This is a genomic window from Actinoallomurus sp. NPDC052308 (assembly GCF_040679195.1).
GTDB lineage: Bacteria > Actinomycetota > Actinomycetes > Streptosporangiales > Streptosporangiaceae > Actinoallomurus > Actinoallomurus liliacearum.
Window position 1 is genome coordinate 31790 of sequence record NZ_JBFAUM010000028.1, and the last position, 57671, is coordinate 89460.

A 57671-nucleotide genomic window follows, 5' to 3' on the forward strand; every position below is an offset into this window, starting at 1 on the left:
TGCTGCTCCTCGACGACGACGTGACCGTCGAGCCGGAGGGCATCCTGCGCGCGGTGACCTTCGCCGACCTGGCCCGGACCCCGACGATCCCCCCGATCCCCGGCCGCGCGGCCCTCAACCTGGTCAAACCATATCACTGCTGGTCAGAACCCTCGTGTGGGTAAGGGTAGTTCGGGATCAGTGGGGTTTGTTCGGTCTCGTTCGGGGTCTAACGCGTACGCGTACATCATCGGCCGGTGACCTGGCAGGTGCCGATACGGTCGGCTACAGGGCCAACCGGCGATCAGGGAGGGAAGATGCCGCCAACGCTCGCGGGGAAGCATAGGGCGGGGACGAACGCTGGGGTGCCTGCGCTCCGTGTTCTGGGCCCACCTGTATTCAGCCTTGCTGTTTACGGCCGGCAGTTCGGCATCCCGCGCGCCTGCAAGCAGTGCGCCGAACGGGATTGGAGGTAGGGCCCGTTCGACGTTGCTCGCTGTCCGGCGGTTGGGACCAACGCTTGGTTACCTGTTCGGTTCTCACCGAGCCCGCTCTGTAACTAGAGGGCACATCATGCGCATCAAGGTGGCGGCTGACAGCCGGATCGGACGGCTGATCGTGACCACCTGCCCGCGGCAATGGCTGCGCCTGACGGTCTCCCCGTGGTGGGCGCGTGTTCTGGGCGCTGCTGGAAAACGCACTGCACTCGTCTTGGAGGCGGAGAAAGGACCGGGTATTTACGGCGGGGGCTGACTGCAGGCGCATCTGGCCCACATGTCTTCGGTGTTCCTGTCGACGACACGTGAAACTGACCCCAAGCGGACGGGCGGGTTCCAGTATTCGTCGCAACACTCCTGGTATGTGAAGGGTCGTGGAGTTAGAGCGGCGGGGACGCAAGCGGCAGCTTGAGGATGAGTACTGGAGACTGATCCTTGCCGGCGTCGGGACGGCCGAGGCATGCTGGTCGACCTCACCAGCCGCCTCGTGCGCCTGGTCCACCTGCCGACCGGCCATTCCGCCGAGGCCTTCGTCGACGCCGTCGTCCCGGTGCTGGCTACCTTGCCCGAGTCGGCCGACTGAGCCTGACCTGGGACCAGGGCTCGGAGATGGCACAGTACGGCCTGCTGGCCCGGCACCGACGAGAACACCACCGGGCTGCTGCGCCAGTACTTCCCCAAGGGCACCGACCTGCGCGGCTTGTCGCCCGTTGCGTATCCGGCGTCCAATTGGTTATCTCCGATGCCCACGGCAGGAAGGCCTACGGCTCGACACTGCCCGGGAGGCTGGCAACGCTGCCGAACCCCCTGCCTGCGCGATCAGGTACCTCGACGCCTCTATCCGCAGACTCAAAGTTGATTGCGGTCAGTTGTAGTTGCGGCGATTCTGGGTTCAGCTGACGGGAACATGGAGAAGGGCGACGCGGCGCGAATGCACGTTTGAGGGGACTTGCATCGTCCTATGTGATGTGCCACTGGCGCGGCCCTTAGCGTTTGCTGATCTTTTCTTACTAAGATAATTATGTGGTGGCCTCATGGTCGACGAATTGGGCGTCGAATAAGTGTACCGAAGAGGTGCGTGTCATGGTGTCAAAGTATCCACGGCGACCTTCTGAGCCAGATCCGGAAGTCTATATTACTGAAAGTCGACTCGCTCGGCGACTTGGATGCAATCGTGACCTATTGTACGAACTTCGCCGTCAGAGGCGAATCCCATTCATGCGGATCTCTAATCGCATCGTATATCGAATCAAGGATCTGGATCGTATCGAAGCAGTCTTTCTCAATAATGCGGCTGAATGATCCTCGCGGGGAACGTAAATACTAGGAGGATATGCGTGAGAGTCTGGCATGGCTGAGAGTTCGTCGAGGATGGCCGCAGTATTCGCTCGATCGGCGTTGGTTTGGTTGCGGCTGATGATCGTGAGTATTATTCGATTTTCGACAACGGTGGGATTGACGCGGCTGCAGCGCATCCGTGGCTGCGTGCGAATGTCTTGCCGCACCGGCCGGGGCTGGTACGTCGGTGTGAAATGAGGACGACCGCGTAACTGCAGATCGTCGATCCGGTCGTCATTGAGCGTCTCTGTCTGTATTGATATCTAGGTTGGTTTCCATCTCAGGGGCCCTACGTTGCAGTACTCGTATCTTCGGCGCGTGTGGTGGATTAGGTTCCAGCTATAAGCGTTGCTCTGACGTGGGACTGTCTCAAGACCGGGCGGCAGATCATTGATTCGGCGTCGAGATGTCGAGCGACGTGCCAAGAAGCTCAAAGTTGAGTTCCAGGCCGGTGTCCAGGATCGTTGAGACGTCCGCGTGGTCGGCCGAGCGAACCGTGCCGATGAGTCGTTCTCCAGAGAAAACACCGATGGGCGCGGGTTTGGGGGAGTCGGGGACGGGTGCAAGGAAAAGTTGATCGGCGTTAGTGTCTGGGACGCTGTTCTCAAGGTTGATGTCGATGCGGGCGGTGGCGTTCTCGAGGAGAGTGCGTAGGAGGCTGCGGTGGCGTGTACGGGTGAGGTCGAGCAGATCGAGTATTTCTGAGGTTGAGGCGGTGAAGCGCTGTCGCCATTCGGAGATGGTCATCGTCGTCAGCCACTCACGGGGGTCGGTGCCGCCTGGCTGACCGTCTTCGGGGATCTGCTGGGCGATCTCGTGGGCGAGGCGCCGGGATCGCAGGCCCTGCATCATCAGTGACAGGGCGCGGGGGGCACTGACGCCGTAGCGGATGTAGGGGCCCAGCTCGGGGCAGAGCCGGCGGTCGCTTTCGGCGTCGGCGAGGTAGAGGTTCACGAGTTCGACCAGTGCGCCTACGGTCCAGGCCAGGAAGTGCTCGAAGCGGCGGGTGACAGCGTCCACCATTGCCTCGATGCGTCGGGCGGCGTCGGTCATCTGGGCGAGGTGGGTCTGGGCGAGCTGTGCGTAGGAGCGGCCGTTTAGCCAGTCGGCGAGGACGGCGGATACGGAGACGTCGAAGCTTGCTCCCCTGGGCGTCGTCCGGAAGTCCCATGCGGCAGTGTTTTCGGGCAGCGCGAGCAGGGCACTGATCGTGCCGGTCCTGGCGAGGAGCTCGAGCGCGGGGCCGGCTCGGTTGAGGGTGTCGACTTCTGGGGTGTCTTGTTGACTGATCAGCTTGGCGAGCTGCCGGGCGCGGGCGTCGATGACCTGTGCTGACCCGATGCTGGTGCCGGTGCGAGGCCAGCGGCGCCGGGCGGTCGATTCGGTACGCATGTACTGGCGTTGCACGGTGTGGGCGACCGCCGAGAACGTTGGCACGTGCTCAGGTATCTGCGCCGCGGCGAGCAGTTCATCGATGAATGCGTCGAGGTCCACCTGATCAGGATCGATACCGCGGGCTTCCTCGTCGGCGAGGTAGAACCATAGGAATGCGACGAAGTCGGCGGCCGCACCGCCGGCTCGGCGTAGGACAGCGTCATCGGCTTCCCTGGCGATGTGCTCCAGGTCAGCGATGGCCTGCAGGGCACTGGTGGCGGCGATGGAGGAGGAAATAGTGAGTTCCTCGGCCGTTGGGGCCAGATCAGCGAAGTCGGCGTCGGAAGGGTCGGCTGCCCGGACGAGCACGATCCATCCTTCAGTCTCTTTGCCGGCCCGGCCGGCGCGGCCGACGGCGTTGACCATGCGCGGGCCTTGCAGCCGGGCGTCCTCAGGCATGCCGTCGTAGGTCTCGTCGTAGATGACGACGGTGTGGACGGGCAGGTTGACGCCGTCGGTGAGGGTGGAGGTGCAGGTCAGGTGCGGCAGTGCTTCGGCGCGCAGTGCATCTTCGAGTGCTTCGAGGACTTCGATCGGGAGTCCGGCGTGGTGGAATCCGACGCCGTGGGCGAGGGTGCGGGTGAGGGGGTGTTCGTCTCCGAGTTGGGTGCGGACGAAGTCGGCGAGGCTGTGCGCGGGAGGGTGGTCGGGGAGCGTGTCGGCCAAGCTGAGGGCGATGCGTTGTGCCGTGGCTCGGGTCGGGCAGACCGTCAGGGCGGTGCCCGCGTGTCCGATGAGGGCGATCATCTTCGCCGCGATGAGGTAGTTACGGTCGGACTTGTTGGTATCTCTTGGGCCTCCCCGCTGATCGGGATCGTAGGCCTTTAGCACGAGAGTGCCGACGGGTTCCCTGGTGATAAGTGTGACTTCCCGCCCGTCGGACGGGCGCAGGCGGATGAGTCCGGCTAGCGGGTAGTGCTGCCGGTAGGGATAGGAGCCTCTGCTGGCTGTGATCGTCTTGCCGTTCCAGTTGACCTGGGTGGAGATCGCGGCGTGGAGGCGGCGAGGGCCGCGCCATTGAGATTCGAACGGTTCGGCGGTTCCGTCGGGATCGATCCACCGCAGGATCTGGGTGGCGTTCCCGAGGGCTGCTGACAGCAGAATGATCCGGTGGCGGCTCTGCCGGGTGCGATGGTGCAGGAACGTGATCAGCGCTTCGAGCGTGAAGCCTCGGGAGTTCTCCTTGATCAGCTGCGCCTCGTCGAAGATGAACATCCCGAAGCGATCCAGCACCGCCTTGGCGTCGTGTCGCAGCAGGTGCATGAGTCGTTCGGGTGTGAAGACCTCCACATCGGGGGGGTCCTGCGGGGCGGTCAGTTCGGCGAGCAGAACGTTCCACAGGTGCTCGCCCTCGGGGAGTTGGCCGGATGAGGGGAAGTCCGGTTGGTCGGGTCCGGTCTCTTTAGCGAGCACGTGGAGCCGGGCGGCGAAGGCACGCCGTACCTCGCGGCACAGGCTTCGGGTGGGCGCGACGTAGCAGACGCTGGTGGAGTTACGTGCCAAGTGGGATAGGGCGAGGAGTTGTGCGATGAGGGTCTTGCCTCCGCTGGTCGGTACCGAGTGGACCATCCGGCGCACGTCGGGATCGAACGGGGAGGGGCTGCTGGTCAGCAGTTCACGCTGGGGATTCCAAAGGGTCAGCACCGGCGGGTTGGCGAGGGTGAAAGCGTGCCGGACCGCGTCGGGCAGGTCGGGGGGAAGCAGGTCGGGGCTCCACACGGAGCCGGTGGAGGCTTCCCCGGCAAGGGACAGAAGGTGGGCGGCCACCCATCGGGCGAGCGGTTCGGCGGGCCCGACGCGGCCGAGTGCGGCGGATATCAGGGTCTCATTCGCGCGGGTGAGTCGTCGCTGGTCGCCGCGAGCGAGGTAGTACAGCAGGTCGGCGGCGCCGCGGACGACAGCGTCGGTGGTGCCGTAGGCGGTAGTGGACAAGTCACTCAGCTCAGCGAGTGCGGCCAGGTCACGCAGTTGCCGTTGCCAGGCGCGGAACCAGGCGAACAAGGTCCTGGTCTCGAACCCGAGCAGGGCGAGGCCGGCCTCAAGGGCCAGCGTGCCGATGTGGTCCAAGAGCGGTTCACCGGCGGTGATGTCGGCGCGGAAGCGGCGAAGAATCGCGGTGGCGTTCGGGTCGCGGTCTCCGCGGCGGTATCCGATCGCGGCGGCGAAGGCGAGTTGCAGGCGGTCGGCTCGCTGCCATCGTGACTCGGCCAAGGCGAGGTCGAACACGTGCGCGCTGACGGCGAAGGCCTGGCGTTGGCGGGCTGGGGTATAGCGTCGCTGGGCGGCGTCGACGGATGCGATGGCGTGCAGGTACCAGGCGGTGTTCAGCAGCTTCTCGGTTATCTCGCCGCCTTCACCGCGGCTGCGGAACAGGTGGACCTCGGCGTCGGCCAGCATCTCCTGGAGCTCTTGGGGGGTGGGGAGTCCTTCCTGGTCGCCGAGCGCGGTGGCCAGGGCGTCGAGATTCAAAGCCCGGTCCACACGATCTCCTTGACCCGGTCGGCGAAGACGGGGAAGTCGGTGACGGCCACCAGAAGACCTTCACGTTGCCCAGGGGCGTCCAAGTTGGGAAAGACTGGAGCGACGTTGGTGAACACGGTGGACCGCGGAGGTAGGTGCGTCGTGGAGGTGGCGACCGATATGCCGATGCCGGCGCGTGGGGAGTTCTCGAGCCACAAGGGGACCAGGTCGGCGTAGAGCCGTCCGAGAGGGCCGGGGTGCTTGGTGCCCGGGGCGGTCAGCATCGCCAGGTAACGCGGTCCGTGCTCGGCGAGTTGATCGGCGGCGCGTTTGATAGTGGCCGAGATGTGGGTCGTGGCAGCGTGTTTCTTGATCTCCCATAGCTGGAAGACCAATGTGCCGTCGGTGACCTCATAGACCACCAGGCCGTCGGCGCCGGTCCCGGTCGGATCGGCCTTGACCTCCTCGGCGTGGACCAAGGTCCGGCCATCGGCGGTCACGGTGCGATCGCGGATGAGGCGGTTCCACAACAGTTCTGCGACGAATCCCTCCAGGTGGTTCCGGATCTTTTCCATCGCCGTCGTGTCGTAGGTAGGCAGCCCGAAGACCGGCTGTACGAAGACCTCTACCGCGCGCTTGTCCGACTCGCTGTAGTCTTGTCCGCCGTCGCGTCTGGCGCACCACTTGTCCATCACCGGGGATTCGCCGCAGCGGATTCGCATGGCGTCCTCGGCGATCATCTGAGCGGCGGCCTCAAGCTCTGCGGCGCCGGCGGTGAGTCCGCCGATCATGTAGGCACAACCGGCGTCGCCTGGCCATGCGGTCAAGCTCAGTAGGGACGCCAATCCATCTGCGGGAGGAGTGACGGTCACCTCGGAGCCATGCGCGGCGGTACGTTCGCTCGTCACGCTCGCTCAGTTTCGCCGGCGGGGGATGGCAGGCCTGATTTGCTGCGAATCGTCATGTTTGTTCCGTGACCCCCGAAGTTCGGAATGCGGCGCGCTCGGCCTGACTTGTTGGCGGAATCCTCTGATACGTCTCAACAATCGGCAAGCGGGCGGACCGGCTCCGTAACCGGATGTTGATCGTAGGTAAGAGCCGTAGAGCCGTGCCCACGCCAGCGAGCAGGGGCAGCTACGAGCCTGTCTCGCGGTCCCGGGGAGGGAATTGTCCGTAGGAGGTTCCGGCCCTTGAGGGCGAACCGAACGGCCAGTGGAGGGGGCCGCGACTGGCCGTTTCCCGCAGCGGGAGGGCGATCTGGAGCAGGTCGGGACGGCTGACCGCTTCTCGGTTCCGGTCTGCTCCAGACGAGGCCCGCGCGGACTACGGGGCCTTCACCGACGCCGCCCGTGGCCGCATGGCGGAAACCGGTGAGTCCTACACCGAGGCGCTGCGCGCCATCGAGAGCGGGCCGGCCCGGACCGCGCCACCGCCGTTCGGTGGGGCGACTCCGCCGGCGGACTGGAGCGAGTTCGCGCTGCGCTGCCCGGCGATCGCCGCGGTACGGCGGGACCGGGACGGTGACGGCCTGGTGGAGGAGATCGCGGTGTATGACCGCGGCTCCGGTGCCCTGCTGGACTCGCTCGTCGTGCCGCACGTGCCCGAGCAGGCGCACGCCGCCTACGTCGAGCACTACGTGGCCACCCGGTGCGGCGCCTGCTGGTTGTTCGTGCTTCGCCGCCTGCCGCAGACCCGCGGCCGCTCACTCGAGCACATCGAGCAGGAGCTGCGCCGCTCCCACGCGCGATGACGTCCTCCCGCCCGTACGCCCGGATCCGCGGGCGGCGTGCGGTACACGAGCGGCCGGCGGCGGCCGATACTGGGAGGCGGCCGGCCGGCCGGTCGGCCCTGACGGCCGGATGGCCTGACGGCGGGAGTGCTCGTGGTGCGTTGGGGGCAGGACGTCGTCGTCGTGGGCCGGCGAGCCGAGCTGGCCGTGGTCGCCGAGTTGTTCCGCGCGGAGCCCGCGGGAGCCGCAGGCCTGCTGATCGAGGGCGCCGCGGGCATTGGCAAGAGCACACTCTGGCAGGCCGGAGTCGCGGCCGCCCGGGAGCGGGGCCACCGGGTCCTGGGGTGCCGGCCCGCGGAGGCGGAGGCACAGCTGTCCTTCACCGCGATCGCCGACCTGGTCGATCCCGTGCTGGGCGACGCCCTTCCTGGGCTACCCGGCCCTCAGCGCCGGGCGCTGGAGCTCGCGCTGCTGCGGGCCGAGTCCGAAGAGCCGGCCGACGAGCGGGCCGTCGCGTTCGGACTGTTGTCGGTGATGCGGGCCGTGGCGCGCTCCGGTCCCGTTCTGATCGCGGTCGATGACTGGCAGTGGCTCGACACCCCGTCGGCGCGCATGCTCGGGTTCGTGCTGCGGAGGCTGGACGAGGAGCCGGTGAGGCTCCTCGCCACGATCCGGGCCGGGGCCGGAGCGGGCGTGGCGGCCGGTCTGGAGCGCGATCTCGGTGAGGGACGGCTCACGCGGCTCGAACTCCGGCCTCTCGGCCTGGCCGCGCTGCACCGGCTCGCGTTGACCCGGGCGGGGCTGGCACTGCCGAGGCGCACGCTGATGAAGATCCAGTCCGCGGCGGCCGGGAACATGGTGTTCGCCCTGGAGATCGTGCGGGCGCTCGCCTCGCGCGCTGGGTCGTTGCCGCCCGGAGAGGCGCTGCCGGTCCCCGCGACGCTCAACGAGCTGGTCGTACGGCGCGTGGCACGGCTTCCGGCGGCCACCCGCGACGCGTTGCTCGCCGCCGCGGCGCTGACGCGGCCCACCACACGCCTGCTGCGGGCGGTGGACCGCCGCCGGTTCCCCGCCGAGGTGCTCGGCGCGGCGGAGAACGCGGAGCTCGTCGTACTCGAGGGTGACAGGGTGCGCTTCTCTCATCCGCTGATCGCCGCGGCCGTGTACGCCGAGGCCGGGCCGGAGGAGCGCCGCCGATTACACCGGCGGCTGGCGCGGGTGGTGCCCGAACCCGAGGAACGCGCACGGCATCTCGCCCTCGCCGCGGAGGGACCGAGCCGCGAGGTGGCGGACGCGCTCGACGCCGCCGCGCGCACCGCCCGTACCCGCGGAGCCCCCGACGCCGCGGCCGAGCTGTACGAGCTGGCCGCCGAGGCGACTCCGCCGGACCAACGCGCGGCGTGGCGGCGCCGGCAGGCCGACGCCGCGGAGCAGCACTTCGTGGGCGGAGACCGGCGCCGGGCCGGGGAACTGCTGGAACGGGTGCTGTCCGGCTGTCCGCCCGGCCGGGAGCGCGCCCGCGTCCTGCGGCTCTTGGGCGAGGTGCGGTACCACGACGACAGCTTCCCCGAGGCGGGACGCCTTCTCCGCCTGGCGCTGGCCGAGGCCGGCGCGGACGCCGCGGAGCGCGCCGCGGTCAACACGGGCCTGGCCTACGTGGCGCACGCGGTCGAGCGGATGCCGATGGCGGCCGAGTACGTGCGGGCGGCGGTCGCCGCCGCCGAGGAGTACGGCCGTCCAGGGCTGCTGGCCGAGGTGCTGGCGTCCGCGACGATGGTGGAGTTCCTGCTCGGGCACGGGCTGGACGAGCGGCGCCTCGACCGTGCGCTCGCGATCGAGGACATCACGCGCCGGACGCCGGCCCCCATGCGGCCCAGCGCGATCCACGGCGCGCTGATGAGCTGGATCGGCCGGCCGGAGGCGGCGCGGGAGTCGCTGGAAGGCGTCCGATCCCGGCTGCTGGAGCTCGGCGACGAGGCCGCGCTGCCGTTCCTCGCGTTCCTCCTGGCCCCCGCGGCCTGCAGCCGCGGCGACCTCGCGGCGGCCGTACGCCACGGCGAGGAGGGCCTGGAGGCCGCGGCGCGAGTCGGCACCGACGTCCTCATGGCGCACGCGCTCACGGCCATGGCGTTCGCGGATGCCTACACCGGGCGTACCCGGTCCGCGCTCGACCGGGCCGGGCGGGCGGCCTCGCTGTTCACCCAGGCCGGCTGCCGCGGCTGGGTGTCGTGGCCGCTGGCCGTCCTCGGCTTCGCGTACCTGTCACTGGACGACGCGCCCGCCGCGGTGGAGGCGCTCCGGCCGGTGCTCGAGCTTCTGCCGCTGGCCGGAGTGCAGGAGCCCGCCGCGATCCCGTTCGTGCCCGAGGCCGTCCAGGCGCTGATCGCGATCGGTGAGCCCGACACCGCGGAGCCGGTACTCGCCTGGTTCGAGAAGCGCGGTAGGGATCTCGACCGGCCCTGGGCCCTGGCGACCGGGCTCCGCTGCCGGGCGCTGTTACGCGCCGCGCGGGGTGACCCTCGCGGTGCCCTGGAGTCGCTGACCGAGGCGCTGAAGCACCACGAGCGCCTGGAGCATCCGGTCGAACGGGCTCGTACCCTGTTCGTGCTCGGTCAGCTCCAGCGCCGCACCAACCAGCGGCGCCGCGCGAAGGAGACCCTGGAGCGGGCCCGCGCCGTCTTCGACGAGGTGGGCGCGGCGCAGTGGTCCCGGCGCGCGGCCGCGGAGCTGGCGCGTCTCGGACTGCGCCGCTCGGGCGGACCGGAACTCACCCCGCGTGAGCGGCAGGTGGCCGAGAACGCCGCCGCGGGCGCGACCAACAACCAGATCGCCTCCGCGCTGTACATCAGCCCGAAGACGGTGGAGGCCAACCTGGCGCGCGTCTACCGGAAGCTCGGCATCGCCTCCCGCGCCGAGCTCGGCGCCTGGATGGTGGCCGAGCGCCGAGCGGAAGAGCCCGGAACGTAGGGAAACACCCGACGTAGAGCACGGTGCCCACGATTTACGTTTCCCCTGGTCTTCACCCAGCCCCGCCGGGAGGGAACATCATGCGGAAGTGGAAGTGCGCCGTGCTCGCACTGCTGAGTGCCGGCGTCATGCTGACCGGTACCGCCGCGGCGAGCGCGGACCCGCCGAAGCCGAGTGGCACCGCGGGCGACCCCCTCGCACGCGTACCGGCCGCGCAGCGCGCCCGTATCCAGGCCCAGGCCAAGGCACGGTCCGCCGCCGAGCGGATCCGCCGGGCCGCGGCACGCGACGCGGGCGGGTTCTCCGGTATCGAGCTGCACGGCGGCTCCGTACGGCTCTGGTACAAGGGCACGCCACCGGCCGCGGTGAACGCGGCCGTCACCGAGGCCCGCGGTACCGCTCCGGTCGAGGTGATGCGCGCCGGGCACTCACTGGCCGAGCTGGGGACGGCGTCCGCGCGGATGACGGCGTACCTGCGCGCGCACCCGGGCGGTCCGGCGCACCGGGTCTCGGCGCCCGTGAACGGCAGCGGCCTGGTGGTCGGCGTGGACGTCGACACGACCGCCAGAGTCACGGCCGCCCTGCCCAACGTGGGCGTTCCGGTGCGGGTCGAGGTGCAGCCCCGGCTGCACGCGGCCGGGCGGTGGGACGACGTCTCCCCCTACTACGGGGGCGGTGAGATCATCAGCGACGAGGGGGTCCGGTGTACCGCCGGGTTCGGCGTCTGGGTGGACGGGCAGCGGTATCTCCTCACCGCCGGCCACTGCGGGTATCCCAATCAGCACTGGAACACCGGCGACAACCTGCCGATCGGCAACGCGACGCGGGAGGACATGTCCAACGACCTGCTGCTGATCTCGGCGGCCGCCGGCAAGTACGTCTTCACCGGCTTCGGCTCGTCGACGAGCACGGGTCATGTGATCGATTGGGCCCCGGTCTACACCGGCGAGGAGCTCTGTTCGTCGGGCGAGGCCACGACCTGGCTGTGCGGGCACGTCGTGATCGACGCCGGTAACACGTCGTACTGCGACTACGACCCGTGGGGTGACTGGGAGTGCTACAGCGGCCTGGTCCTGTCCCAGAACGAGGACACAGGGGTTGCCGCCTGGTCCGGTGACAGCGGCGGACCGGTCATGCTCCCCACGACGAACGGAATCATCGCGAAGGGCACCATCTCCGGTTACAGCAACAGCGGTGGATATCTGGCCTGGCAGGACTTCGCCACCGCGCACGCCATCTGGGGCGCCGTTCCCAACGTCTGACATCCTCTCCGGCCTGACCCGACGGCCGGGCGGAGGCGAGGGAATGGCGCTGGCGGGGTTACGGCTCGGTGTGCTCGGTAAGCCGATCGATGGTGCGTCGCCGTGCAACGCTGTCGGCCGGTAATTGATGCCTTCTCTGCGCACGTCGTCCACCTGGGCGGGAGCGGAAGCGGGCGGGCGGCACCCCTTGCAGTCACCGTCCTTTGAACCGAGCCGCACCCTTCGGGGCCCGATCCGCCGGGTGGTCGCTCGTCGTTCGCCCCTGTGAGTGCTCGATGCGGGCGAGCACCTTGTCGGAGATCCGTTGCAGCGTCCGCAGGTCGTCCGGGGTCAGGACGTCGACGAACAGGTCCAGCACCCGGGCCACGTGTCCGGGTGCCGCGTCCGCCAGGTGGGCGTAGCCGGCTTCGGTCAGGATCGCTTGCGTGTACCGCCCGTTGCGCGGGTCGGGCTCGCGGCGCACGAACCCGCGTTTCTCCAGCCGGCCCATCATGTGGGACAGGCGGGACAGCTCCGTGTTGGCCAGGAGCGCGAGCTCGCTCATTCTCATGCGGAGCTCGGGCTGATCGGACAGGTGTGCCAGCGCGTAGTACTCGAAGAAGCTGAGCTTCGAGTCCTGCTGGAGCTGCGACTCCAGCGCCGCCGGCAGTCGCTGGAGGAGCCTCATGAACCCGCGCCACGCCGCCAGCTGGTCGGTGGTGAGCCAGCGTGGCTCGGAGACCTCGGACTCCTCTTGGACAGACACGTGCGCAGTCTACCGCGCAACCGAGGTCTCACTTGACGATTCAAGTGAGGGTGCTCTACGTTGTCACTTGAACATTCAAGTGAAGTTGCCGCTCGGATCGGAAGGACCGTCCATGAGCAACCTGAAGATAGCCATCATCCTCGGCAGCACCCGCCCCGGCCGTAACGGCGAAGCGGTGGCGAACTGGGTGCTGACCAAGGCCAAGGAGCGTGCCAACGCCGACTACGAGCTGATCGACCTGCTCGACTACCCGCTGCCGCATCTGGACGAGGCCGTGCCTGCGAGCCGGGGCGTGTACGCCGGCGAGCACACGAAGGCCTGGTCCGCCAAGATCAACGAGTTCGACGGGTACGTCTTCGTCACCCCGGAGTACAACCACTCGACCTCGGGGGTGCTGAAGAACGCCATCGACTACCTCTACACGGAGTGGAACAACAAGGCCGCCGCCTTCGTGTCGTACGGCTCGCTCGGCGGTACGCGGGCGATCGAGCACCTGCGGGCGATCTCGAGCGAGCTGCAACTGGCCCACGTGCGCCAGCAACTCTCCTTCTCGTTGCTCACCGACTTCGAGAACTTTTCGGTGTTCGAGCCTTCCCCGATGCACGACCACGCTGCTTCCGTCCTGTTCGACCAGCTCGAGTCCTGGGCCGGCGCGCTCAAGACCGTTCGCAGCTGAGATGAAGCTCTACGGGCTCGAAGAGCACTTCGTCACCGCCGATGTGGTCGAGGCGTGGAAGCGGCGCGACCCCCAGCTCGCTGAACCGATGATGAAGTGGGCCGTCGCCAGTGACATCACGCCGGCGCTGCTGGATCTCGACGGCGGACGCATCGCCGCGATGGACGACGCCGGGATCGACGTGTCGGTGCTGTCCCTGACGACGCCGGGGCTGCAGAACCTCGACACGGCGGAGGCGGTCGCCCTGCAAGGACCCACGAACGACGCGATCGCCGCCGCCGTGCGCCGCCACCCCGGGCGCTTCCAGGGGTTCGCGGCGCTCGCTACCTCCGCTCCATCGGCCGCAGCCGCCGAACTGCGGCGCGCGGTCACCGAGCTGGGGCTCAACGGCACGCTCGTCAACGCCAACTCCGGTGGCCGGGCCCTGGACGCTCCTGAATTCTGGGACGTCTACGAGGCTGCCGAGGACCTGCGCGCGCCCGTCTACCTGCACCCGAGCGTTCCGTTCCCGGCCGTCACCGAGGCCTACTATCGCGGCTTCGGCGCACCGGTGGACAGCATGCTGGCCACCGGTGCGTTCGGCTGGCACTACGACGCCGGGCTGACCGTGCTCCGGATGATCATCGCCGGCGTCTTCGACCGGTTCCCCGAACTGCAGGTCATCCTGGGGCACTGGGGCGAAGTCGTGCTGTTCTATCTGGACCGCATCGCGGCCATGGACAAGCTCACCGACCTGCGGCGCCCGATCGCGGAGTATTTCCGCTCGAACATCTTCATCACCCCGGGCGGCATCTCTAGCCACAAGTATCTGCGGTGGAGCCTGGAGACGGTGGGGATCGAGCGGATCATGTACGCCTCCGACTCCCCGTTCAACAGAGAGCATGCCGGATCCGCGAAGCGCTTCCTGGACACGGCGCCGATCGGCGAGGCCGACCGCGAGCGCATCGCCTACCGGAACTGGGAAGAGCTCGTCGCCGGTATCCGACGCTGACCGATCGAGCCGAAAGGGCACGTCGAATTCATGCCCTGACGCGTCACCGCGTCCGTCCAAGCCGCGCTCTCTTCGCACCGAAAAGGAGCCAAGGCACATGAGCCAGGCCCAAACCCGGCTGCAGGTCGTGTTCGCCGATCTGCGCCGCGCCATAGACGACGTCATTTTGAAGCACCAGGTAAGCCTCGAGGAACTGCTCGCCGCCATCGAATGGCTGCAGCAGGTCGCCGACGCCGGCGAACTGCCGTCCGCGAGCATCTTCTTCTACAAGACCGTCCTGAAAGCCACCGCGGGCGCGACCTACGCCCACCCGGAGAAGGACGGCGCGAGCCACTGGGAGATGGAGGGCCCCGCCCACCGCCCCGGCGCTCCTGTCCTGCACAGCCCCGCTGTGCTGCCCATGCGCTCCGACGAACCCGGCGAACCCCTCATCGTGTCCGGGACTGTGCGCACCACCACCGGCGACCCGCTGCCCGGAGCGGCCCTCGAGATCTGGCAGATCGACGCCAACAACGTCTATTCCGGCATGGACAGCAGCGACTTCGAGCCGCTGAACATCCCCAACGACTCCACCGGCATCCCGGTCAGCAACCTCCGCGCCAGGATCATCGCCGACGCCGACGGCCGCTACGAGTTCCGCACGGTGATGCCCGGCATCGAAACCTTCGGTCTGGCCATGGACAGCCCGCTGGCCGCGCTGACCCAGGCGTTGCAGCTTCAAGGCCTGCGCCCGCTGCACATCCACTCCATCGTCTCCGCAGACGGGTGCCTGCCACTGACCACCCAGATCTATTTCGACGGCGACCCACTGGTCGACAGCACCATCGAAGGCCCCGTCCCCGCCGATGCGGTCAAGGTGACCACCCGTCACGACGACCATCTCGCTCGCGGCCTCGACCGGTCCTACCGCACCCTCACCTACGACTTCGTCCTGCGCCCCACTGCCGAAGGCGCCGCGCTCACTGCGACGCGGTGAACGGTTCAGAGTCGGCACACGCAGACGGAGAGAGGCGAGCACCTGCGATGAAGAAGGCAAGTATGAATGCTGCTGCCGATCCCGCGGCCGTCTACGACCGGTTCATGAGAGAGCAGGCTCCCGCTAGTCGCGGTCAGCGTCGCTGGACGCCGGCCGATGGCCCAATGCCCGCGCTCTACCTCAGCCATGGCTCTCCAGCGCTGTTCGAGGACGCGTTGTGGATGAGCGAGTTGTTCGGCTGGTCCCAGGCGCTACCCAAGCCGACAGCGATCCTGATCGTCAGCGCGCACTGGGAATCGGCGCCGCTCAGCCTGTCGGCGTCGGGTCCGAGCACGCCGTTGGTCTACGACTTCGGGGGCTTCGCCCAGCGCTACTTCCGGATGACCTATGAAACGCCGGACGCCGGCGCACTGGCCGCCCGCGTAATGGCCTCAATGCCGGACAGCGAACCGGTCCACCAACACGCTGGCCGCGGCCTGGACCACGGCGCGTGGGTCCCGCTGAAGACCATGTACCCCTACGGCGACGTACCAGTCCTGCAGATGTCCTTGCCCACCCACGCCCCCGCCCGGCTGATGAACATCGGCCGTCGGCTGCGGCCCCTGCGCGAGGAAGGCGTGCTCGTGATCGGGTCGGGTTACATGACGCACGGGGTTCCCTTCCTCACCCGGGACCAGTTCGTGCACAACGTCGTGCCGTCCTGGTCCGCCGACTTCGACGCCTGGGCGGCCGACGCCCTCGCCCGTGGTGACGTCGACACCTTGGCCGACTACCGCAGCCTCGCCCCCGCAGTGCACTATGCGCACCCCACCGTCGAGCATTACACACCGATGTTCGTCACCCTCGGGGTCGCTGCCGACGCCGAAGCACCCGTACGGACGACGATCGAGGGCTACCGGTTCGGACTGTCCAAGCGGTCCTTCCAAGTCGCTTGATCCGAGCCGGCGGCCACACGTCGTTGTACTCGATCTCATCGAACAACTCGGCGATGTCGACCACCCGGAGCGACCACCGCCGCCAAACCGCCCTGTAACGGAAACTGGGCGCTCTCGGTGCTACCGAGAGCGCCCAGCTCCTTGCCGGTGTGCCGCCAGGGACTTGAACCGCGAACCCGCGGATTAAGAGTCGTTGTCCGCCGGGCGCGGCCACGGCGGACTCCTTCGACACCCAGCAGCAAGATCGTGGGCTGAGCCAGCCGCAGGAACACCACTGGGAGTACACCGCGGCCGCGTGTCGCCGGCACGGCATCACCCAGTCGATGGGCCGGGTCGGGTCGACAACGCCGCCGCCGAGGCGTTCAACAGCACGCTCAAGGTCGAGTTCGTGCACCGCCACCACTTCACCACCCGCGCCGAGGCCCGCATCAAGATCTCGACCTGGAACGCCGACTTCACAACATGGTGGTCTCAGCATTACGGACAGATGAGGCCACCAGCAGTGTGTAGCGCCCCGCACAGGCGACCTTCGCCTCGCCGGCCGTCTAGCAACCAGGTGGCCGAAAGGGTTCTGAAAGCCGTCGCCTCCTAACGTCGCCGCAGCCGTGAGAGAGCCGGATAAGGGAGTTCTTATGGAAGCGCTCAGCGAATGGGTGATCCGCCATCGGTTGATCGTGGGGTTGTCGTGGTTGGTGATCACTATGGTCGGGGTGCTGGCCGCACCGAGCGTGTCGAGCCGGTTGGTCGGCGGCAACCATGTCAACGGACCGGCATTCACGGCGAACACGCAGATCGCCCGGCACTACGGTGGGGTGACGTCCGATCCGGCGGTGGTGGTCCTCGACGCGCCCGCCGGGGAGACCGTCCGCGCGCCGGGTGTCCGAGCGCAGTTGAGGGCGGTGGACGCGGCGATCGCGAGGTCGGCGCCGACGCTGCGCGTCGTGTCCTATGCATCGACAGGAAGCCAGACGCTCGTGGGGTCGGGCGGCAGGAGCGCTGTGCTGCTCGCCTACCCGCCCAAGGACGGCGACGACATGGGTCCCGCTCAGATCGACGCGCTGACGCATGCTGTCGCAGTGACGGCACCCGGTCTCGGCGTGCACGGCACTAGCCTCAGGGCCTTGGAGGCCGGTAACACCACATCCCAGTCAGTTCTCCTCGCCGTCGGTGACCCTGTTCGCGGCCTGCCAGACCCTTGACATCCTGATCCACGGCGACAACTCGGCATGGACGCTGGTGGGCGCGTACGCCGACGTGGCCCGGTGGTACCGCACCCTTGTTGGACGCATCCTGAACAAGCCCTTCACGCATGCCACCGCAGAGGACGGGACAGTGTGATTGGTTTCAGGCACGATAAGTGGCCCCGGTCAGGGATGGATTTTGGCTCCACCTCGCTTCTCGATATGCCGGGGCCTTGAGCGCGTTCTGTCCCGTCTGGTCGAACCCGAGGCAGTCTCGTTGGTTATGAGGCATTTACCGATTTGTCTCACGTAATCTGACGTCGTCAGGACGAAATCCCCTTAGGATCGGCGTGCACCGCCATCACGAATGGAGTACGCGCATGTCCCCACCGGTGACCGTCCTCGATTGGCGTGAGTTCTTGACCGGTCCCGGCACTCGATGGCCCGGTACGCAGCCTGCAGGCGAGGACGCGGTCCGCGCCGCCGAGCAGCGGCTCGGCGTCTCGCTGCCGCCCAGCTACCGGAACTTCCTGCTGGTCAGCGACGGCTGGGCCAAGATGCCGACCAACGCGGGCACGTTGCGAAGGGTCGAGGCGATTGGCTGGTACCCGGAGGCGGACCCCGAGATGTGGACAGCGTGGTTCGGGGACATGGACTTCCCCGAATTGGAGTCCGAGCTCAGACGGTGCGTACTGATCTCCACCGACACCAACCAGGGCGACGTCTGGGTGCTCAGCGCAGACCACATCGGCGCGGACGGCGAGTGGCGGGCCTACGAGTGGTGGCCGGGTGACGGTGGCGACCTGTTGCCCCACGACAGCTTCGGCGCGCTGCTGCTTAGTGCTCGCGACAAGTGGCTGGCCGAGGCGGAGGCCTGACGCTCACGGCCCGCTGTCCTCAGCGGCGTACCCGCCGAGGAGCTGGTCGGCGCCCCGAACAACAGCCCCCCGCCGAGGCCGCGTCCGGCTCGTCCGGTGGTTCGAATACGAACACGAGCCCAGCCGGGACGTGGATGAGACGCTCCACCGCTTCGCCAGAGCAGGTGTGACTGAGAAGGGTGCTCAGGCAGCACTGGCGGACTGCTGGGCACGGGTGTGTGCGAGACGGTAGGAGGCGGTGCCGGTTTCGATGATGGCGCCGTTGAGGTGAGCCGGTCGACGATGGCGGCGCATGGCGCTACCCAGCGGTGGCGCGCCGGGCCGCGGCCTTGAGCAGTTGACGGTTTCCCGCGATCAGGCGCCGATCGACGTTGCGTAGGGCCGTCAGATCGGCTCTGCGTGCTGGCCGGCAACCGGCCCAGCATCCCGCTGCCAGTCCGATCCGGCCGGCATGTAGTTGGCCCAGCTCCCACTCCACCGTCGAGACGATTGGTCTAAATCCCGCTCTAGACGACTGGTCTAATCCGATGCTACGGTTCAGTCATGCCGGCCACCAAGATGGAAACACGCCAGAGCCTTCTGGATGCCGCACGGCGGATCGTGGCCGCGAAGGGCTACGCCGCGGTCGGCATCAATGAGATCCTCGCCGCGGCCGGCGTCCCGAAGGGGTCCTTTTACCACTACTTCAGTTCCAAGGACGCCTTCGGCGAGGCGATGATGAAGAGCTACTTCGACGACTACCTCGCGACCATGGACGGCATCGTTGCGGATAAGGACAAGAGGTCCGCGGAGCGCCTGATGAGGTACTGGCAGAACTTCTACGACACGCAGGTCGTGGACAACTGTCAGGGCGGGTGTCTGGTCGTCAAGCTCGGTGCGGAGATCGCCGATCTCTCCGAGGTGATGAGAGTGGCGACGAAAACGGGGACCACGGCGATCGTCGACCGCGTGGAGCAGATGATCACCGACGGTGTCGCGGATGGGTCCGTGTCCGTCGATGACAGCCCCCGTACGACGGCCGAGGCTCTGTACAGTCTGTGGCTCGGAGCGAGCATGATGGCGAAGATCCATCGCAGCCCGGAGCATCTCGACCGCGCCATGACTGTCACGCGCCAGGTCCTCCACGTCTGACAAGCCCCCGCCGCCTGCGGCACACCGGCCTCGGCGGCAGCCAGTAGTAGACTGGTCTATCGAAGTAGACCGGTCTAATAAGGACATCAGCATGACCACCGACCTCATCTACTCCGACGCGAGCGAACTCGCGGAACTGATCCGCAACAGGAAGGTGTCATCCGTCGAGGTGGTGCAGGCGCACCTCGATCGCATCAAGGCGACCGATCCGAAGGTCAACGCCATCGTTACGCTCGCCGACGGTGCTCTGGAGGCTGCGAAGGCCGCGGACGAAGCGCTCGCGGCGGGCGTGGAGGTCGGGCCGCTGCACGGCGTGCCGTTCACGGTCAAGGACTCGTTCGACACCGCCGGTGTGCTGACCCAGCGTGGTTCCCCGATCTTCGAGGGCCGCATCCCGGACACGGACGCCACCAGCGTGGCGCGCATGAAGCGCGCCGGTGCGATCCTCCTCGCGAAGACCAACCTCCCGGAGTTCTCGTACTCGACCGAGTCCGACAACCTCCTCACGGGCAGGACGAACAACCCCTGGAACCTCGACCGTACGCCCGGCGGTTCCAGTGGCGGGGAATCGGCGGCGATCGCGGCCGGTATGTCGCCGCTCGGGCTCGGAAGCGACCTGGCCATCTCGGTGCGGGGGCCGGCTGCTCACACCGGCATCGTCGCCCTCAAGGCAACGCACGGGCGCATCCCGATGACGGGGGTCTGGCCACGGGTGCCGCGCCGTGACTGGCACGTCGGCCCGATGGCCCGTACCATCCGCGACCTCGCACTGGCGTACTCGGTGCTATCCGGCCCGGACGGCGCCGACGGCTTCGCCACCGTTCCGCGCGAGTTCGACGCCGGCTTGGGCGCGTCGCCGGACCGGCCCGTCCGCGTCGGCTGGCTGACCGACTCCGGACTCGGCCCGATCGACTCGGAGGTCGCCGCCACCGTGCAGAAGGCCGCCGAAGCCCTGCAGGGCGCCGGGGTTCAGGTCGAGGCTGTGAGCATCCCGGCGCTCGAGCGGGACAATCCTCTCGACCTCTTCTACCGGCAGCACGTCATGGAGGTGAAGCCGACCTTCCAGGACGTCACCGCCGGTCACGAGGACCAGATGGCCCAGGTCTCCAAGTCCATGCTCGCCGGCCCCGACACATCCGTGGAGGACTATGTCCTGGCCGAACAGGGCATCGAACGTCTCCGGGACGCATTCACCGAGTACTTCCAGCAGTACGACGTCCTCCTGCTTCCGGTCCTGCCCATCCCTGCCCACGAACACGGACTCACCCAGTTCACCATCAACGGTCAGACGGTGGACGCCGCCCACATACAGACGGCGACCATCCCGTTCAACCTGACCGGACTCCCGGCCCTGTCCATGCGGTTCGGCACGAGCAGCGACGGCATGCCGATCGGTGTGCAGCTGGCAGCCAACTGGTACTCCGAGTCGACGATCCTGCACATCGCGTCGCTGCTGGAGTCGCTCAGCCCCGTCCGTGACCAGCACCCCACCATCTGACAGTCGCGAAAGGCCATACTCCAGGCGCTTCGAGGAGCGCGACAACCCTCGTCCCCCTCGAAGCGCCCGTATCGGCGCCACGGACGGCTTCGCTCCGCATGGGCCGTGTGCCTCGACCGCGTCGGCCACAGCCTGCCGCACGTAGGCCAGGGCGCGCTCGGCGTCGTACTCCTTGACCTCGCTGCCGGAGCCCGGGACCAGCTTCTCCGACCAGTACACCGGCTCGATTCGCGGACTGTTCGGGCTGGGGCGGAAGAAGTCGAGCATGTCGTCGACGCGGGTGAACGACCAGCAGCCCCTGGTTCAGGGCGCGGTGCGGGCGATGCCCATTGGAGTGCGTTTCGTGCTCCGCCAGGACCTTGCGCAGGTGGCGGGCGTTGAGGATAAGCGTCCGGTCGAGTACCTCGCGGCATACGCTGCCGACCCACCGTCGGTCGCGGTCCCTGATCAACAACTTGAACTCGCCGACGCGTTCACCGAACCCGAGCACGAGGTTGCGGGCTTGCTGCGTGACCCACGGCCCGGTCGGGTGCGCCGTGACGCCCAGGACGTGGACGCACGCCCGAATCCCTTCGGCCTGCGACCGCAGGAACTCACCTCAGGTCGGCCCGCTACGGCGCGGTGCGGGGTCGAAGCCGGCCGTCTTTAGGCCGGCCACACCGTCGCCGGGGCGATGAAGCGGCCGAGCTTGGCCAGTTCACCGGCGATGCGCCTGTAGCCCCACGTGGGGTTTTCGGCGGCCATCCGGACAATCAGATCCCGGATGCTCGTCCGGGTCGGGGCCTCCCAGCCGTCGCTGCTTGTAGGTCACTTCGATCAGCTTCGTCCTGGTGCTGACGGAGGGGCTGCGGCCACCATGTCCGGATGAACAGCCGAATGACCGACCAACCCGCTGGTGTCGGCCTTGATGATGCTCAACGGGATCCAAAAAATCACCCACTCTCACTTCCACCATCGAGACCGACGACGGCTTGACACGGGCAGAGGACCACGTCCCATCGGCATGGGGGCCTTCGAATCCGCATCCACAGCGCCGCCCGTGGTGGTGAGGCCGCCATCCGGTCGCCGGGTCCAGGCGCCACGAACATCGAGATTTCGTCCAGTCGCGATTAGGCTTCGGATTCGCACGTCACGTGCGTCTGGCGCGTCGGCCGTGCCGTACGGCCAGTACGCAGGAGTGCGATCAGTGTCGCGACGGCGAACGCCACCACGAACAGCGAGTAGTCCCGTGTGGCGGCGGCCAGGCCACCGCCGTGCACGACGAGGATGCCGGCGATGATGGCCGGCAGGCCCATGCCCAGGTAGCAGATCACGTAGACCATCGACAGGACGCCCGAGCGCTCGTGTTCGGCGACCAGTGGCACGACGGTGCGCATCCCGCCCTGGAACCCGGCGCCGAAACCGACCCCGGCCACGCAGGTGCAGGCGAAGAAGCCCGCGACCGACGAGGACTCGACGGCCACGAGGGTCCCGAGCGAGCCCCCCACGAGCAGCGCGATGCCGAGGAACATCACGGTCCGGGGCGGTGTGCGATCGAGCGCGACGGTGGTGATGGTCGAGACCACGGTGAGTACGAACAGGCCGAGGCCGCCGATCACCATGGACGTCGAGCCCGAGAGCCGGCGGGCGAGCGCGGGGGCGAGTGAGCCGTAGAAGCCGCCGAGCGACCACACGGCGAACAGCACCGGCGCCACCGCGAGCAGGGGACCGCGCAGGTGTCGTGGCACCGCGAGTTCCGGTACGAGGGCGGAGCGCAGCCCGGGCCTGCGGCCGGCGGTCTCCGGGAGCAGCGCCACTCCGGCGGCCTGGATGACGAAGATCCCGATGAGCATGACGTAGATGAGTCGCGTGGGCGCCGGCAGGTACTGGACGACCAGGCCGGACAGCAGTGCGCCGGCCCCGGACCCCAGTCCCGGGGCAATGGTGTTGGCGCGTGTGCCGTGTTCGCGGTCGATGTCCAGCATCGCGGCGCCGAGTGTGCCCAGCGCGCCGCCGGTGGCGGCGCCCTGCAGGATCCGCGCGGCGAGCAGGGCGCCGATGCCGCCGGCCGTGATGAACACGACCATGGCGGCGATCTGCAACGCCAGCGCGGCCAGGAGCACGGGCTTGCGACCGAGGTGCTCGGACGTCCGGCCGAGCATGAGCAGCGCGGCCAGGACGGTGAGGGCGTAGCTGCCGAAGACGATGGTGGTGGTCATCGGGGAGAGATGCCATCGGCCCGCGTAGATGGCGTAGATCGGCGTGGGGGCACTCGAGGAGGCCAGGAATGAGACGACCATCGAGGCCAGCAGCGTAAGGCCGACGAGGCCGGGACGCCGGGCGGTCGCGGAGACGTCGTCGTCCCGCTGAGCCGAAGTTTTCATGACGGATCTCAATGCAATGGTGACGGGCTCCTGGGCTCGGGGTCGGCCCCGAGCCCAGGAGCAGCGGTCTATCGGGATGCGGTGTCGGGATAGGTGGCGATCGCACGGATCTCGACGAGGAGGCCCGGGCTGGCGAGGCCGCTGACACCGATGATCGTCCAGGCCGGGTAGGGGGCTTTGATGAGGCGCTGTTTGGCCTCGAGGAAGCCGGACATGTTCTCGCGGATATCGACGTGGTAGCTGGTGACGTCGATGAGGGCGGTGAGGTCGAGGTTCTCCAGTCGAAGGATCTCCTCGATGCGCCGGATGGCGATTTCGGTCTGTTCTTCGACGGTTTCCGCGATGGTTCCGTCGGCGCGGCGGCCGATCGTTCCGGCAATGAAGAGCTGGCCATGTGAGCGGACCGCGGCGGAATAGCCGAAGCTCGAGAAGGCGCTGGTGGTCTTTCCGAAGACTGCGGAGTCCTCGGGGATCTCGACGGTGTAGGTGGTCATTGCGGTGATTCCCTCTCTTTGGTGACTGAGCGGTGGTAGTGGAGTTCGGGAGTCAGCTGCCCCATCGGGACGTACGGCAGGCATGCTCCAGTCGGGTCTGGCCGAAGGCCTCCCGTTCGCGGAGGAATTCACCGGGGATCGCGTAGCGAGGTGCGTTCTTCGGGTTCTTCGCGGCTTGCGCGACGATCGCGTCGGTGAGCGAGCGGATCATTTCCAGCCGTGGATAGGCGGCGTGGACGGCGTCGGCCTGCTCGTCGGCAAGGGCTTCGAAATGGTCGCCGCCGAGCGGGCCGCCGAAGTCGAGGGCGACGCCTTCGCGGACGAGCACGCACAGGGTGCCGCGGCGTTCCGCGATGCCGGGAGAGGTGTGCAAGGCGATGGCCTGCCAGACCTCATCGGCGTCGGCTGCGGGCGTTCCACGTTCGATGAGGAATTCGGCGGCCCGGTCGGCGCCTTCGACCTCGAACCGCTGACGGTGCGGGCCGTCCGACGCCACGCCGAGGTCGTGCATCGCGCACGCCGCGAACAGCAGGTCGTCGTTGTAGTCGCGGTCGGCGACCAGCGCGAGGCGAGCGGCCACCAGCCGGGCGAACAGATAGCTGCGGATGCTGTGGTTGAACACCGACTGTGGTTCCACAGGTCGGATGAGATCCACGATGGCCTCGGCGAGCGGCGTGCCGGGCAGCGCGATCAGGTCGGCGGTCGCCGCGCCGGCCTGATCGGTGGGGATCGGTCCGGTCATGTTCTCCAGGTTGGCCGTCACCGCCCTGACCCGGCGAGTGGCAACTTTGCCGACTTTCGTTAGGATATTGCCATGGCGGTACATCGAGTCGCTGTGCTGGCGCTGGACGGGGTCACCCCGCTCGACCTGGCCATCCCGGCGCAGATCTTCAACGCCCGGCCGGAGACGCCCTATGAGATGACCGTGTGCGCACTCGACTCGAAGGTGACCACCACCGCGGGTTTCACTCTGGTCGCCGGTGGGGGACTGGAGCAGGTGCGCGCCGCCGACACCGTGATCGTGCCGGGATTCGAGCCGCTCCTCCGGCCGCCGGAGGCCGTGCTCGGCGTACTGGCCGAGGCCCGTGACCGTGGTCGGCGAGTGACGTCGATCTGCACGGGCGCGTTCGCGCTGGCCGCCGCGGGCGTGCTGGACGGGCTGCACGCCACAACCCACTGGAAACACGTCGAGGACCTCGAGCGGGACTTCCCCGCCGTCAAGGTCGACCGAGACGTGCTCTACGTCGACGAAGGAGACGTGCTCACCTCGGCCGGAGTGTGCTGCGGCATCGACCTTTGCCTGCACATCGTGCGCCGTGACCTGGGAGCGGTGGTGGCCAACCAGATCGCTCGCGGTCTGGTGGCCGCCCCGCACCGCGACGGGGGGCAGGCCCAGTACGTGCCCGCTCCCGTCGCGGAGGCCGGTGAAGCGTCGCTCTCCGAGACCCGCGAATGGGCCCTGCACCGGCTCGGCGAGCCGCTCACACTGCGCGTGCTCGCCGGGCACGCGGGCCTCTCGCAGCGTACGTTCATGCGCCGGTTCACCGAAGAGACGGGCACGACCCCATTGCAGTGGCTGCTGGGCGCCCGTCTGGGCAGGGCGCGGGAACTGCTGGAGACCACGGACTACTCGGTGGACCGGGTGGCGCAGGAGTGCGGGCTGGGCACGGCCGCCAACCTACGGCTGCACTTCCGGCGCGCACTGGGCACCACCCCCACCGCCTACCGGCGCACCTTCACTCAATGACATCGCCCGTTCGGCGGAGCGGTAGGGCCTCCTGCGATCGGCTTTGAGAGGCGTGGTCGGCCAGGACGGTGGCCTCGGGCAACGTCACTCGAAGAGCAGGGGCAAGACGATGCATCACCCCGCATGTCCTGCGCCGTCAGCCGCCCGCGCGAGACGCTCGACCGGGATGGCCCCGGCCGAGCGTCTCGTTACAGCAATCTGGTCAACAGGGTTGCAACGACCCTGATGTCAGCCCGCGGCCAGGAGCCGTCGGATCCAGGCGGCTCGAGTCGCGGACGCGGTCTGTGACAGCGAAGCTTGTGGGACCATGCCGTCGAATCCATGGAAGCCGCCTGGCCAGACATGTAGCTCGGACTGAACGCCGGCCTGCAGCAGCCGAGTGGCGTAGTCGATGGCCTCGTCGCGGAAGGTTTCGACAGAGCCGACATCGACGAATGAGGTGGGCAAGCCGACCAGGTCGGTCGCTCTCGCCGGCGCCGCGTAGATGCTGACGTCGCTGCCACCTCTGCGTTCGCCGAGCAACGCGTTCCACCCGGTCGTATTGCTGGTGGCGTCCCAGATGCCCTCTCCAATGAGTTCCCGGCTGCTCGGCGTGACGAAACGATCGTCGAGCATCGGGCACATGAGGACTTGACCGAACAGCCGCGGACCGCCGCGATCGCGGGCGAGCAGTGCCACGCCGGCCGCGAGCCCTCCGCCTGCACTCGCCCCGGCGACGACGATTCGGTTCGGGTCGCCGCCGATCTCCGCGGCGTGTTCGTGGGTCCACACCAGGCCCGCGTAGCAGTCCTTGATCGGAGCCGGGTCGGGATGTTCGGGCGCCAAGCGGTACTCCACCGACACCACGACGGCGCCGTTGTCGACAGCCCAGTCGAGCGCGCCGCCGACTCCGGTGCGATTGTTCCCAATGATCATGCCGCCGCCGTGCATGTAGTAGAAGACAGGCGCTCCTGCCGCCAGGCCCACGGGCCTGAGAACGAGCAGCGAGACCTCGGGGGCGCCCGGCGGACCCGGTATGGAGATCTCCTGCAGTTCGACGGTCCCGTCGCGCGTCAGGTCCTCGTCCGCGACCGCGAACATGGGGTTGGCTCGTAGTTCCTTGATGTCTCCGGCGGTGATGGTCGGTGAAAGATGTTCGTGTACGACCGTCAGCACTGCGGCGAGCTCCGGGTCGAGCGGTGGGTGTGTCCTGGTCATCGGTGGTTCCTCGGTTCAGGGGGCGGTGATGCCGCCGCCGTGTGGCTGTAGGCGGTGGCCTGTCGGTTCAGCTCTCGCCGGAGAGAGGGCCGATGAAGGTGTCGGTGACCCAGCGTGCGACCCCGGTCGGGTAAGGCGCGGCCAGTCCGAGCACGATGTGGCTGAACCCGCTGTCGACGGCCGCACGGATCGCGTGGCGGGTATCGTCAGGCCGGTCATAGGAGGCCGGCAGGACGATGGATCGGGTGATCTCGGCCGGGTCCCGGCCGATCTCGGCGCACAACTGGTCCAGCTTGGTATTGCGCGCGATCGCAACGTCGATGCTGCCGCCGGGCATGTTCCATCGGTCCGCGTGCTCGGCGACCACGCGTAGCGTCGGGGTGGACTGGCCGCCGATCACGATCGGCGGGTGGGGCCGCTGCACGGGCTTGGGACTGCAGAACGCACCCGTCAGCCGGTGATAGCCGCCCTTGAAGTCGAACGGTTCGGTTTCGGTCCACAGTCTGCGGATGATCGTGCATGCCTCGGCGAGGCTCTCGACCGCATGGGCGGCATCGTGAAAGGGGAGCCCGTGCGCTTCGTACTCGCGCTGGGCCAGCGGCACGTCGGGCCGAGAACCTGCGCCGATGCCGAACTCGAGCCGGCCGCCGGAGACGACATCGACGGTGGCGGCGATTTTGGCCAGGATGGCCGGCGGGCGGAACCTGTTGCTCGTGACCATCACCCCCAGACGCAGTCGCTCGGTTTGGGCTGCGAGAGCGGGCAGCAGTGTCCAGCCCTCGAAGGTAGGCCCGTTCGGGTCGCCGCTGAGCGGCATGAGGTGGTCGAACAGCCAGACGTGCTCGATCTGCGGAATCCGGTCGGCCTCACGCCAGACCCGCAGAACGTCCTGGTAGGTGACCTGGGATGGGGCGGTCATGATCCCGAAGCTGGGGCCGCGGGTCGACGTGACGGGGACGGTCACTTCGAGTCGATTCTTCCCAGCGGGTTGCTGGTCGTGGTCAGGGAGTCGCGGACGGCGGCCCACGCGTTGTCGTCGAGGCCGAGCGCGGTGCGCAGGTATGCCAGCGTGACCTGCTGGACCACAGCGACGCGCTCGGGGCTTTCGTCGGTGGTCCGCGTGTCGTACTGGCCCTGGATGCCGCCGAGCCCGTGCTCCGCGCCGAAGAGGGTCAGCAGGTCGGTGGCGCCGGGGCTGAGGCGGTAGCCGTCGGTGAACCAGTCCGCGCCCCGGACCGTCAGCGGGGAGTCGTCGTGGTCCCCGGCGACGATCAGGCTCGGCGTCTTCAGCTCGGTGAAATCGGGGCTCATGAACGGGAAGTACTGGGCGGCCATCGGGCTCAGGTCCTCGCCACCGGTCCCGGGCAGGCAGAGCAGCACCGCAGCCATGACGCGCGGGTCGGCCATGCTCTCGCCGGGTGTGCCGTCGGCGTCCACCACCCGGGCGCCCACGAGTGTGCTGGCGGTCTGCGCGCCCCAGGAGTGCCCGGCGACCGCGATGCGGTCACGGTCGACGCGTCCGGCCAGGCCGGGCACGGCGGCTTCCACGGCGTCGAGCTGGTCGAGGACGCCGGTGAGGTCGTCGGTTCGTATGCGCCAGAGGTGCGGGGTGAGCCGGTCGTCGGGGGGAAGACCGAGGGAGTCGAGGTGGGTGGGCTGGATGACGACGAACCCGCGGGAGGCCCAGAAGCCGGCCAGCGGCGCATAGTCGTCCATGGTCAAGGTCATGCCGTGGGAGAAGACGACGACCGGCAGGTCGCGACCGCTCGTCGGCGCCGAGACCCGTACAAGCAGGTCCTGGCCGCGGTCGGGGGCCGCGAGCCTGATCGGCGCGACCGAGACGACCGGCGCGGTCGGATCGGCGGCAGGGGGTGATGTGATGTCACTCATGGGGGTCCTCGCTAGCGGGAGGGATAATTGCGGCCAGCTGGCGCGTTCAGTTCCGGAGCGTCGCTCCGATTGGAATATATGGAGCTTTGCTCCGCTTGGCAAGCCTGGAGGTGCCCGTAATGTCATCGACTGACACGCCGCAGACCGGGAGCGATCGGCGCAAGCGGTCCGACGCGCGCCGGAACGCGCAGACCCTGCTCGACGCGGCCGCGGCCGTCTTCGCCCGCGCTGGGGTCGACGCTCCGGTGCGGGAGATCGCCGCCGAGGCGGGCGTCGGAATGGGCACCGTCTACCGGCACTTCCCCACCCGGCCCGACCTGGTGGTCGCGGTCTTCCGCCACCAGGTCGACGCGCTCGCCGCCACTCCGACCAGCGCCTCCGGCGAAGACCTCGAGACCCCTTACGCCGTCCTGCGGTCATGGGTGGCCCGGTTCACGGACTTCCTGGTGACCAAGCACGGCCTGGCCGAGGCGCTGCACTCGGACCAGGCGGGCTACGAGAGCCTGCACGCTGAGTTCGTCGACCGCCTGGTCCCGGTGCTCGATCAGCTGCTGCGGGCGGCCGTCGACGCCGGTCAGATCCGTGCGGACGTACGCCCGCTGGACCTGATGATCGCCATCGGCAACCTGTGCATCGGCGCCGGGACCTTCCCCGGCTACCGCGCCCGCCACATGGTCGACGTACTCCTCGCCGGCCTCGCGCACGGCGCCCCTGGGTCAACCGATGGTGACGAGCCCAGGACGCGTACAGGGGCCTGAGCGACTTCGCGGCTGCGGAACCGCAGCCCTGTCTTCCACGTCGCGCAGCAACTGAGCCGCCTTGTCGCCGGCCATCCCGGCCCGCATCGGGGCCCGATCGGATTCCTGCGGGAGGCTATTCGGCTGGGCTCTGCCGCGCGGCGAGGCGCCCGCCGCCCAGGGTCCCTTTCCGTGCGACCTCTCGGATGGTTCGCCAGGCGTCGCCGCGGCTGCCACCGCCTACGCATCAGCGACCGGCATCGTCACCAGACGACCGGGCCGGTCTTGTCGAAGAAGCCGCCGGTCGGGCCGTCGGCGCCGATCGAGGCCATGCGGACGATGATCTCCGCGCCCTCCTCGACGGTTTGGGTGCCCTGGTGGCCGTTGAGGTCGGTGGCGGTGTAGCCGGGGTCGACGGCGTTGAACCGGATGGCGGGGAAAGCCTTGGCGTACTGCGAGGTGACCATGACCAGCGCGGTCTTGGAGGAGTTGTAGTCCAGCAACGTCACCCGGAACTCCACCCGGCTGGGGTCGGCGGTCGCCGCCAGCGAGCCCAGACCGCTGCTGACGTTGACGACGACCGGGGCGTCGCTTGCTTCCAACAGCGGCAGGAAGGCGTGCGTGACGCGCACGACGCCGAAGACGTTCGTGTCGTACGTGGTCAGCATGTCGGACCCGGTGACCTCGCCGACCGGCTTGCGCGCGCCCACGATCCCGGCGTTGTTGACCAGGACGTCGAGGCGGCCGGCGTCCGCGCGGACGAATTCGGCGGCAGCCTTGACGGAATCCTCGTCGGTGACGTCGAGCTGAACGAAGCGGGCGCCGAGCCTCTCGGCCTCCGCTCGGCCGCGGTGGGCATCGCGTGCCCCGACGTAGACGGTGTGCCCTGTCTCGATCAGGCGACGAGCCGTCTCGAAGCCGAGGCCCTTGTTCGCTCCAGTGATCAATGTGGTGGTCAAGTCTTCACTCCGTGATTGGTGGGTCGGTGATGTCTCCACTGTCGTCGCACCACAGACGAACAGGCAGTGCCCGCCTCAGCCAGCGGACCAGCAGTACCAGGCTGTCCCGGGCGCGGCGGCCGGATACTGGGATGGTGAGCGAATCTAGGGAACTGGGCAGAGCACTGCATGGCTGGCGGGACCGGATCGCCCCCGCCACGGTCGGACTGCCCGCAGGCGGGGTACGGCGGGCCGCCGGACTGCGCCGCGAGGAACTGGCGCAGCTCGCCGGCCTGTCGGTGGACTACATCACACGCCTGGAACAGGGCCGGGCCACCTCCCCGTCGGCACAAGTCCTGTCCGCGCTGGCCCGCGCCCTGCGGCTATCGGCAGCCGAGCGCGAATACCTGTATCTCCTCGCGGGCCAGCCGGCGCCGGGCCCCGGGCAGCTGTCGGCGCACATCCCGCCGGGGGTCCGAAGGCTGCTTGACCAGCTGGATGGCTCACCGCTGAGCGTGCATGACGCCGCCTGGAACCTGATTCTGTGGAACCCGTTGTGGGCTGCCCTGTTCGGAGACTTGTCCGCGCTGCGCGGACGCGAGCGCAACACCGTCTGGCGGCACTTCGCCGGTCTGCCCAGCCGGGTCAGCCACACCCCTGAGCAGGAGGCCCGGTTCGAGGCGGCCATGGTCGCCGATCTCAGGGCGGCGACCGCCCGCTACCCCGCCGATGCCGGCCTGCGCTCCCTGATCAAGGACCTGCGGGGTGTCAGCACCGACTTCGCGCGCCTGTGGGACACGGGCGTCGTGGGCGTTCATGAGTCGGACACCAAGACCGTCTACCATCCCGATCTTGGCACATTCACCTTCGACTGTGACGTGCTCATAGCTCCCGGCAGCGATGTGCGCATCGTCGCCTATACCGCCGCTCGTGGCAGCGACGCCGCCGACCGGCTCAGGCTCCTCAACGTCATCGGCACCCAGGCCATGACCGAAGACGGCACCCCGGGATAACAGTCGGCGGGCGTCGTGTCACGGTCACGCAGGCGGCGCAGCGGTGCGGGTTCCTCAGTACGGCGCACCTGTCCGCGGTCTTCCTCCGCGAAACCGGTGTACGCCCGTCACGCTGGGTTCGCCCGTCACGCCGGCAGCCGACCAGTGACCACGAAACGGTGCCCAGCATCAGCCACGCCTCGTCCGGCATGCTCCCCGATCCGGCGCGTGCACGATGTGCGACGACACTCGGCCGCGGACGGGGCTTTCCACCTCCGGTTGCAATGCGGAGCAAAGCTCCGTATCTTGTTCTGGAGCGGTGTTCCGGATTTTCCCCTGGCGGATCGTCGCACAGAACCAGCCTGCGCGCCCATCCCGAAGAGCAATCATTCTCATGAGCGACACCGCATCGGCCAACGTCCGCAACGACCGAACCCGCGGCCGAACTCGTCGAGGCGAGCCCAGGACTGCCCGCCTGAAGTAGGAAGACAGACCACTGCCCTCAACGGCCCGGCTGATGTCCTCGACGTTCACGACGCCGGCCGAGCCGCGCTGAGCCGACACTTCTATCAAATCGACCACGAACCTGCGAGGAAAGATGGACACGAACGAAATCGCTCGGCCGCGAGGAGAGAAGCCGCTCACCAATCGGGGCCGATGGGGGGCTGACGATGATCGAGGCACCCTGAATTTCATCACGGACGCAGCGCGTGCCCGCGGCGTGGCCGAAGCCAGGACGGGCCGTGTTGTCTCCTTGGCTCACCCGATCACACCGGTGCCCATGGCCGCGCCGGTCGCTTTCGGCGAGCACGGCATGCCTTCCGCAGTACTGCAAATGATGACGTTCACCGGTTCGCCCACCCAGGCGTTGACCGATGTTCTGCTGATCAACGTCCACCACGCGCGTTCGACGCACATCGACGCCTTGGCGCACATACCGACCGACAACACTGTCTACCCCGGAGTCCCACTCGCCGAGGCGACCGCCGGGGCGACGGTCAGCCGGAGTTCGTCGTCGGCGTTCGTCGATGGGATCGTGACCCGGGGGGTATTGCTCGACCTGGCGCCGGGAGGGCGGCTTGCCGAAAACCATGCCGTGACCGCAGACGACCTGGCGGCGGCCGAGAAGCGCCAGGGAGTGCGAGTCGAGTCCGGTGACGCGCTGGTAGTGCGCGGGGGATGGGTCGCCGCCGACGACCCTTTCGGCCCCCTGCCGACCACGTCGCTGAGCGCCGTCGAATGGATGGCGGAGCGTGAAGTGTGCTTGTACGCCGGCGACATCGGCGACAAACTCCCTGGACCGTCAGCCGGATTGCCTGTGCTGCACAGCATCGCGCTCGCCCAGCTGGGGATGCCGTTGATCGACTGCGTCAACGTGGCCGAGCTGGCGCGGGTGTGCGCCGAAATCGAGCGCTACAGCTTCCTGTTCGCGCTCGGCACGATTCCCGTGCGCGGCGCCACGGGACTCCCGGTCAATCCACTTGCGGTCTTCTAGATCTGTGGCTCGCCATTACGCTGCACATCGCGCCGCACGTGGCGCTCTGTGCTCCTGACTGGCCAGTTTCCACGCAACTCACCCCCTTCGCGCAACGGAACGCTGCTTCATGTCGTTTTACATGAACGGCGTTCCGTTGCGGTCCTAGGGGAAACCATCCCTAATTCACGCGGCGCTGGACGCGGGCATCAACGTCATTGACACCGCAGACGCATACGCTCGCGGAGAGTCCGAGGAGATCGTCGGCAAAGCGCTCAAGGGCCGCCGCGACGACATCGTGGTTGCCACCAAGGCTCACATTCCCATGGGTGACGACCCGAACATGCAGGGAAACTCCCGCCGCTGGATCACCCGTGCGATTGAAGACTCCCTGCGCCGCCTGGGAACCGACTACATCGACGTGTACTAGATGCACCGCCCCGACCCGAGCACCGATGTCGAGGAGACCTTGTCGGTACTCACCGACCTGATGCGCGCGGGCAAGATCCGAGCCATCGGCTCCTCCAGCACGCCGGCTCACGAGATAGTGCAGGCGCAGTGGGTGGCCGAGCGGCGCGGTTTGCAGCGCTTTCGCACCGAGCAGCCGCCCTACTCCATTCTCAACCGCGGAATCGAGCGTGACGTGCTGCCCGTCTGCGAGCAGTACGGCATGGGCACGCTCGTATGGAGTCCCATGGCGCAGGGACTACTCACCGGCCGCTACCGCAAGGGGCGAGTTGCCGACACCCGCCGCGCCACGGCGGGCTTCAAGCACCTGAGTGATGAGCGCCGACTCGACGCCGTTGAACAGCTCATCCTGCTCGCCGAGGAAGCCGGAATCAAGATGACGCACCTTGCAGTCGCCTTCGCGATCACCCACCCCGGCGTCACCTCCGCGATCATCGGACCGCGCACCATGGACCACCTTCACGACCTGCTCGCAGGGGCCGAGACCGCCCTGACCGATGAGATCCTCGACCAGATCGACGCGGTCGTGCCGCCCGGTACCGACATCGGGACGCTCGACATGGCCTACGACCCACCCGCCATCCAGCAGACCGCGCTGCGCCGCCGCCTGCTCGACGCGCGCTCCGCTGCCTGCCCCGCCCCCGGGAACGCCCCGCGGTAGATCTCGGACCTTGCCTAGAGACGCGAACCGCCCCGGCGTGCAAGCCGGGGCGGCCGGCCTGTGTCCCCGCGCAGGAGGATGGGGCCTATTTCAGCCAGGCCACGGCGACATTGACGCAGAACTCGCCGTCGCCGCTGGCAGAAGGTGTTTGCCATATCACGCCGTTGGAATCGACCACTTTGTTCTCATCCCTCACCGTCGCACTGTCAAGTGGAGGGTGTGCGGCGATGCGTCGGAATCCTCGACTACGTTGCAGGGGATTGCCGCTGGACAGACCGGGCGGCGGCCGGCGCATCGCCGGATCGGCGATTTCCTGGCCGCCGCCCACCAGGACCTCGCCGTGGCCGGAGGCGGCGTTGGCCGCGATCACCTCCACTGCGTCTTCCTCGTCCTCGGTGTCCGGAGGGTAGGCCCCGGGCATATCCGGGGTCGGGGCCACGGCGGGTGGGGAGGTCCCCTGCAGGCGCGTCACGGCATCGCCGGTGGTTATCCAACCGGTCGTCGATACGACGGCCTCCAGGTCGCGGTCGTGCCACGGGGCCTTCTGCCAGTGCTTCAGATTCTCTGTCGGTACGCGGAGCAGGGCGCCGTTCTCTTCGCTGACGTCCGGGGTGTATTCCACGAACCACGGGTCGCGGTACTTCGCTTGCCAGATCAGCAGATAGGTCGGTTTGACTCCGACGAGGGTCACGTTGCGGCCGGTGGTCTTCGGGCCGCGTTCGAACGCCGTCTTGGCGCCGCGGTCGGCCATGACGGTGGTGTCGACGCCCAGGTAGTCCACGCCGAAGAACGGCCCGGCGGCGTTGTTTCCGTCGGCTGGGCGGCCGCCCATCTGGAAGTCCAGGAGCGCCCACGGCGAGTGGAAGGTCACCTTGCTGCGGCCGCCGCTGGTCCGGACGACCAACGCGCGGTTCTTCGCGTTGCGGATCATCACCTCGGGGGTGGTGGTCTCGAACGTGAACTCCAGGGAATGCACTGCGAGGGTGAGTGTGCCGAGGTAGCCGCCGAACCGGCCCGGCTCACGGATCGGAAGCGTGAGTCCCCCCGAGCCGAACAGCTCCGCCGGCCGGCCGGACAACTGCGTCTGCGTGATCGTGGAGGTGAGCTGCCGGAAGATGTCGCCCCAGGCGTAGAACCACGATTCGCCGCCTGGCGCGCCCATCAGGTCGCTGGCCAGTCCCTGCAGGACGTCCAATCCGGGAAGGCCGATCAGTTGGGCGTCCTGGAACGCCTCGGCCGGGATCCGAAAAGCGTGTCGCAGGGCGTCGGCTGTCGTGCCGGGGCGGAGGCGTCGCGGGGGCGTCGCGCCGAGCTCCCGCCGCTGAGCGTCGGACAGCTCGCGCGGGGCCCTGCGGTCCAGAACGGTGGGCAGCTTGGCCGGGCTGGGGAGCACGGTCATGGGGGGAACCGGGGGTGGTTCCGCGGTCATCAGGTGAGGGTCGAGATGAAGCTGGACGGCCATGCCGTTTTGGGCGTGCTCGACGTGCAGGGACCGTGAGGTGTGCAGGAGGCCGAGTGTGGCGAGGTCGAAGAGCAGGACTGGCGCTTCGCTCAGCTCGAGGTCGGCGGTGAAGTCGACGCCGAACCACGACAGGGCCAAGTTGCCGGTGCCGGTGTGGGAGACCTTGGACTCGGCGCTGCTGGACTCGTTGCGGCTCCGCTCGTTCTGTGTGCCATAGCTGTAGGTGTGGTTGTACCAGAAGGAGTTCGGGTCTCCGCCGCTGGCGGGGTGCAGGTCGTGAATGATCCAGCCCCGCGCGTCTGCGGCCCAGCGGACGCGCCGGTCCTTGGTCTTCTCCCGGGTGCGGTCCCCGCTCACCTGGAAACCGGAGTGGAAGCGGTCGATGCTGATGCCTTGGTAGCCGGGGTCCTTCAGGCGGCCCTTGAGCACTACCCGCAGGCTTCCGGTCCGCAGCATCGGGAAGTGGTCGCCGAGCGGTACGTCGAACGCCAGGCCGCCGTCGATCACCACGACCGAGCCCGCCGAGGACAGCGCTTTGATCATCTCCTTGTCCAGCTCAGCCGCGACGTGGTGCCCCCAGGCCTCCTTGACCTTCCGGTAGATCTTCTTTGCGAACTCCCGCGTCCGGGGCGATCGGTGAACGCCGGCGTTGCCGATGCCGTGCTCGCCGTCGAGCAGCCAGCTCGGCACGTACAATTCCTTGTCCTTGACCCGGGGGCCGGGCCATTTCTGTACGGCCGTCGTCCCGGTGGCCGTCTCGGGTGGGGCGGTGTCCGGTGGGGCCTGGCCGGTCTTCCGGTGCGCCGGCACCAGGCCGAGTTCGTCGGCCTGCTCGGCGCTGTGCACGAACCATCCGTCGCGTCCGATGGTGAGACTCGGATCCGCGGTGACGCCGCTCACCGCGAGGGTGACGTCGAACTCGATCTGGGCGCTGCCGAGTACCACGAAGCTGGTTCCCGCCGATATGTCCAGCGTCATCCGGCTGCGTGAGCCGGACAGCTCGGAGTTCCTGCCGCGGTTGTTCTCGACCCGCCGGAGGAGTTGGGGCTGGGGAGTGAACGTCGTGTCCTCGCTCAGGCTGATCGGAAACCGCACCCGCAGGCCAAGCTGCCCGCCCTTGCCGGACTCCTCGTAGAGGCCGTGAAGGTCGAGGCTCCCGTACTCGTTGTAGGTGCCGGCGCCATCGGCGAGCGTGACGGATTCCGCGCGTACCACCCGGGCGCTCATGCGCACACTCGCGTCGGCCTCACCCCACTGCCCATGGAGGACGTCCCGCTCGAGGAAGCCGACCTTACCCTCCCAGATCGGCCAGCCCTGCTCGTCCCCGGCCGCCGGGTGCTGGAGATCCTGGATGCGGGCGGCCACCAGATGGATCGAATCGGTCAGCCGTACCTGCTCCCAAGCCGGCAACTCGACACCGAAGCGTTCGGCGAACGCCCGCTCGATCTCCTCCCGTACGCCACCGAGGTAGGGCAGGAGCACCGACTGGTCCGGCCATTCCCGGCCCTCCTCCGCGGCCCATACCGGGTGGTCACCCGCCATGTCATAGAACGGCACCCAGGTGATCTGCCCGTCCTCGCCAGGGACCGGCTTCATGGTGAGCTGCACCGGCATGGTGAACGTGATGTCATCGGTGGCGATGACCCGCCCGTCGTCGGTCACCTGGACGTTCGGGTCCTCGCGCTCTATCGTCACGACGATGTGGTCGTGCCCGTCCTGCGGTTCCTCGGTGATGTCGACGACGTGCTGGCCGGGGATGACTCCCTCGTCCCCGTCATCCGGAGGGTAGGCACCGGGCATATCGACGGTCGGGTCACGCGGGACGGGATCGGCGCTGATACTCGCCTCGATCTGGACGTGTTGGTCGTAGACCGCCAGATCGTCGATCGCGGCTCCGAACATCGACCACATCAAGTGCCCTGAGGTGATCCCGAAGGTCTTGGCCAGGCGAGCCGCGAGAATCGGCCGGAACTCCGTCGCCTCCAGCGCGTTCAGCCCAAGGGCGGCGAGGCTGAAGACGAACTGCGCACCCCACCAGCCTCCCCACATCTGCTCGCTCGAGCCGGTCAGGTCATGCGTGTTGATGGTGGAGAGGTCCTGCTCGCCGTCCGGCATCCGGTACTGAAACCGTGGTTCGTCCACCGGTCGCGCCCGCAGCCACACGTACACCTGGCGGGTCAGGCCGGCGTACTGCTTCCACTGCAACGTGATCGGTACGCCGGTCGTGCGCATGCGCGGCAGGCTCGTGGCCAACTGCTCCTTCGACAGGGCCTGCTTCAACGCTCGCAGGTTCGCCTCGGCGATCGGGCTGGTCACCCACTTACGGGCGTGGCCCGGTGCCCGGTACGGCAGAGCGCCCGGATACCGCTGGTTGATCTGGTCGACCAGCGGCTGGTAGAGGTTCTCCAGACTCTCGCCGAGGTCGGCGATCCACATCCACGCCGGCCACCATCGCTCCAGCGTCTTCGGCGCCATCAGCCGCTGCTCCGGCGTCTCGATGCCCGGCCCGTTGAGCAGCGGTGGCAGCTCGTCGCCGAACCACCGCGGCAGGTCCCGGTCCAGCACCCGCAGCGTAGTGCCATCGCCGGGCAGATCGACGACTGCCGGGGAGCCGCCCCCATGCCCGACCTCGATGACCGCCCTGGTCTTGACCGCGATGAGCGCGGTGGGCTCCCCGACCAGTCGGACGCTGGACATCTCGTTGGCGTCGCCGCTCAGCCCGGACGTTATTCGCGCCGCCTCACGCCAGAACCACGGCATGAAGTACGTCAGCAGATGAAAGTCCGGGTGAACGTCGCCGATCGCCTTGTCGTGGTAGAGCTGCAACGCCGCGAACATCAGCGTCGGCGGAATGTCGATCATATCCGCGTGCGCCGTCACGACGTCCTGGTAGGTGACCAGCGTCTGCGCGTAGTCGGCCCAGGTGCCGCTGTCACCCCGCAGCACCAGGCCCGGGTTCACGAACTCGAACCGCACCGTGACGGAATCCGGCCCATCACCCGGTGCGCCGAGCGTGATCTCCCAGCCGCGCCTGCTCCGCGCCAGCGGGAACGCCGCGATGACCGTCTCCGGGGTGATCGCCGCCTGGACCCGGCGTTCCCGCTCCGACCCTGGCTTGGCGCCGACCGCCGTGGCGACCGCCGCGGCCAGCGCACGGGCACCGTCGAACGCCTGAACCCACGACCAGCGCGGCAGGCGAATCGGCTCACCGCGCGTCACCCGGCTCGCCGGGATGATCTCCCAGCGGCCGTCGCGCAGGCTGGGGAAGACCGAACGTGAGACCGCGCGGGCCGCCTCGTTCAACGGGTAGAGCACTTCCCGTGAGACGGCCAGCTTCACACCGTTGCCGAGGATCGGAGCCGCTTCGGTGTTGTCCCGCGACCAGGAGAATCCCGGCAGCCCGACGACCTCGACCTTCGCGAAGGCCTGGACGCTCATCCCGAACGGCACCGCACGGTAGGTGCTGCCCTTGACCGTCTGGTCGATCCGCGCGCCGTACCCGGACTGCGGCTTCTCGTAGTGGTCGGCCCAGCCATAGGTGGCCACGCCCCCGAAGGCGTCGTGACCGTGCAGGTCGAGGGCACCGATGTGCTTACCCCCGAACGCGTCCATCGCCCACGCCACGTTGAGTGTCCCGTCGGACATGTAGAAATGGACGCGACCCGCGCGAGAGCCCGTGGTGAGAGCGGTCGTGTGCTTGGGCCGCACATGGATCTCTTCACCGAGCTGGGATCCGCCGCTCATCTGCGCCCACAACGTCACGTGGAACGATCCGAGGCGGAATGGCGCCGCGCCACCCGCGATGTCTCCCCAGTTGTCGAAGAGCCAATCCTCCGTGATCTGCTCGCGGACGCGGTCCGCGTAGTGCGCCCGCAGCCACTGCGGCAACAATGCCACGACCTCGTCGGCGAACGCCGTCGCCAGCTCCGGCGTGACCTCCTGGACCAGCTCCGGACCGAGCGAACCGCGAAGATACGCAGGCAGGAGGTACCGGGCCTCCGGCTCGGACGGGACGACCTCCGACGGCTGCACACCGGTACGGGCCTCCTCCTCCCGCCGCGCCGCTTCGATCGGCCTGATCGCTGACAGCAGAGCGTCGCTCAGCTCGGCCAGCTCGGCCTCGAGGATCGCGTCCGTAGCCGCCTCGGCACCCAACAGTTCGGACAGCCGCTGCCGCAGGGCAAGGTAGAGGATCCGCAACTCGGCCCGCTTCGCGCGTCGCGTGGGCGGGTCCGTACCGAGCAGCGCGACATCGAGCTGTGCCCGCTCGTGGAGCAGCCAAAAGTACGCCAACCGCTGCGCCCACTCACCATCGATCCTCGGGCTGATCGTTCCCCGGTCCGGTGGCTGAGCGATCACTTCTTCGAGTGAGCGGGCCACCTGTTCCGGAGTGGGCTCTCGTGCCGAGGTCAGAGCGCCCGCTATCCGCCGAGCCGCCGCCCGGCTCTCCATCCGGAAGGCGAGCCTGGCCTGATGACGTACGACCGCATGCTCGATCCGGGTCCGGATCCAAGCCGCCCGCTGCTCCGGCGTGAGGACGGCGCCATCGCCCGGCGTGCCCTCGAACTCCCGCGCAGCCTCGGCCTCCAAGCGCCGCACCTCACGGCCCACCCATCGGCGCACCCGGCCCGAGGCCACTGTGCCACTCAGAAGCCGGCGCAGCTCCACCGCGGTTTCCTGCAGCCGCAGGATCCGCCCACGCTCGTCCAGCGTGCGGCCGAACGCATCGATCTCATCACGGAGCCGTTGGCTCAACCCTCGCATCCTGGCAAGCCGCCCGGCGTCCGCCGCGACCGTGCCGGCGAGGACGGTCCTCGCCTCATCGATGAACGAGCGCGCCGTCGCCGCCTCGTCGACCAGAGCGATGCTGTTCTTCTCCAGTGCCCGCAGCAGCGGGTTCTTCCGCAGGGCGTCGTCCGGAATGGGGGAGGCCTGGTGGGTAGCAAAGCGGGTCAGGGCCTCCAACTCGGGCACGAGCGCGGTCAGCGACGCGGCCAGGGACTCGACGGCCTCCTCGTGGGGGCGTCTTTCCGGCTTGAACGGGGTCATGCCGGTACCGGTGTGGGTGGCGTCGGTCACGGCCTGGGCGGTCGACCTCGATGCCGGCCTGGGCTGTTTCTTGAGCAGGTGGATTTCTTGGCCATTCGCTGCTTGAAAGTGCGCGCGGGGATTGATCAGTGGGAGACCCGCTGCTGAGCCAAGGACGCGGTCCCGTGTACCGAGAACGCGATGCGGTCTGCCGGCCTTGCCGGAGAGCCAGTCGATGATCTCCTGCTTGGTGCCGACCTTGATGATGAAGCCGTCGGGCTTTTTCGCGTGCTGATCGGGATAGATCAGCACTAGTCCTTGTATACCGGCGTTGTACACAAGCAAGGCGTGACCGGGCCCGTAGAGGCTCCCCAACCGGACAATGACGCGCGTACCGGTTTTGGCCTCTGCCAGCGGACCGATCACATCCGTCCACGCGTCGAAAGATGGCCACCGCAGAGCCGATCGCATACTCGGCAACGGTCGTGTCGGGGACCAGCGGCGCGTCAACTCTCCGAGGAATGACCAGCAGAACTGGCTACCCCACGCCTTTGTGGGCACTGGACCCCGACCGTCAAGCCGAGCGCGATCAGCTTCCTCGGCCCATTCGGCCGCCGCGGTGGCATCGTCTTTGATCTGCTCCACCGATATGGCGCCACCGGATAGGGCAGCGAACACATCACCCGCCGACGACGCACCACCAGTGGCGGCCGGCACGACACCCGTGTGGGTGGCAGCACGGAGTCGTGCCGGACGGCCCGCTTCGGGAGATCGCTCCGGCCGGCCTGCTTCACCCCGCCAGGCGCCCACCCTCAAGACCGACATCGCCCCAACGGCGGCCTGATCCGGGGCCGAACCCGTGGCGGGCCGCAGGACCACCGATACGTCGGACACGCCAGGGGCCTCGAGTGTGATCAGCCCATTGTCATGGAGCCGCGCCAGACCGGCCTGTACACACGCTGTCTCATGCCCCGTCACCGCGTACCGGGCCATGCTGTGCCGTGATGTGCGCCACCCCATCTGTCGGGCGTTCGCCTGCGGACCGGCACCTGACAGGCTCGCGGCCCCGTCACCGGACCCGCCACGGACACACTTCGTCGTGGCACCACATGGCAGGAGTTCCTTGGTTGATACAGGCAGGCTGGATTTCACAGAGATTCACCGTCGCGGGTCGATTCGCCATACTTTCTCGAAGTGAAGTTACAACACTTGACTTCCGAGAGGCAATGGCGAAATGCAGTATTAACAAGAAGGAAACACCGTGCATGCATCAGGTTCAGCGCCTTTCTCTTGGGTGCAACCCAAGCTGCCCGGTGTGCCGCCCGACCGTCCCAGTAGATAAGGCGTATCCGCCGGGATGCAACCGTCCGTCATCGCGTCGCTACTTCGCGGGAGTGCGGCTACCGATAATGACCACAATCGGGCGCCGAACAGGTTCTTATTGCGCACCGACCCTCCGGTCGCGCACATCCTGGTGATACGCAGACAGGGTGGGTGCGGGAAAAGGACCGTGAGTAGTCCGCTGATCGACACCGACCGTGATCACTAGCCGAATTTCAGCATCCACACATACTGCGTGGCGCCCCGCCACTCGGTGTACAAGCAGTCTCTGGTTTTCGCGGGCTGGGGTTCAAAGAGCGCGCAGTCCTTCTGTGCTTACATCAGCACCTCGACCGAGTGGCTGTCCTGTTGTCAGGGGGAGATGGCCGTTGACCAGTTCACGCTCTTGGAGCTCGGGACTTGCACTGCTCGTAGATCGTGTCGGCGGCGAGTCTGAGCCCGGCCGTGGCGGCGCCGGGGGTTGACCGCGGTCTCCACGCCACCCCCGGGCCCTCGCATCCCCCACCGTGGAAGGCCGGAACCTCCTCGATGTCGGCGACCTGGGCGGCGAACCCGCTCGCCTTCTCGACCGCGGCGACCGCACGCGCCGCACCCTCATCGGGCCGGCCCCAAGCCATCGGCCCATTCCAGGTGCCGGCGCTGCTCCTTGAACCGCGACCATGACGCCCGCCGTGCGGGGCGTTTCAGTCGTGCCAGATCGCTCTTGCAGTCCGGGCCGACCACCAGCAGCGCGCTCTTGCCGACACCACCCGGTCCGTGCACGAAGATCAGGCCCGGTTCGGCCGGCGCCGCCCGAAACAGCGACACCTCACTGTCCTGGCCGACGAACGAACGCCTGCGCAGCTCTCGCAACCGCTCACCCGGCATCGCCACGGATCAACGCTAGCCCAGGATCACCAACGGCCGGAGAGCCCTCCGGCCGATCCGTCCGCCACACCGGGCAGCGGATGGGCAGTGAATGGGCAGTGAATGGCCTTCCGAGGCGCGACCGGCCGATTGATGATCAGGGACGTCGCAGTCGCCACGGGCTACCGGCGGCCAAGTCCATTGAGCCGTCCGGACGGCACAGACACAGCAGCCGTACCCGGAGCCCGTGGCCCCTCCGATCCCACGAATGACTCCCGCAGACCCCTGACGTGAGAGGCAGCACATGGCAGTGGAGCTCGATGAACCCCTCCCGCGCGAGGCCGCCGGCGCCGTGTGTCAGACGGTGACCTACGGGCTGATAGGTCGTCAGTCGGCGGAGCCTCGGTCGCTTTGCCGAGGATGGTCGAGCAGGGCGACGGACAGCGCCTCTCTGAGCCAGATCTCGGACTCATCGAGTGACCAGCCGAGGTCGTCGGTGCGGATGAAGTAGGCGGAGTTGCAGAGATGGAGCCAGAGCAGCCGCCGTTCAACTCGTGGGACTACTGGCAAGATCGTAGCTGGAATTGGCAATTATGCCGCTCGTGGGCGAGGCGTTAAAGGGTGAGACTTTATGTATGGCTGAATCCGTTCCGCATCGTTTGCTCGATTCGGTTGCGGTTGCGAAATACCTGGGTGAGTGAATTGCTTGATCATCTGGTTGATGTCGGCCATTGCGATGTGGTGATCGCCCGCCTCGGTCATCCGCTGGGTGGCCATCCTGTCCGGCGGGGGTGGCGCTTACATGGACGGCGGCGGGTCGGCTGTTGCGCTGATGAACTCCTCGAGAGTCACCTCGATGAGTTCGGCCAGCGAGCGTCGATCTGAGCCCTGGCTCCAGCGGTGCCGTGCGGCGAAGAACACCGCGACCGCCGTCCAGGCCGCGATGGTGGCGGCCGGCTCGGCTGTTCCGCGGTCGCGGAGTGCGGTTGCGATCTTGTCTGCGAGGGCGGCCCGTTTGACCAGTTCGCGCTCTTGGAGCTCGGGACTTGCAGCGACGATGTGGTCCAGCTTGATCGCGTCCTTGCGGTACTGCTCGTAGATCGTGTCGGCGGCGAGTCTGAGCCCGGCCGTGGCGGCGCGCAGGGGATCGACGTCCTCCGGCTGGGCACGGATCTCGGCGGCTATGACCTCTCCGGAGTCTCCTTGTCCCGCGAAGACCACCTCGCGTTTGTCGGCGAAGTGATGGAAGAAGGTCCGCCTGTTCAGGCCGGCTCGCTCGGCGATCTGGGCGACCGTCGTCTTCTCGAAGCCCTGTTCGGCGAACAGCGCCAACGCCGCGTTGCGGAGGCGTCCATACGCGTCGGGTTCCCATCTGGCCACGGCCCGAGCCTATCCCGATTGCACTCAGTGGCATCAATATTGTACGGTGATGCCACTGAGTGCAATCACTTTGAGTCGCATCGACTCCGATGGCCCCAACGACGCGCGCCACCCGTACCGGCGGTCGCGGGCCCACAGCCGGTCCAAGCTGATCCGCTTCATCAGGCTGATCGGTCGCGTTGGCGGCTCGATCAAATAAGAAAAGCAAAAAACGGTGATCGATGATGTCGGTTCAATATCTTTCATTTCATCGAGTGATTCTGTGCAGGGGTCCAAGAGTCGCGGTGGTCCGATGACTTATCTGCCGAGAATTGCGGTTGTCGAGCATCATGGCTTGGTCCGCCGGGGGCTGGAGAGCCTGCTGGCCGGCAGTCCGTCCGTCCGCCCGGTCGTGGTCGTGGCCGAACCCGCCGAACTGGACCCTGCGGGCCCGCGCCCGGACGTCATCCTCTTGGGCCCCTCTCCGGAGACCGAGGGGACCCTGGACGAGGTGATCGGTAAACTCGCCACGCTCGGCAGGGTTCTGGTCGTCGCCGAGTTCGGACGGCGACAATCGGTGACCGCCGCGCTGAGGGCCGGCGCCCACGGCTGCGTCACCCGGGAGACCGGCGATGAGGAATTGCTCGGTGCGATCGCCACCGTTGCCCAGGGCGGGGTCCACATCGCCCCGGAGCTCGCCGGGCGGCTCCACACCGAACTGCGGCTGTCCCCGGCCGCCGAACCGCCCGCGCTCGCCCGTCGTGAGATGGAGACGTTGCGCTGGCTGGCCGCCGGTCTGACCCACCGGCAGATCGCCCGGCGGATGGCGCTGACCGAGGCCACCGTCAGCACCTACGTCAAGCGGATCAGGAGCAAGCTCGGGGTGGGCAACAAGGCCGACCTGACGCGAAAGGCGTTCGAACTCGGACTGTTCCTGGAAGACGGAGAAACCCGTGCGGCCTGGGACCCTCCCGGTCCCTGACGGCCTGAGTGACGCCCTCCGCCAGGTGAATCCGGTGCCCATCTCTGTTCGGTGGGGACCGGTCCGCGTCACAGGCCCCGGCCAAAGGTGAGGAACCAGTCGAACACCCCGAAGGCTGCCACCGCGAAGCCGATGCCGGCCCCGCCGAGCACCGACGCGGTGCTCGTCAGCCACCCGGGGCGCGCCCGGGATGGCGGTTCCGGATGGCGCACCAAATTCCGGAGGCCGTAACCCAGCAGCGCGACGGCGACCAGGCCGGCGCAGGCCGGCGCGGTCCATCCCGACCAGCCGAGCGCGCCGGCTCCGAGAACGAGCAGCATGCACAGCGCGGCGGCCGCGGCAACGGCGATCGGCACCGCCTCGGCGACCAGCCGCGCCTCACCGATGCGCAGCAGCAGTGCCGCCCCGAGACAGACGTCCAGCCAGGCACCGTATGAGGACCCGGAGGCGGCCAGAGCCACCAGCGAGGTGGCCAGCACGGCGGCCAGGCCGCAGGTCCACATCACCAGCAGCAGGGTCGCGCTGCTTACGGCCTGCGCGACCCGGTCCTCGTCGCGGTCGCCTTCGCCGGGCAGCCGCCGCTCGCCGACCCGCCGGTAGGCGTAGGCGACCAGGCCGCTGGTCGTCTGCGCGGAGAACGTCAGCAGGACGAACGCGATCACGGCCGCGACCGCGGCCGTCTGGGTGCCGTTCGCCCCCAGGAGAGCCAGTCCGCCGGCCATGACCGCGGTGGCCGCGCTCGCGGCCAGCACGGCGCAGGTGAGCACCCCGAGCGCCGCCACGTACGCCAGCAGAGCACCGACCAGGGCGCCGACGGCTAGGGCACCCAGGAAGAAGCCACCCCGGGTCAGCGACCCGCCGGGCCCCTCCGAACCGGGGGGCCATTCTGATACGGCCAGCGCCCTGGCGGCCAGCGCCAACAGTGGTACCGAGGCTAGGGCGAGCGCCTCGCGCAGCCGCCGTGGTACCTGCCACCGCCGTTCGCCGGCCACCCAGGCCAGCGCGGGCAGCATCATGCCGGCGGTCGCCGCCAGGTCGGCCAGGACGCCGACGGCGAACCGGCCGCGCGCCTGGAGGACGACCAGCGCGGCGACCAGCCAGCACAGGCTGATCCCCGTCGCGGTCACCAGCCGGGCGCGGGCGTTCCAGCGGTGGTCCAGCAGTCCCTCGGACACCTCGGCGACCCGCTCGGCGACGTCGTACACCACCGGTTCTTCGAACTCGTGCGCCGTCACGTCGCGCAGGTAGAGCACCTGGCCGTCGACGATGCCCAGTTGGTTCAGCGAGCGCTCGGGCGCGTACGGCTCGCCGGTGGGCAGGGCCAGCGACCAGGCGGCCGGCATGACGTCGGTCTCCGGCTGGGCGCACAACTCGGCCAGAGCGTTCACGTAGCTGGTGATCGGCGCGTCGGCGGGTACCGCGAGGTCGACCTGGCGTCGCTCACCCACAACGGTGATCCGGCAGTGCTCATCCACGAAAGACGTGTCCCTTGAGGTTCTCGATCGGACCAGGCCATTCTTCCGGCGGGAGCCTGCGGCCTCCAGTACCCCGTTCCGGTGTCCCCTTGAGCTTCCGCAGGGGTCTGTCCTCCATGCCCCACCGGCGTTCTCGACCCGGCCAGTTGCCCACGAGCCCCGCGAAAGCCGTGACGGCGTCTCCTGGGCCGGCTCAGATATCGCGTTCGAGCCGGGCGTCGAAGGTGGTGACCGGAGCGACCCGTTCCTTGCTGACGACGACGTCGCCTCCGAGAGCGTGTTCGAAGCCGACATGCTCGTACGCGAGACTCGCGTTGTTCAGGACGATGACCACTGCGGGGACGTTCAGCCGCATCGCGGTTTCGAGGTCTCCGACGTTGTAGCCGAAGCCACCGTCGCCGACGAGGGCGAACGCGCGTTGTCCCGACGTCGCCGCGAGCTGGGCGCCGAGTACGGCGGGAAAGGCCCAGCCGAGCGTGCCGGCGGCGCGCAGGAAGGTCCGGCCTGCCGCGTGGACGGGGAACAGCGCGCCTCCCCAGGCCCCCATGAAACCGGTGTCAGCGACGAGTATGTCGCGATCGCCGGCGAGTTCCCGCAGGATCGCGACGATGGCCTCGGGCCGCACATGCCCCACGGCGGGCCGGCGTGCGACGGCCTCGAATGCCTCTTGCCAGGCATCACGTCTTCTCCGGACCGACGCGCACCACGTGTGGTGAGCGTCGTTGTCCGGTCTCGCGGTCGATGCCGTGGCGAGTGTCAACGCCGCGGTGAGCGCCCGGCACGCCTCACCGGCATCGGCGACCACGCCCGCCTCGACGGCGCGTGTCCGGCCGATGCGTTCGGCTGCCAGGTCGACCTGTACGACCTCGGCATCGGGAGAGGGCAGCGTGTAGGTGTCGGTCGCCAGGGCGCCCAGATCCGTGCCGATCGCCAGGATGAAGTCCGCGTCTCTCGCGATCTCGTTCGCGACCTTGCTCGAGTACCGTCCCGCGACGCCGGCCGACAGCGGATGGTTCTCGGGGATCGCTCCCTTCCCACCGAGGGTCGTCAGGACGGGAACGGTCGCGATCTCCGCGAACTCGGTGAGATCCGCCGCGGCATCGGCGAGCAGCACGCCGTTGCCGGCCAGGATCACCGGTCGCCGGCTGCGAGCAAGCCTGCCGACGATGTCGTCCACCGCACTCGCCGAGGGGGCCGGCGGTGCCGGGGCACAGGCGGGCGCGTAGTGGGCCGCCGGTTGCGCGTCCTGGGCGAGTATGTCGCTCGGGATGTCGATGTGCACCGGCCCCGGGCATCCCGCGGCTGCGATACGTACGGCCATGGCGACGAGTTCTCCGGCGCGATCCGCGCGGGTGACGCGAGCCTGCCACTTCGTGACCGATTGGAACATGGGCGGCTGGTCGAGCTCTTGATACTCGAACTTGTACTCGACCTGTGTCGAGACGGTGCTCGTGAGCGCGACGAGCGGGCTGCGTGCCCACCAGGCGTCCGCAAGCGCCCCCGCGACGTTCGCCGCCCCCGGCCCCCACTGCCCGTACACGACCGCGGGTTTGCCGGTGACGCGAGCGTAAGCGTCGGCCATGACGACGGACGCGGCTTCGCTGCGGGCGAGATGCAGCTGGATACCCTGATCGCGTAGCGCCCGCCACAGCCACAGATCGCCGCCCGTGACCAGGAAGACGCGGTCGATCCCGTCCTCCTTCAGCGCGCGGGCGACCGCGTACGCGACCCGCGGCGCATCAGCCGGGCGGCGTCCGTCCACCGCTGTGCCGCTTCCTGCTTCCGTCACAACGTTCCTCGCTTTCCAGCCTCAGGAGAACGTGATCCGCAGGAGTCGCGCCGGGCGGATCCTGCCGTCGGGCGGCGGTGACGTCGTGCCGCCGTCGGTGGTGACGTAGGCGACCCGGCCGTACTCGCCGGGGCCGCGGCCCCAGGCCGCGCTGGAGGGTCCGATGACGCGCTCGTCGAAGGGATCGCCGACCGCGATCTCCCGCGTGCCGTCGGGGCGTGGATCGAGCGGGACGCGGTCGATGGTGTTCTGCCGGTGGGTGGTGACGTACGCGACGCCGGCGTCTTCGTCCAGGCAGAAGTCGTCGGCCATCGTCCCGCCCGACACGAACTCGGGCTCACCGGCCGGATCGTGCGTGACCGGGTCGACGCGAACGCGCATGAACAGGCGTTGCGCGGTGGAGGTGTAGTAGAGGAATTTTGTCCGCGGGGCGAAACGCACGCCGTTGACGCCGGGCTGGGGGGGCGTCAGGGGGTTGTCGGGGTCGTGGTCGAGGCTCGGGTGCCTCAGCCAGACGCGGGCCTGGGCGGGACCCCCGTCCTCAGGCAGGTCCACCCGCCAGATCAGGCCGGCGAACGAGTCGGCGAGCACGATCGTCCGCTCGGCGATCAGGCAACTGCCGTTCAGCGCGCGCACACGCTCGTCGAAGGTGAGGACGGTCTCGGGCCGGACGGGTTCACCCGGGCTCCAGCCGCGTAGATCGACGCGGTGCAGGGAGGACTCGTGGGTGGTGTAGCCGTCCGTGGCGCTGACGTGGAAGACGTCGGGTTCGGTCTCGACGATGCCGGTCACCAGGCGCTCGAAGGTGTGAACGAGCACCGGCCGCACCGGCTCGGCTCCGGTGAAGGGCGGGACCCACCACAGCTGTCGGTGGTTGAGGACGGTGACGAGTACGGAGTTGTCGGAGCGGACGGCGAGGTTCTCCAGGAAGTAGTGTTCGGGGAAATCCACCACGGTCTGCACCGTCGCCGCGTGATCAATTGCCATGGCAGGCCTCCGGTGCTGGGACCTCGAAGGTGTTGAGCAGGCCGCAGACGGTCTGGTAGGCGCCGATCAGCAGGACCATGTCGGTGACGCCCTTCGGCCTGAAGGCTGCCCGGGCCTCGTCATAGAGCGGCTGTTCGATCCGGCGCCGCGCCGTCAGCCGGTGCGCGAACCGCCACGCGGTCCGCTCGGCGGCTGACAGCTCGCCGGGCATCCGGCCGGCGGCGAGCGCGTCGACGGTCTCCTCGGGCAGGCCGGTCGTACGGGCCGCCGCCGAGTGTGCGTACAGCTCATAGGCGGAACCCCAGACGGCGCCCACGGCCAGAATCACGACCTGCCGCACCCGCTCGGTCAAGGAGGTGTGGGTCTCCTCCGCGGCCTGGAAGTCCAGGAAACCACCGGAGATGACGGGGCTGAGCAGCGCGCCGTTGAACGGGCCGATGAAGCGGCCCTCTCGTGTGCGGCTGGTGAATCCGTTGTGTTCGGCCCAGGGGACGACCGATTCCGTCATGCGATCGAACAGGTGCTGCTGGCTCTCCGAGAGTGATGAACGGTCCGCCAGTGGCAGACGCCCGCCGAGTTCGTGGCTGGAGATGGTCATTCGAGGCCTCCTTTCCTTTTCTGCCGACGCCTCTACTGGTCCAGCCCGACCGCGCTGGACGGCACATCGAAGGCGGCCAGGGTCAAGGACACGGCGGTGAACCACCCGAGCAGCACCGTGAGGTCGACGATCCCGGCGTCGCCCAGCAGTTCCTGCGCACGCCGGAACAGGCCGAGCGGGACGACTCGCCGGGCGATGAGCGCACAGGTCAGCTCGTAAACGACCTGCTCACGGGGGTCCTCGAACGACGTCGGCAAGCCGGCGATGAGCGCCTGCACCGCCTCGGGCCGCAGCCCGCCGGCCTGCTCGCCGATCTTCTCGTGCTCGTAATTGGCGTACGCCGCCGTCCAGCGGCCGCAGATGAGGTTCGTGGCGATCTCGATCTCGGCCTTCGTCAGCGTCGACTCGGTCTGGAAATAGGCGCCGGTGGGCACGATCGTCCGCGACAGCCTGGGGTTGGCCAGCCAGATCTTGTGCGGGCCGGGCATCAGCCCACGGAGTTCGAGCGTGAACTCGTACGCCGCTTTCATGTCCGGGGACATGCGGTCGACCGGGGTCTCCTGGAAGCGGCCGAACGTGCCGAAGTCGTGTGGGTCGTACATGTCGTCGTCCTTCCTTCCTCGATGCGTCGCCCTGCTCGTCACCGTGGAGCGCCACGGACCTGTGGCTCGCAGGCGAGCGGTGGCCGGTCCCTGATACGGATGACCACGACGCGGCCCCACCCGCGCGCGATCCCGGACGTCTGGGAGCCCCCGGCTTCGCGCTCAGGTGCAACCGCGCACGATCGTTCGTTTTTGTTTTTCCACCATGCTCCTCGAGGCGTCGTCCCGTCAAGAGCGAACGTCCGTGCTTTTTTGCTATCGTGATGCGGTGCCGAAGGTCTCACCCGAGTACCGCGACGAGCGTCGCGCCCACATCCTGGCCGCCGCCAGGCGCTGCTTCCTCCGCGACGGTTTCCACGAGACGTCCATGCGGGACCTGGTAGCCGAGGCCGGGATGTCATCCGGCGCGGTCTACCGCTACTTCGACAGCAAGGACGCGGTAATGGCCGCCATCGCCGAGGAGAACCTCGACGAGATCGTCGCGATCGTGCGGGAGTCGGCCGAGCACGGCCGGCACGGCGTCGGCGCGGTGCTGGCGGCCGCGCTGGAGTTCGTGGGCGCCCGTCAGGCGGCCGACGGGTTCGGCGCGATCGCGCTGCACGTGTGGTCCGAGGCGCTGCGCAACCCCGCGCTGGCGGCGCGGCTACGGGATTCGTTCGACGCGGCCGGTCACGCCCTCGCAGAGATCGCCCGAGCCGGTTCGGCGGCCGGGGCGGAGTCCTCCCCGGACGACCTGGCGAGCGTACTGCTCTGCGTGCTTCCCGGCTATCTCCTGCAGGCGACGATCCGCGGCGGCGATGCGGTCAGGGGCATCCCCGACGCCGTGCGCGCCCTCTTCCCGAGGGACGCCGGCGCTCCCTCGGATCTCCAGTAGGACACGTGCCCTCCGGCCAGGCCGTCCACGATCGGGCCGGGAAGGTCGGCGCGCCGCCTGGGAATCATCGCAGGAGCGACCGCACGGTCGGAGTCAACCGGCCTGTGACCATGGGCCCCGGGACTTCGCCGACCAGGTGCCCACCACCGTCGCCGACCTTGTCCGGCGGCTGGAGGAGGCGGGCACGATCCTGGTCGGTCAGACGACCGTCAGATCTCGCGGATCTGGGCTGCGGTGAGTGCCGTGCTGAAGACCTTGACGTCGTTGATCCGTCCCGGGAACCAGTCGGTGTTCTTGCCGTTGGCCTTGGCCCGGCCGATCGCCAGGTCGCCGGTGGAGGAGACCGGGGAGGTGTCACGTGTGGTGCTCTGCCGCACCCCGTTGACGTAAAGCGTCACCTGCCCGCCGCCGGCGTCGTACACCCCGACCAGATGGGTCCAGGTCCGCAGTTTTGGAGCGGCCGACGACAGTGACCGGGTGTTGCGGGAGAACGCCCACCGGTTGCCGGCCTTCACGTACTGAAGGTAGAAGGTGCTCCACGTACTGCCGTCCTGGCTGACCGCGGTGGCGAAGTGGGCGGTGCTGGTCAGGTACACCCACGCCGACACGGTGAAGCTCTGACCCGCTCCGGTGCCGAGCACCGGGCCGGCCGTGGTCAGCTGGCTGTCCTTGCCGTTGAAGATCCCGCAGCCGCCGTGTCCCGACCCGCGGGCGACGTCGTAGACGGCGGCGGGAAAGGCATTGGTCTCGTCCGTGCCGAGAGCGCCGGACCCCGAGCCGATCCTCCAGAAGGCGACCGGGGCCGGTCCGGTCTGGTTCGATGTCGTGCGCAGCTTGGCGGGCGTCGGGGATTGCTGCTGCTGTTGTTTCTGGTGCTGTTGTTGCTGTTGCTGCTGCTGCTTCGGGGCCTCGGACCGGCTGGGGGTGGCCGAGGGCAGTTGCTGTTGCACCGAATGGCCCGGTGCGGCCTTGCTGTTCGCGGCCATGTTCTGCGAGGCCCCGTCGGACGTGACGTTCCGGTGCCCGTGCACCTCCACGGCGAACACTCCGCCCAGCGCGACCAGCAGCACCGCCGTCGCCAGGCCCACCGCCGCCATGGGGGCCCGGCGCGGCGCGCGGGCGGTCGGCCTGGTGACGTCTCCATCCTCGCCGGCCTCCCCGTCCGGGCGGTCGGCGGCCGGTGGAGCCGTCCACTGCCCACGCCGCAGCGAGCCGCGGGCGGAGCCGCCCGGGCCGGACGGCCCGTCCGAACCGGGCTTCTTCGCTTGCTCGGACTCACCGGAGGCAGGCCCCGGAGCGGGCAGGACAGGATCGTGCAGCACCGGGTCCTCAGGAATTTCTCCGGTCGGTCGATCCGGCGTCGTTCCTTCCATTCGTATGTCTCCTCACGCAGTCGGCCGAGGTTTTCCCTGGCCATGGCAGCGGTACCGCACAGCTCGCTATGGAGTTACGGTGCCGGTCAGGGGAAGGATTGTCCTCAGCGGGGTGCCGGCGGGCCTTCGCGGACCGTTGCCAAGCTCATTCGGGCACTGCGCGGAGCATACAGAGATATGTCCAGCCGACATGGGCATGTCCCCTAAAAGGTGTCCCGCCCTATCCCCAAAATGGTGATCAATGCTTCCCTTCCCGCTTCGTGTTCGACAAACTGTCCTCTGCCTTCCGCTATTCGCGGCAGTCGGTCGGAGTGGCCGGAAGAAGGCGGACGGCGGGCTCTACGAGTCAGGCGGCGTACCGACGGACAACTCATCAAGAATCCTTGGAGTGCGATATGACGGTTCCCTCCGACTACACGGGCGACGTCACCGTCGGTGGGGTGCATTACCACGTCACCCCCGAGTACCTGGCCCAGGCCGTGGCGGACACGAATTCCACGGCCAATGAGATCGCCGACCAACTCAGCGACCTGCAGAAGTACGTCCAGAGTGTGGAGGCCGCCTGGGGCGGCATCGCCGCCGACCAGTTCAACATCCTCATGCAGGATTACAACACCTACGCCACCATGCTGCACGACGCACTGACAGACATCGCTGGCGGCCTCCAGGGCAACTACGTCAACTACGTGAACTCCGAAGAGCAGAACATTAACAACCTCAGAGCCCTGGGTGAGGAGCTCCCCGCCCCGCCTGTCGGCACCAACTTCAACTGACGGAGCACGCAGATGACCGAAACGTACCATGTTACGAATCCCGTGCCTCCCGGGCTCAATTCGATGGCCACCGGCACCCAGTATTGGGAAACCTATAACACAGCGGATTCCGGCAACGGTGCCCCGATGTCCCATAGCATCGACGGTACCCAGATCCGCGTCAGTGACATGCTGAGCAATGCCGGCGCCACCATCAACGCAAAGGCCGCCGCAATCGCGGACGAGCTCGCCCGGCTCAAGAGCAAGCTCGTCCCGCTCCAGGAGGATTGGCAACAGAGCCAGGCGTCCACCTTCTACCAGGACATGCAGAACGAGTGGGACATCGCCGCCAATGGTCTGTTCGGCCCCGACGGCGTGCTCGGGCGGATCGCCCACGCCATGAACGTCAACTGGAACAACTACTCCGAGGCGGAGTGGTCCAACGTCTCCACCTGGAAGCACTGACCGCTTCCACCCGGCCTCGTGCTCAGTGTGGTGGGCACGAGGCCGTCAGCGTAAGGCCGGCCGCTGTCGGCGGATACGGCACGTGACGAGGAGCACTGCCCGAGCATGAACCACGAGGACGAGGACTGGCGCGGATTCGCCGCCGCCTTCAACCGGACCGTACGCCCGGACCGGCGACCGGGCCACTCCGGGGTACGGGTCCTCGCGACCGGCTTCGCGGGGGTGGTCGCCGTGGCGCTCGGCGCCCTCCTGACCGGCGCCCTCGGCGGCGGCCGGGCGATCGCCAAGCCGAGTGACCTCAAGCCCATGGCCTCGCCACCGAGCACCGGCGGCGGGGGCACGATGCGGACGGGCAACTCCTGGACCGCCGTGGCCGGGCCGGGCTGTGCCTCCACCGCCACCAGCAGTTTCGCCGCGTACGGTTACTACACCGGGACCAACAGCGACCAGACCACCGGCTGGTCCACCACGACCGGCGGCGGCTACAGCGGCGACAGTTGCACCGGCGAGTACCTGTCCATACCGGTGTCGGGACAGCCCGCCTCCTACGACGACACCCGGTTCGCGCTGTGGCGGTTCGACCTCAGCAAGACGTACACCAGCGCCTCCTGCACGCTGGCCACCTACGTCCCGAACAGTTCCGACCGTCGGCTCGTCGGGGGCGACCCGGCGTATTACTACTACTTCCAGACCGACTACGGCTACGGCTCCGCCGACTCCTCGATCGGCGGCTACCTGGTCTCCCAGGTCTCCAATCATGGTCACTGGGTCACCGGTAAGCCGTTCAAGGTCAGGACCGGGCTCGTCACGGTGAAGCTGGTCGACGCCGGGGCCAGGGACGGCGGCGCCGCGAAGGACGCCCACGTCGCCGCCGCGCAGGTGCGGATCACCTGTAATGCCGTATGAGCGCTGACCTCACGGCCGTACGCTCTATCACCGGACCGGCGGCGGGGCGTTGAGGAGCGCACTGCGGGTCGGCCACCGCAGCTGGGGCGCGCACCGGACGATCATGGCCGCCGTGCGCGCCGCTGAGCCCGGCGCTCTGATCTCCATCCAGCCCGGCACCTACGTCGAGAGCGTCGCGCTGGACCGCGACGTCACCCTCGTCGCCGAGAAGGGCCCCGGCTCGGTGCGGGTGGTCGGTGGGCGTGGTCCGGCGCTCGTCGTGCACGGGCAGGGCGGCACCGTACGGGACCTGGTGCTCGAAAGCCCCCACGGCGAGCCGGCCGTCCTGATCAGCGGTGGCACGGTGCTGATCGAGGGCTGCGAGATCACCGGAGGGCCGGTGCAGGCCACCGGGACCGCCACCCCGGTGCTGCGCGGGTGCCGGCTGCACCACACCGGAGAGGTCGGCCTGTACCTCGGCGGTGACAGCGCGGCCGAGGTCGAGGACACCGAGGTCGCCGATGTCGACGCTGTCGGCGTCTTCGTGGACCATGGGGCCGCCCCGGTCCTGCGGAAGCTGACGGTCACCAGGACCGGCGGGCACGGCCTGCGGTTCAGTGGGTCGGCCCGGGGCACCGCCGAGGACTGCCAGGTCACCCACACCGGAGCGGCGGCGGTCGCGATCGACGCCACCGCCGCGCCCCTTCTACGGGACTGCCGCATCGGTGACAGCGCCGCCGCAGGCTTGATCGTCACCGGCCACGCCGGCGCCGCCCCCGGCGCCGTACCGGACCAGGACGGCGACCAAGGCGAGGAAGAGGACGCCTCGGCCGGGGGTGCCTTCGGGGTGGCGCTACACGGCTGCGAGATCGTCCGTACCGCGAAGGACGGCGTGCACGTGACCGGGCAGGCCGCTGCCTCCCTGACGGAGTGCCGGATCAGCGAGGTGCGGGCGACCGGGGTCGTGGTCGGCGGCGACGGCCGGCTGCGGCTGGATGGGACGACGATCACCGACACGGGCGACACCGGCCTCGCGGTGGGGGGCACGGCTCGGGTCGAGGTCAGCCGCAGCACCATCCAGCGGGTGGCGGCCAACGGGGTGTACGCGGGTGAGTCGGCGCGGCTGGTCCTCAGCGCGACCGTGGTCAGCGACGCCGCGTACACCGCGGTTCACGCCGGCGGCACCAGCCGCCTCGCGGTCCGCGCCTGCGAACTGCGCGGCACCCCGGAACACGGGCTGCGGGGCACCGATGACGCCCTGATCACCGTCGAGAACACCACGATCGAGGATGCCGGCTTGTCCGGGCTCGCCGTCGACGGCTGCGATCTGTCGGCCCTCCGCTGCCGGATCGGCAAGGTGGGCACCGGGATCAGCCTCAAAACCGAGCACCGGCCGCTGATCGACCGCTGCGAGGTGAAGGGTTGTTCCGGGCCCGGCCTCGACGTGGCCGCCGGCACCGCCGCGCTGGTCGTCGACTGCCACGTCACCGAGACCGGCGCGGCAGGCGTCTTCGTCCGGGAACGCGCCGCGGTGTGGCTGACCGACTGCACCATCGCCGACACCAAGGGCACCGGCCTGGTGGTGCAGGAACACGCCACCCCCCGGCTCCGTGGGGTGTCCATCGCCCGTACCGGGAAGAACGGTCTGTTCGTCGCCGACAAAGCGGCGGGGCGGTACGAGAACTGTGACATCAGTGTCACCGGCTTCCCCGCGGTCTACGTCGGCAGCGGAGCCACCCCGCTGCTGCGCGGCTGCCTGATCCACGACACCGACGAGGCCGTCAAGTGCGCCGAGGACGCGGATGCGGTGTTCGACTCGTGCCGGGCCGAGAACGTGAAGGCGGGGGAGTTGCCGCAGGACCCGGACGGCGATCCCGCCGGAGTACGCGCCGGGGTCCCGGTTCCGTCCACCGACGTCGGCGCGCCGGAACCGGCCGGCGCGCCCACCGGGCCTGACGGCACGACGGAGCCGGACGGCAGGAAGGCCGAGAGCCTGGCCGAGGTACTGGCCGAACTGGAGGGGCTGGTCGGTCTGGACGGGGTCAAGCAGGACGTCAGCACCATGGTCAAGGTGATGCAGATGGTCCGGCAGCGTACCGAGGCCGGCCTCGCCTCACCACCGCTCAGCCGACACCTGGTCTTCGCCGGCAACAGCGGCACCGGTAAGACCACGGTGGCCCGGCTCTATGGCCGCATCCTCGCCGCGGTCGGCCTGCTCTCCCGCGGGCACCTGGTGGAGGCCGACCGCGGCTCGCTGGTCGGTGAGTACGTCGGCCACACCGCCCCGAAGACCACCGCGATCTTCCGGCGTGCGCTCGGCGGCGTGCTGTTCATCGACGAGGCGTACGCGCTGACCCCGGAAGGCCAGGGCACGGATTACGGCCGGGAGGCGGTCGCCACCCTGGTGAAGCTGATGGAGGACCACCGCGACAACGTGGTCGTCATCGTCGCCGGCTATCCGGACGAGATGGAACGCTTCATCGACGTGAACCCCGGCCTGGCATCCCGGTTCACCCGCACCCTCCTCTTCGAGGACTACGGCCCCGAGGAACTCGTGCGGATCGTCGACTTCAACGCGCGCGAGCACCAGTACGAGCTGCCCGAGCGGACCCGCGAGTCGCTGCTGGCCTACTTCGGCTCGATGGTGCGCGACGACCGCTTCGGCAACGGCCGCACCGCCCGGCAGATCTTCCAGCGCATGACGGAGAACCACGCCAAACGAGTCGTGGAACTCGAAGCCCCGACGACCGAGGACCTTGTGACTCTGCTTCCGGAGGACCTGCCGGGTTGAAGAAGTCGAGCCGGTGCCTGGGAAAGGGGCCCAGGAACCGAACGGTCAGGCGGGGGGGAAGACGGCCTTGTTGTCCATCGTGGCGTAGGACTGACCCGCATCGGTGATCAGCGCGGTGAATCCGCCCATCGCCTCGATCGCGTTCCCGATGGCGTTCAGCAGGTTCTTCATCTGGGGGATGGTCGCGTCCGCGAACTGCTGGGCAGCGTCGTCGCCCGGGTCCGGAACCCAGCCCCCTTGGAAGGTAATCGTGCCTGTCTGCACCGTACCCTGGGTGAAGCCGACATCCTGGCCGAAGAAGTTACCGTCGCCGGCCGCCTTGTTGACCTCGTCCTTCAATGTCTCGTATCCATCGACGGCCTGCGAGGTGGCATCGAGACAGCGCTGCTCGGACGACCGGAGGGTGGACAGGTTGATGTAGAAC

General features: G+C 68.4%; 46 protein-coding genes and 3 pseudogenes (1 of these 49 cut by a window edge). 28 read left to right on the forward strand and 21 right to left on the reverse strand.

Annotated features, from left to right (window positions below; all coding sequences use genetic code 11):
• Positions 1-552 precede the first annotated feature (552 nt).
• The 3 genes and pseudogenes from AB0L00_RS37995 to AB0L00_RS38005 all read left to right on the forward strand — a co-directional run bounded on the left by AB0L00_RS37995 (position 553) and on the right by AB0L00_RS38005 (position 1778).
• Positions 553-732 (forward strand): hypothetical protein, encoded by a 180-nt coding sequence (locus tag AB0L00_RS37995; protein ID WP_364442309.1) that lies wholly within the window; start codon positions 553-555, stop codon positions 730-732.
• 207 nt (positions 733-939) lie between these two features.
• Positions 940-1170: pseudogene (locus AB0L00_RS38000) on the forward strand (IS30 family transposase); the annotation flags it as partial.
• 389 nt (positions 1171-1559) lie between these two features.
• The gene (locus AB0L00_RS38005; RefSeq protein WP_364442310.1) at positions 1560-1778 is read left to right on the forward strand and encodes a helix-turn-helix domain-containing protein; all 219 of its coding nucleotides are present in this window, start codon (positions 1560-1562) and stop codon (positions 1776-1778) included.
• 423 nt (positions 1779-2201) lie between these two features.
• On the opposite strand, the gene AB0L00_RS38010 is transcribed toward AB0L00_RS38005, so the two are convergent.
• Together AB0L00_RS38010 and AB0L00_RS38015 are read right to left on the reverse strand one after the other, a co-directional pair.
• Positions 2202-5729: a DEAD/DEAH box helicase gene (locus tag AB0L00_RS38010; RefSeq protein ID WP_364442311.1), complete on the reverse strand. Its 3528-nt coding sequence runs from the start codon at positions 5727-5729 to the stop codon at positions 2202-2204.
• Positions 5714-6616, reverse strand: a complete 903-nt coding sequence (locus tag AB0L00_RS38015; protein WP_364442313.1) for a hypothetical protein — start codon at positions 6614-6616, stop codon at positions 5714-5716. The genes AB0L00_RS38010 and AB0L00_RS38015 overlap by 16 nt, the downstream gene beginning before the upstream one ends.
• A 449-nt stretch (positions 6617-7065) precedes the next feature.
• Here AB0L00_RS38015 and AB0L00_RS38020 point away from each other — a divergent pair, with 449 nt between their 5' ends.
• The 3 genes from AB0L00_RS38020 to AB0L00_RS38030 all read left to right on the forward strand — a co-directional run bounded on the left by AB0L00_RS38020 (position 7066) and on the right by AB0L00_RS38030 (position 11666).
• Positions 7066-7458, forward strand: a complete 393-nt coding sequence (locus tag AB0L00_RS38020) for a hypothetical protein (protein WP_364442314.1) — start codon at positions 7066-7068, stop codon at positions 7456-7458.
• A 132-nt stretch (positions 7459-7590) separates the two neighbouring features.
• Positions 7591-10404 carry a LuxR C-terminal-related transcriptional regulator gene (locus tag AB0L00_RS38025; protein ID WP_364442315.1) on the forward strand — a complete coding sequence of 938 codons (2814 nt, stop codon included), beginning with the start codon at positions 7591-7593 and terminating at the stop codon, positions 10402-10404.
• An 80-nt stretch (positions 10405-10484) separates the two neighbouring features.
• Positions 10485-11666, forward strand: a complete 1182-nt coding sequence (locus AB0L00_RS38030) for a hypothetical protein (protein WP_364442316.1) — start codon at positions 10485-10487, stop codon at positions 11664-11666.
• Between the two features lie 193 nt (positions 11667-11859).
• Here AB0L00_RS38030 and AB0L00_RS38035 read toward each other — a convergent pair whose 3' ends face one another.
• Complete coding sequence (locus tag AB0L00_RS38035; protein ID WP_364442317.1) at positions 11860-12411, reverse strand: MarR family transcriptional regulator; 552 nt, start codon at positions 12409-12411, stop codon at positions 11860-11862.
• Between the two features lie 112 nt (positions 12412-12523).
• On the opposite strand from AB0L00_RS38035, the gene AB0L00_RS38040 reads away from it, so the two are divergent.
• The 11 genes and pseudogenes from AB0L00_RS38040 (at position 12524) to AB0L00_RS38090 (ending at position 21326) form a co-directional block, all read left to right on the forward strand.
• Positions 12524-13087, forward strand: coding sequence for an NAD(P)H-dependent oxidoreductase (locus AB0L00_RS38040; protein WP_364442318.1), 564 nt, complete (start codon positions 12524-12526; stop codon positions 13085-13087).
• A gap of 1 nt (position 13088) precedes the next feature.
• A complete protein-coding gene (locus AB0L00_RS38045; protein WP_364442319.1) occupies positions 13089-14078 on the forward strand; it encodes an amidohydrolase family protein in 990 nt (329 codons plus the stop codon).
• 97 nt (positions 14079-14175) lie between these two features.
• On the forward strand, positions 14176-15054 hold the full coding sequence (locus AB0L00_RS38050) for a hypothetical protein (RefSeq protein ID WP_364442320.1): 879 nt from the start codon (positions 14176-14178) through the stop codon (positions 15052-15054).
• Between the two features lie 164 nt (positions 15055-15218).
• Complete coding sequence (locus tag AB0L00_RS38055; RefSeq protein ID WP_364442322.1) at positions 15219-15989, forward strand: class III extradiol ring-cleavage dioxygenase; 771 nt, start codon at positions 15219-15221, stop codon at positions 15987-15989.
• A 308-nt stretch (positions 15990-16297) separates the two neighbouring features.
• Positions 16298-16416: pseudogene (locus AB0L00_RS38060) on the forward strand (IS3 family transposase); the annotation flags it as partial.
• Positions 16417-16621: 205 nt separating this feature from the next.
• The gene (locus AB0L00_RS38065; protein ID WP_364442323.1) at positions 16622-17188 is read left to right on the forward strand and encodes a hypothetical protein; all 567 of its coding nucleotides are present in this window, start codon (positions 16622-16624) and stop codon (positions 17186-17188) included.
• A complete protein-coding gene (locus AB0L00_RS38070; protein ID WP_364442324.1) occupies positions 17157-17327 on the forward strand; it encodes a hypothetical protein in 171 nt (56 codons plus the stop codon). The genes AB0L00_RS38065 and AB0L00_RS38070 overlap by 32 nt, the downstream gene beginning before the upstream one ends.
• 223 nt (positions 17328-17550) lie before the next feature.
• The gene (locus tag AB0L00_RS38075) at positions 17551-18048 is read left to right on the forward strand and encodes an SMI1/KNR4 family protein (protein ID WP_364442325.1); all 498 of its coding nucleotides are present in this window, start codon (positions 17551-17553) and stop codon (positions 18046-18048) included.
• A 543-nt stretch (positions 18049-18591) separates the two neighbouring features.
• Positions 18592-19179: a TetR/AcrR family transcriptional regulator gene (locus AB0L00_RS38080; RefSeq protein ID WP_364442327.1), complete on the forward strand. Its 588-nt coding sequence runs from the start codon at positions 18592-18594 to the stop codon at positions 19177-19179.
• A gap of 91 nt (positions 19180-19270) precedes the next feature.
• A complete protein-coding gene (locus AB0L00_RS38085) occupies positions 19271-20677 on the forward strand; it encodes an amidase (protein ID WP_364442329.1) in 1407 nt (468 codons plus the stop codon).
• Positions 20678-20849: 172 nt separating this feature from the next.
• Entirely contained in the window at positions 20850-21326 is a 477-nt protein-coding gene (locus AB0L00_RS38090; protein ID WP_364442332.1) for a hypothetical protein, read from the forward strand.
• A 460-nt stretch (positions 21327-21786) separates the two neighbouring features.
• On the opposite strand, the gene AB0L00_RS38095 is transcribed toward AB0L00_RS38090, so the two are convergent.
• From AB0L00_RS38095 to AB0L00_RS38105, 3 genes are all read right to left on the reverse strand, one after another.
• Complete coding sequence (locus AB0L00_RS38095) at positions 21787-23040, reverse strand: MFS transporter (RefSeq protein ID WP_364442333.1); 1254 nt, start codon at positions 23038-23040, stop codon at positions 21787-21789.
• Between the two features lie 68 nt (positions 23041-23108).
• Positions 23109-23534: a Rid family hydrolase gene (locus AB0L00_RS38100; protein ID WP_364442334.1), complete on the reverse strand. Its 426-nt coding sequence runs from the start codon at positions 23532-23534 to the stop codon at positions 23109-23111.
• Between the two features lie 52 nt (positions 23535-23586).
• On the reverse strand, positions 23587-24360 hold the full coding sequence (locus AB0L00_RS38105) for an HD domain-containing protein (protein ID WP_364442335.1): 774 nt from the start codon (positions 24358-24360) through the stop codon (positions 23587-23589).
• Between AB0L00_RS38105 and AB0L00_RS38110 the strand changes: the two genes are divergently transcribed.
• The gene (locus tag AB0L00_RS38110; RefSeq protein WP_364442337.1) at positions 24349-25281 is read left to right on the forward strand and encodes a helix-turn-helix domain-containing protein; all 933 of its coding nucleotides are present in this window, start codon (positions 24349-24351) and stop codon (positions 25279-25281) included. The genes AB0L00_RS38105 and AB0L00_RS38110 overlap by 12 nt on opposite strands.
• 228 nt (positions 25282-25509) lie before the next feature.
• Here the strand turns inward: AB0L00_RS38110 and AB0L00_RS38115 are convergent, their stop codons facing one another.
• The 3 genes from AB0L00_RS38115 to AB0L00_RS38125 all read right to left on the reverse strand — a co-directional run bounded on the left by AB0L00_RS38115 (position 25510) and on the right by AB0L00_RS38125 (position 28368).
• The gene (locus AB0L00_RS38115) at positions 25510-26361 is read right to left on the reverse strand and encodes an alpha/beta hydrolase (RefSeq protein ID WP_364442338.1); all 852 of its coding nucleotides are present in this window, start codon (positions 26359-26361) and stop codon (positions 25510-25512) included.
• A 184-nt stretch (positions 26362-26545) separates the two neighbouring features.
• Positions 26546-27442: an LLM class flavin-dependent oxidoreductase gene (locus tag AB0L00_RS38120; RefSeq protein WP_364442340.1), complete on the reverse strand. Its 897-nt coding sequence runs from the start codon at positions 27440-27442 to the stop codon at positions 26546-26548.
• Positions 27439-28368, reverse strand: coding sequence for a chlorophyllase (locus AB0L00_RS38125; protein WP_364442342.1), 930 nt, complete (start codon positions 28366-28368; stop codon positions 27439-27441). Before AB0L00_RS38125 ends, AB0L00_RS38120 begins: the two co-directional genes overlap by 4 nt.
• Before the next feature lie 119 nt (positions 28369-28487).
• Here AB0L00_RS38125 and AB0L00_RS38130 point away from each other — a divergent pair, with 119 nt between their 5' ends.
• Entirely contained in the window at positions 28488-29126 is a 639-nt protein-coding gene (locus AB0L00_RS38130; protein WP_364442344.1) for a TetR/AcrR family transcriptional regulator, read from the forward strand.
• A gap of 242 nt (positions 29127-29368) precedes the next feature.
• On the opposite strand, the gene AB0L00_RS38135 is transcribed toward AB0L00_RS38130, so the two are convergent.
• Positions 29369-30064: an SDR family oxidoreductase gene (locus AB0L00_RS38135; RefSeq protein WP_364442345.1), complete on the reverse strand. Its 696-nt coding sequence runs from the start codon at positions 30062-30064 to the stop codon at positions 29369-29371.
• Between the two features lie 134 nt (positions 30065-30198).
• Here AB0L00_RS38135 and AB0L00_RS38140 point away from each other — a divergent pair, with 134 nt between their 5' ends.
• The 3 genes and pseudogenes from AB0L00_RS38140 to AB0L00_RS38150 all read left to right on the forward strand — a co-directional run bounded on the left by AB0L00_RS38140 (position 30199) and on the right by AB0L00_RS38150 (position 33638).
• A complete protein-coding gene (locus AB0L00_RS38140; RefSeq protein WP_364442346.1) occupies positions 30199-31056 on the forward strand; it encodes a helix-turn-helix transcriptional regulator in 858 nt (285 codons plus the stop codon).
• A 577-nt stretch (positions 31057-31633) separates the two neighbouring features.
• Positions 31634-32530, forward strand: a complete 897-nt coding sequence (locus AB0L00_RS38145; protein ID WP_364442348.1) for a cyclase family protein — start codon at positions 31634-31636, stop codon at positions 32528-32530.
• A gap of 163 nt (positions 32531-32693) precedes the next feature.
• Positions 32694-33638 (forward strand): annotated as a pseudogene (locus AB0L00_RS38150) (aldo/keto reductase).
• A gap of 85 nt (positions 33639-33723) precedes the next feature.
• On the opposite strand, the gene AB0L00_RS38155 reads toward AB0L00_RS38150, so the two are convergent.
• The 4 genes from AB0L00_RS38155 to AB0L00_RS38170 all read right to left on the reverse strand — a co-directional run bounded on the left by AB0L00_RS38155 (position 33724) and on the right by AB0L00_RS38170 (position 43695).
• Positions 33724-40440 (reverse strand): hypothetical protein, encoded by a 6717-nt coding sequence (locus tag AB0L00_RS38155; RefSeq protein WP_364442350.1) that lies wholly within the window; start codon positions 40438-40440, stop codon positions 33724-33726.
• A gap of 1623 nt (positions 40441-42063) precedes the next feature.
• Positions 42064-42342 (reverse strand): hypothetical protein, encoded by a 279-nt coding sequence (locus tag AB0L00_RS38160; RefSeq protein ID WP_364442351.1) that lies wholly within the window; start codon positions 42340-42342, stop codon positions 42064-42066.
• 360 nt (positions 42343-42702) lie between these two features.
• Entirely contained in the window at positions 42703-42885 is a 183-nt protein-coding gene (locus AB0L00_RS38165) for a hypothetical protein (RefSeq protein ID WP_364442352.1), read from the reverse strand.
• 228 nt (positions 42886-43113) lie between these two features.
• Positions 43114-43695 carry a helix-turn-helix domain-containing protein gene (locus tag AB0L00_RS38170; RefSeq protein ID WP_364442354.1) on the reverse strand — a complete coding sequence of 194 codons (582 nt, stop codon included), beginning with the start codon at positions 43693-43695 and terminating at the stop codon, positions 43114-43116.
• Positions 43696-44029: 334 nt separating this feature from the next.
• Here AB0L00_RS38170 and AB0L00_RS38175 point away from each other — a divergent pair, with 334 nt between their 5' ends.
• A complete protein-coding gene (locus AB0L00_RS38175; protein WP_364442355.1) occupies positions 44030-44656 on the forward strand; it encodes a response regulator transcription factor in 627 nt (208 codons plus the stop codon).
• A 68-nt stretch (positions 44657-44724) separates the two neighbouring features.
• On the opposite strand, the gene AB0L00_RS38180 is transcribed toward AB0L00_RS38175, so the two are convergent.
• Genes AB0L00_RS38180 through AB0L00_RS38200 form a run of 5 tightly spaced genes read right to left on the reverse strand, consistent with a single transcriptional unit; the run spans position 44725 to position 50107 of the window.
• A complete protein-coding gene (locus AB0L00_RS38180; RefSeq protein ID WP_364442356.1) occupies positions 44725-46425 on the reverse strand; it encodes an EsaB/YukD family protein in 1701 nt (566 codons plus the stop codon).
• The gene (locus tag AB0L00_RS38185; RefSeq protein WP_364442357.1) at positions 46325-47920 is read right to left on the reverse strand and encodes a thiamine pyrophosphate-binding protein; all 1596 of its coding nucleotides are present in this window, start codon (positions 47918-47920) and stop codon (positions 46325-46327) included. Before AB0L00_RS38185 ends, AB0L00_RS38180 begins: the two co-directional genes overlap by 101 nt.
• Before the next feature lie 21 nt (positions 47921-47941).
• Positions 47942-48907, reverse strand: coding sequence for a hypothetical protein (locus AB0L00_RS38190; RefSeq protein ID WP_364442359.1), 966 nt, complete (start codon positions 48905-48907; stop codon positions 47942-47944).
• Positions 48897-49505 (reverse strand): carboxymuconolactone decarboxylase family protein, encoded by a 609-nt coding sequence (locus AB0L00_RS38195; protein ID WP_364442361.1) that lies wholly within the window; start codon positions 49503-49505, stop codon positions 48897-48899. Before AB0L00_RS38195 ends, AB0L00_RS38190 begins: the two co-directional genes overlap by 11 nt.
• Positions 49506-49537: 32 nt before the next feature.
• The gene (locus tag AB0L00_RS38200) at positions 49538-50107 is read right to left on the reverse strand and encodes a hypothetical protein (protein ID WP_364442362.1); all 570 of its coding nucleotides are present in this window, start codon (positions 50105-50107) and stop codon (positions 49538-49540) included.
• A gap of 268 nt (positions 50108-50375) precedes the next feature.
• Between AB0L00_RS38200 and AB0L00_RS38205 the strand changes: the two genes are divergently transcribed.
• A complete protein-coding gene (locus AB0L00_RS38205; protein ID WP_364442364.1) occupies positions 50376-50981 on the forward strand; it encodes a TetR/AcrR family transcriptional regulator in 606 nt (201 codons plus the stop codon).
• Positions 50982-51190: 209 nt separating this feature from the next.
• Here AB0L00_RS38205 and AB0L00_RS38210 read toward each other — a convergent pair whose 3' ends face one another.
• Positions 51191-52303, reverse strand: a complete 1113-nt coding sequence (locus AB0L00_RS38210) for a LamG domain-containing protein (protein ID WP_364442365.1) — start codon at positions 52301-52303, stop codon at positions 51191-51193.
• A gap of 446 nt (positions 52304-52749) precedes the next feature.
• Between AB0L00_RS38210 and AB0L00_RS38215 the strand changes: the two genes are divergently transcribed.
• From AB0L00_RS38215 to AB0L00_RS38230, 4 genes are all read left to right on the forward strand, one after another.
• Positions 52750-53127: a WXG100 family type VII secretion target gene (locus AB0L00_RS38215; RefSeq protein WP_364442367.1), complete on the forward strand. Its 378-nt coding sequence runs from the start codon at positions 52750-52752 to the stop codon at positions 53125-53127.
• Between the two features lie 12 nt (positions 53128-53139).
• Positions 53140-53571 carry a WXG100 family type VII secretion target gene (locus tag AB0L00_RS38220; RefSeq protein ID WP_364442368.1) on the forward strand — a complete coding sequence of 144 codons (432 nt, stop codon included), beginning with the start codon at positions 53140-53142 and terminating at the stop codon, positions 53569-53571.
• Positions 53572-53676: 105 nt separating this feature from the next.
• Complete coding sequence (locus tag AB0L00_RS38225; RefSeq protein WP_364442370.1) at positions 53677-54477, forward strand: hypothetical protein; 801 nt, start codon at positions 53677-53679, stop codon at positions 54475-54477.
• 49 nt (positions 54478-54526) lie between these two features.
• Entirely contained in the window at positions 54527-57247 is a 2721-nt protein-coding gene (locus AB0L00_RS38230; protein WP_364442371.1) for a right-handed parallel beta-helix repeat-containing protein, read from the forward strand.
• Positions 57248-57292: 45 nt separating this feature from the next.
• On the opposite strand, the gene AB0L00_RS38235 is transcribed toward AB0L00_RS38230, so the two are convergent.
• Positions 57293-57671, reverse strand: partial view of a hypothetical protein gene (locus AB0L00_RS38235; RefSeq protein ID WP_364442372.1) — the 3' portion only. 353 nt of this gene lie beyond the right edge of the window; 379 of the gene's 732 nt are visible here — the last part of the coding sequence; the start codon falls outside the window, past its right edge — the gene reads right to left on this strand; the stop codon is at positions 57293-57295.

Excerpts from the sequence above, each read along its gene's own strand:
- AB0L00_RS38020 (WP_364442314.1), top strand. The coding sequence starts at position 7,066 with ATGGCGGAAACCGGTGAGTCCTACACCGAGGCGCTGCGCGCCATCGAG.
- AB0L00_RS38200 (WP_364442362.1), bottom strand. The coding sequence starts at position 50,107 with ATGTACGACCCACACGACTTCGGCACGTTCGGCCGCTTCCAGGAGACC.
- AB0L00_RS38005 (WP_364442310.1), top strand. The coding sequence starts at position 1,560 with ATGGTGTCAAAGTATCCACGGCGACCTTCTGAGCCAGATCCGGAAGTC.
- AB0L00_RS38085 (WP_364442329.1), top strand. The coding sequence starts at position 19,271 with ATGACCACCGACCTCATCTACTCCGACGCGAGCGAACTCGCGGAACTG.
- AB0L00_RS38045 (WP_364442319.1), top strand. The coding sequence starts at position 13,089 with ATGAAGCTCTACGGGCTCGAAGAGCACTTCGTCACCGCCGATGTGGTC.
- AB0L00_RS38080 (WP_364442327.1), top strand. The coding sequence starts at position 18,592 with ATGCCGGCCACCAAGATGGAAACACGCCAGAGCCTTCTGGATGCCGCA.
- AB0L00_RS38095 (WP_364442333.1), bottom strand. The coding sequence starts at position 23,040 with ATGAAAACTTCGGCTCAGCGGGACGACGACGTCTCCGCGACCGCCCGG.
- AB0L00_RS38105 (WP_364442335.1), bottom strand. The coding sequence starts at position 24,360 with ATGTACCGCCATGGCAATATCCTAACGAAAGTCGGCAAAGTTGCCACT.
- AB0L00_RS38125 (WP_364442342.1), bottom strand. The coding sequence starts at position 28,368 with ATGAGTGACATCACATCACCCCCTGCCGCCGATCCGACCGCGCCGGTC.
- AB0L00_RS37995 (WP_364442309.1), top strand. The coding sequence starts at position 553 with ATGCGCATCAAGGTGGCGGCTGACAGCCGGATCGGACGGCTGATCGTG.
- AB0L00_RS38190 (WP_364442359.1), bottom strand. The coding sequence starts at position 48,907 with ATGGCAATTGATCACGCGGCGACGGTGCAGACCGTGGTGGATTTCCCC.
- AB0L00_RS38075 (WP_364442325.1), top strand. The coding sequence starts at position 17,551 with ATGTCCCCACCGGTGACCGTCCTCGATTGGCGTGAGTTCTTGACCGGT.
- AB0L00_RS38145 (WP_364442348.1), top strand. The coding sequence starts at position 31,634 with ATGGACACGAACGAAATCGCTCGGCCGCGAGGAGAGAAGCCGCTCACC.
- AB0L00_RS38195 (WP_364442361.1), bottom strand. The coding sequence starts at position 49,505 with ATGACCATCTCCAGCCACGAACTCGGCGGGCGTCTGCCACTGGCGGAC.
- AB0L00_RS38225 (WP_364442370.1), top strand. The coding sequence starts at position 53,677 with ATGAACCACGAGGACGAGGACTGGCGCGGATTCGCCGCCGCCTTCAAC.
- AB0L00_RS38180 (WP_364442356.1), bottom strand. The coding sequence starts at position 46,425 with ATGTCGGCTTCGAACACGCTCTCGGAGGCGACGTCGTCGTCAGCAAGG.
- AB0L00_RS38055 (WP_364442322.1), top strand. The coding sequence starts at position 15,219 with ATGCCCGCGCTCTACCTCAGCCATGGCTCTCCAGCGCTGTTCGAGGAC.
- AB0L00_RS38220 (WP_364442368.1), top strand. The coding sequence starts at position 53,140 with ATGACCGAAACGTACCATGTTACGAATCCCGTGCCTCCCGGGCTCAAT.
- AB0L00_RS38100 (WP_364442334.1), bottom strand. The coding sequence starts at position 23,534 with ATGACCACCTACACCGTCGAGATCCCCGAGGACTCCGCAGTCTTCGGA.
- AB0L00_RS38040 (WP_364442318.1), top strand. The coding sequence starts at position 12,524 with ATGAGCAACCTGAAGATAGCCATCATCCTCGGCAGCACCCGCCCCGGC.
- AB0L00_RS38050 (WP_364442320.1), top strand. The coding sequence starts at position 14,176 with ATGAGCCAGGCCCAAACCCGGCTGCAGGTCGTGTTCGCCGATCTGCGC.
- AB0L00_RS38115 (WP_364442338.1), bottom strand. The coding sequence starts at position 26,361 with ATGTTCGCGGTCGCGGACGAGGACCTGACGCGCGACGGGACCGTCGAA.
- AB0L00_RS38030 (WP_364442316.1), top strand. The coding sequence starts at position 10,485 with ATGCGGAAGTGGAAGTGCGCCGTGCTCGCACTGCTGAGTGCCGGCGTC.
- AB0L00_RS38215 (WP_364442367.1), top strand. The coding sequence starts at position 52,750 with ATGACGGTTCCCTCCGACTACACGGGCGACGTCACCGTCGGTGGGGTG.
- AB0L00_RS38065 (WP_364442323.1), top strand. The coding sequence starts at position 16,622 with ATGGAAGCGCTCAGCGAATGGGTGATCCGCCATCGGTTGATCGTGGGG.
- AB0L00_RS38130 (WP_364442344.1), top strand. The coding sequence starts at position 28,488 with ATGTCATCGACTGACACGCCGCAGACCGGGAGCGATCGGCGCAAGCGG.
- AB0L00_RS38110 (WP_364442337.1), top strand. The coding sequence starts at position 24,349 with ATGGCGGTACATCGAGTCGCTGTGCTGGCGCTGGACGGGGTCACCCCG.